Annotated in this window: 44 protein-coding genes (2 of these 44 only partly in view); 13 read left to right on the top strand and 31 right to left on the bottom strand. The window is 62.1% G+C overall.

Annotated features, from left to right (window positions below; all coding sequences use genetic code 11):
- The 10 genes from K1X71_01140 to K1X71_01095 all read right to left on the bottom strand — a co-directional run.
- Positions 1 to 299, bottom strand: partial view of a c-type cytochrome gene (locus K1X71_01140; protein ID MBX7071724.1) — the beginning only. 2,611 nt of this gene lie to the left of the window's left edge; only the first 299 of its 2,910 coding nucleotides appear in the window; it begins with the start codon at positions 297 to 299; its stop codon lies beyond the left edge, outside the window.
- Entirely contained in the window at positions 292 to 1,629 is a 1,338-nt protein-coding gene (locus tag K1X71_01135) for a hypothetical protein (protein MBX7071723.1), read from the bottom strand. Before K1X71_01135 ends, K1X71_01140 begins: the two co-directional genes overlap by 8 nt.
- 84 nt (positions 1,630 to 1,713) lie before the next feature.
- Complete coding sequence (locus tag K1X71_01130; protein MBX7071722.1) at positions 1,714 to 6,051, bottom strand: DEAD/DEAH box helicase; 4,338 nt, start codon at positions 6,049 to 6,051, stop codon at positions 1,714 to 1,716.
- Between the two features lie 44 nt (positions 6,052 to 6,095).
- The gene (locus K1X71_01125; protein ID MBX7071721.1) at positions 6,096 to 7,667 is read right to left on the bottom strand and encodes a PQQ-like beta-propeller repeat protein; all 1,572 of its coding nucleotides are present in this window, start codon (positions 7,665 to 7,667) and stop codon (positions 6,096 to 6,098) included.
- Between the two features lie 15 nt (positions 7,668 to 7,682).
- Complete coding sequence (locus K1X71_01120) at positions 7,683 to 7,964, bottom strand: peptidylprolyl isomerase (protein ID MBX7071720.1); 282 nt, start codon at positions 7,962 to 7,964, stop codon at positions 7,683 to 7,685.
- Between the two features lie 83 nt (positions 7,965 to 8,047).
- Positions 8,048 to 8,578 carry a PEP-CTERM sorting domain-containing protein gene (locus K1X71_01115; protein ID MBX7071719.1) on the bottom strand — a complete coding sequence of 177 codons (531 nt, stop codon included), beginning with the start codon at positions 8,576 to 8,578 and terminating at the stop codon, positions 8,048 to 8,050.
- Positions 8,579 to 8,731: 153 nt separating this feature from the next.
- The gene (locus K1X71_01110) at positions 8,732 to 9,742 is read right to left on the bottom strand and encodes a DUF1207 domain-containing protein (protein MBX7071718.1); all 1,011 of its coding nucleotides are present in this window, start codon (positions 9,740 to 9,742) and stop codon (positions 8,732 to 8,734) included.
- A 185-nt stretch (positions 9,743 to 9,927) separates the two neighbouring features.
- Positions 9,928 to 10,884, bottom strand: a complete 957-nt coding sequence (locus K1X71_01105) for an ABC transporter permease (GenBank protein ID MBX7071717.1) — start codon at positions 10,882 to 10,884, stop codon at positions 9,928 to 9,930.
- A gap of 31 nt (positions 10,885 to 10,915) precedes the next feature.
- The gene (locus K1X71_01100; protein MBX7071716.1) at positions 10,916 to 11,194 is read right to left on the bottom strand and encodes an acylphosphatase; all 279 of its coding nucleotides are present in this window, start codon (positions 11,192 to 11,194) and stop codon (positions 10,916 to 10,918) included.
- A gap of 27 nt (positions 11,195 to 11,221) precedes the next feature.
- A complete protein-coding gene (locus K1X71_01095; protein MBX7071715.1) occupies positions 11,222 to 11,524 on the bottom strand; it encodes a hypothetical protein in 303 nt (100 codons plus the stop codon).
- A gap of 201 nt (positions 11,525 to 11,725) precedes the next feature.
- Between K1X71_01095 and K1X71_01090 the strand changes: the two genes are divergently transcribed.
- Entirely contained in the window at positions 11,726 to 12,880 is a 1,155-nt protein-coding gene (locus tag K1X71_01090) for a hypothetical protein (protein ID MBX7071714.1), read from the top strand.
- Here K1X71_01090 and K1X71_01085 read toward each other — a convergent pair.
- Positions 12,877 to 13,323, bottom strand: coding sequence for an NUDIX domain-containing protein (locus K1X71_01085; GenBank protein ID MBX7071713.1), 447 nt, complete (start codon positions 13,321 to 13,323; stop codon positions 12,877 to 12,879). The two genes, K1X71_01090 and K1X71_01085, sit on opposite strands and share 4 nt — an antisense overlap.
- A gap of 223 nt (positions 13,324 to 13,546) precedes the next feature.
- Between K1X71_01085 and ftsH the strand changes: the two genes are divergently transcribed.
- The 4 genes from ftsH (at position 13,547) to K1X71_01065 (ending at position 20,891) form a co-directional block, all read left to right on the top strand.
- The gene (gene ftsH / locus K1X71_01080; protein ID MBX7071712.1) at positions 13,547 to 15,424 is read left to right on the top strand and encodes an ATP-dependent zinc metalloprotease FtsH; all 1,878 of its coding nucleotides are present in this window, start codon (positions 13,547 to 13,549) and stop codon (positions 15,422 to 15,424) included.
- A gap of 295 nt (positions 15,425 to 15,719) precedes the next feature.
- Positions 15,720 to 16,373 carry a TetR/AcrR family transcriptional regulator gene (locus tag K1X71_01075; GenBank protein ID MBX7071711.1) on the top strand — a complete coding sequence of 218 codons (654 nt, stop codon included), beginning with the start codon at positions 15,720 to 15,722 and terminating at the stop codon, positions 16,371 to 16,373.
- Positions 16,374 to 16,422: 49 nt separating this feature from the next.
- On the top strand, positions 16,423 to 17,724 hold the full coding sequence (locus tag K1X71_01070; GenBank protein ID MBX7071710.1) for an efflux RND transporter periplasmic adaptor subunit: 1,302 nt from the start codon (positions 16,423 to 16,425) through the stop codon (positions 17,722 to 17,724).
- A complete protein-coding gene (locus K1X71_01065; GenBank protein MBX7071709.1) occupies positions 17,721 to 20,891 on the top strand; it encodes an efflux RND transporter permease subunit in 3,171 nt (1,056 codons plus the stop codon). Before K1X71_01070 ends, K1X71_01065 begins: the two co-directional genes overlap by 4 nt.
- A gap of 24 nt (positions 20,892 to 20,915) precedes the next feature.
- Here the strand turns inward: K1X71_01065 and K1X71_01060 are convergent, their stop codons facing one another.
- On the bottom strand, positions 20,916 to 24,260 hold the full coding sequence (locus K1X71_01060) for a CHAT domain-containing protein (protein MBX7071708.1): 3,345 nt from the start codon (positions 24,258 to 24,260) through the stop codon (positions 20,916 to 20,918).
- A gap of 103 nt (positions 24,261 to 24,363) precedes the next feature.
- On the bottom strand, positions 24,364 to 25,017 hold the full coding sequence (locus K1X71_01055) for a phosphatase PAP2 family protein (GenBank protein ID MBX7071707.1): 654 nt from the start codon (positions 25,015 to 25,017) through the stop codon (positions 24,364 to 24,366).
- Positions 25,018 to 25,347: 330 nt separating this feature from the next.
- Between K1X71_01055 and K1X71_01050 the strand changes: the two genes are divergently transcribed.
- Positions 25,348 to 27,132, top strand: a complete 1,785-nt coding sequence (locus tag K1X71_01050) for a glycosyltransferase family 39 protein (protein MBX7071706.1) — start codon at positions 25,348 to 25,350, stop codon at positions 27,130 to 27,132.
- A gap of 56 nt (positions 27,133 to 27,188) precedes the next feature.
- A complete protein-coding gene (locus tag K1X71_01045; protein MBX7071705.1) occupies positions 27,189 to 28,202 on the top strand; it encodes a glycosyltransferase family 2 protein in 1,014 nt (337 codons plus the stop codon).
- Between the two features lie 236 nt (positions 28,203 to 28,438).
- On the opposite strand, the gene K1X71_01040 is transcribed toward K1X71_01045, so the two are convergent.
- The 3 genes from K1X71_01040 to priA form a co-directional block, all read right to left on the bottom strand.
- The gene (locus K1X71_01040; protein ID MBX7071704.1) at positions 28,439 to 29,017 is read right to left on the bottom strand and encodes a HEAT repeat domain-containing protein; all 579 of its coding nucleotides are present in this window, start codon (positions 29,015 to 29,017) and stop codon (positions 28,439 to 28,441) included.
- A 12-nt stretch (positions 29,018 to 29,029) separates the two neighbouring features.
- The gene (locus K1X71_01035; protein ID MBX7071703.1) at positions 29,030 to 30,715 is read right to left on the bottom strand and encodes a HAMP domain-containing histidine kinase; all 1,686 of its coding nucleotides are present in this window, start codon (positions 30,713 to 30,715) and stop codon (positions 29,030 to 29,032) included.
- Between the two features lie 100 nt (positions 30,716 to 30,815).
- The gene (priA, locus tag K1X71_01030; GenBank protein MBX7071702.1) at positions 30,816 to 33,098 is read right to left on the bottom strand and encodes a primosomal protein N'; all 2,283 of its coding nucleotides are present in this window, start codon (positions 33,096 to 33,098) and stop codon (positions 30,816 to 30,818) included.
- A gap of 137 nt (positions 33,099 to 33,235) precedes the next feature.
- Here priA and nadD point away from each other — a divergent pair, with 137 nt between their 5' ends.
- Positions 33,236 to 33,898, top strand: coding sequence for a nicotinate-nucleotide adenylyltransferase (gene nadD / locus K1X71_01025; GenBank protein ID MBX7071701.1), 663 nt, complete (start codon positions 33,236 to 33,238; stop codon positions 33,896 to 33,898).
- Here the strand turns inward: nadD and K1X71_01020 are convergent.
- Positions 33,849 to 34,136: a hypothetical protein gene (locus K1X71_01020; GenBank protein MBX7071700.1), complete on the bottom strand. Its 288-nt coding sequence runs from the start codon at positions 34,134 to 34,136 to the stop codon at positions 33,849 to 33,851. The two genes, nadD and K1X71_01020, sit on opposite strands and share 50 nt — an antisense overlap.
- Positions 34,137 to 34,321: 185 nt before the next feature.
- Between K1X71_01020 and K1X71_01015 the strand changes: the two genes are divergently transcribed.
- Together K1X71_01015 and K1X71_01010 are read left to right on the top strand one after the other, a co-directional pair.
- Positions 34,322 to 35,182 carry a sensor histidine kinase gene (locus K1X71_01015; protein MBX7071699.1) on the top strand — a complete coding sequence of 287 codons (861 nt, stop codon included), beginning with the start codon at positions 34,322 to 34,324 and terminating at the stop codon, positions 35,180 to 35,182.
- Between the two features lie 72 nt (positions 35,183 to 35,254).
- The gene (locus tag K1X71_01010) at positions 35,255 to 35,761 is read left to right on the top strand and encodes a DinB family protein (GenBank protein ID MBX7071698.1); all 507 of its coding nucleotides are present in this window, start codon (positions 35,255 to 35,257) and stop codon (positions 35,759 to 35,761) included.
- Between the two features lie 15 nt (positions 35,762 to 35,776).
- On the opposite strand, the gene K1X71_01005 is transcribed toward K1X71_01010, so the two are convergent.
- The 11 genes from K1X71_01005 to K1X71_00955 all read right to left on the bottom strand — a co-directional run bounded on the left by K1X71_01005 (position 35,777) and on the right by K1X71_00955 (position 51,092).
- Positions 35,777 to 38,446, bottom strand: coding sequence for a cation:proton antiporter (locus K1X71_01005; GenBank protein MBX7071697.1), 2,670 nt, complete (start codon positions 38,444 to 38,446; stop codon positions 35,777 to 35,779).
- Positions 38,447 to 38,602: 156 nt separating this feature from the next.
- A complete protein-coding gene (locus K1X71_01000; GenBank protein MBX7071696.1) occupies positions 38,603 to 39,526 on the bottom strand; it encodes a WD40 repeat domain-containing protein in 924 nt (307 codons plus the stop codon).
- A 17-nt stretch (positions 39,527 to 39,543) separates the two neighbouring features.
- On the bottom strand, positions 39,544 to 43,311 hold the full coding sequence (locus K1X71_00995) for a HEAT repeat domain-containing protein (GenBank protein ID MBX7071695.1): 3,768 nt from the start codon (positions 43,309 to 43,311) through the stop codon (positions 39,544 to 39,546).
- Positions 43,312 to 43,424: 113 nt separating this feature from the next.
- On the bottom strand, positions 43,425 to 44,492 hold the full coding sequence (locus K1X71_00990; protein ID MBX7071694.1) for a GDP-mannose 4,6-dehydratase: 1,068 nt from the start codon (positions 44,490 to 44,492) through the stop codon (positions 43,425 to 43,427).
- Positions 44,461 to 45,504, bottom strand: coding sequence for a TerC family protein (locus tag K1X71_00985; protein ID MBX7071693.1), 1,044 nt, complete (start codon positions 45,502 to 45,504; stop codon positions 44,461 to 44,463). The genes K1X71_00990 and K1X71_00985 overlap by 32 nt, the downstream gene beginning before the upstream one ends.
- Before the next feature lie 184 nt (positions 45,505 to 45,688).
- Positions 45,689 to 46,366, bottom strand: a complete 678-nt coding sequence (locus tag K1X71_00980; GenBank protein MBX7071692.1) for a hypothetical protein — start codon at positions 46,364 to 46,366, stop codon at positions 45,689 to 45,691.
- Between the two features lie 163 nt (positions 46,367 to 46,529).
- Complete coding sequence (locus K1X71_00975) at positions 46,530 to 46,853, bottom strand: hypothetical protein (GenBank protein MBX7071691.1); 324 nt, start codon at positions 46,851 to 46,853, stop codon at positions 46,530 to 46,532.
- A 236-nt stretch (positions 46,854 to 47,089) separates the two neighbouring features.
- On the bottom strand, positions 47,090 to 48,160 hold the full coding sequence (locus tag K1X71_00970; GenBank protein MBX7071690.1) for a hypothetical protein: 1,071 nt from the start codon (positions 48,158 to 48,160) through the stop codon (positions 47,090 to 47,092).
- Complete coding sequence (locus K1X71_00965; GenBank protein MBX7071689.1) at positions 48,157 to 49,143, bottom strand: hypothetical protein; 987 nt, start codon at positions 49,141 to 49,143, stop codon at positions 48,157 to 48,159. Before K1X71_00965 ends, K1X71_00970 begins: the two co-directional genes overlap by 4 nt.
- 12 nt (positions 49,144 to 49,155) lie before the next feature.
- Positions 49,156 to 50,004 carry an HAD family hydrolase gene (locus tag K1X71_00960; GenBank protein ID MBX7071688.1) on the bottom strand — a complete coding sequence of 283 codons (849 nt, stop codon included), beginning with the start codon at positions 50,002 to 50,004 and terminating at the stop codon, positions 49,156 to 49,158.
- Between the two features lie 56 nt (positions 50,005 to 50,060).
- Positions 50,061 to 51,092, bottom strand: a complete 1,032-nt coding sequence (locus K1X71_00955; protein ID MBX7071687.1) for a TIM barrel protein — start codon at positions 51,090 to 51,092, stop codon at positions 50,061 to 50,063.
- Positions 51,093 to 51,346: 254 nt separating this feature from the next.
- Between K1X71_00955 and K1X71_00950 the strand changes: the two genes are divergently transcribed.
- Complete coding sequence (locus tag K1X71_00950) at positions 51,347 to 52,495, top strand: DUF1570 domain-containing protein (GenBank protein MBX7071686.1); 1,149 nt, start codon at positions 51,347 to 51,349, stop codon at positions 52,493 to 52,495.
- A gap of 13 nt (positions 52,496 to 52,508) precedes the next feature.
- Here K1X71_00950 and K1X71_00945 read toward each other — a convergent pair whose 3' ends face one another.
- The 3 genes from K1X71_00945 to K1X71_00935 all read right to left on the bottom strand — a co-directional run bounded on the left by K1X71_00945 (position 52,509) and on the right by K1X71_00935 (position 55,203).
- Positions 52,509 to 53,657 carry a hypothetical protein gene (locus tag K1X71_00945; protein ID MBX7071685.1) on the bottom strand — a complete coding sequence of 383 codons (1,149 nt, stop codon included), beginning with the start codon at positions 53,655 to 53,657 and terminating at the stop codon, positions 52,509 to 52,511.
- Between the two features lie 319 nt (positions 53,658 to 53,976).
- On the bottom strand, positions 53,977 to 54,363 hold the full coding sequence (locus K1X71_00940; protein ID MBX7071684.1) for a (deoxy)nucleoside triphosphate pyrophosphohydrolase: 387 nt from the start codon (positions 54,361 to 54,363) through the stop codon (positions 53,977 to 53,979).
- A 15-nt stretch (positions 54,364 to 54,378) separates the two neighbouring features.
- Positions 54,379 to 55,203, bottom strand: coding sequence for an enoyl-ACP reductase (locus K1X71_00935; protein ID MBX7071683.1), 825 nt, complete (start codon positions 55,201 to 55,203; stop codon positions 54,379 to 54,381).
- Positions 55,204 to 56,160: 957 nt separating this feature from the next.
- Here K1X71_00935 and can point away from each other — a divergent pair.
- Positions 56,161 to 56,805, top strand: coding sequence for a carbonate dehydratase (gene can / locus K1X71_00930; GenBank protein ID MBX7071682.1), 645 nt, complete (start codon positions 56,161 to 56,163; stop codon positions 56,803 to 56,805).
- Between the two features lie 136 nt (positions 56,806 to 56,941).
- On the top strand, positions 56,942 to 57,671 hold the start of the coding sequence (locus tag K1X71_00925) for a UbiD family decarboxylase (GenBank protein MBX7071681.1). 1,094 nt of this gene lie beyond the right edge of the window; 730 of the gene's 1,824 nt are visible here — the first part of the coding sequence; it begins with the start codon at positions 56,942 to 56,944; its stop codon lies beyond the right edge, outside the window.

The raw sequence follows: 57,671 nt of genomic DNA, 5'->3' as shown, positions 1-57,671 counted from the left end.
GATTGGCTGTAGCGACCGTCGCCATCGGTATCTCTGAGCAACTTGATCTGCCCTGCCGGCGCCGGCCCTTCGGGATAGTCGCGCATTTCGACGACATAGAGGTTTCCCCGCTCGTCCCAAGCGCAGGCCACCGGGTCAATGACATCTGGCTCGGCCGCCACCAATTCAATCGTCAGTCGCTCGTCGGCCAACTGAAAGGTTTGGAATTCATCCCCCGGGGCAAGCGGGCTCTGCGACTCTTCGCCCCAGGCGGCGCCGCAGCAAGACCACAAGAGGCAACGCCAGATCCATTTATTCATGATGCATCTCATTCAGCATGGCCACTGCGGCATCGACCACGGCTTCGCCCGTGCCGCGCTCGGCCAGGCTGTGCAGCCCGGTCCAAGTTTGATAACCGCCAAGTTCAAACCCTTCTCGGTCGGGCAGATAGCCAATCCAATCGTTGGCCAACTCGGCCACATAGGTATAGCGATAAGGAGAGCGGCGTTTGATCTCCTGTCCAAGCCGCGTAAAGAATTCGGCGGGCACCCCCACGATCGCCACATCGCCAATCGTGATCACTTGTAGCCAAGTACTGCGCTCTTCTCCCTGATGCGGCGCCAAGACGGCGCGCTGCTGGCGAAACACTTTGGCCACGCTCTCCCAAACGCTAGGAATCCGGCGCTGGCAATAGGCGCCAACGGTCGCTTCTTCTTGCGCCTCGTCGAACTTGCGAACTCGATACTTGAATGGCCTCTTGGCCGCTCGAATTTGATCCACCGGCAGCGGCTCGGCCAGCGCGAGCGCACGATTCACCGCTGCTTTGATGCGCAAGATCATCTCGGCGCAATTGAGCGTCAAATTGTGCGTCGATCCTGACGCGCCTTCCAAGAACGACACCACGCCACCATGTTCCTGCTCCAGTTCTTGCGCGGCAAGACCATAAAACGACGGGGAGCGGCCAGCGGTTCGCGCGCCGATCGTGTGCGTCGAGTGATTGAAAATCAGCGCTCGCAATTTGCCGTCTTGGCCTTTGAAAGCAAGCACAGGCAGTTCTGGATCGAAGGGACCAGTCGGGCGGAGGGCGTCGTCGTACTTGCCTGTCCAGAAGACGGTGTTGTCACCCAACAGCAGCCGGCTGTTCTGCCCCACCGACGATTCCTCGCCCAAGCAGAAGAAAAATCGGGCGTCGGCGAGTTGCTCGACCGCCCCATCGACCGCGCTGACAATTGCCGCTTGAACTCGGCGACAAAACTCCTCGTCGCGCGCGTAGCCGTGGACTGTGACCGTACTGGGCGCATGATGCGTGTGCGTGGCGTTGATCAGAATCGCTTCGGCCGGGATGCCGTGTTTCTTGCTGATCTGATCCACCACCGGGTCGAGCAGGTCGCGATTAAGCATCAACACGTCGCACGCAACGATCGCCGCTCTCGGCGAGCCAGGCTTCTCCAGCACCACCGCCACGGCTCGCAGTTGTCCGTCTTGGCCCTGTACGGCGCCGCCGTGGATGCCGCCGCCAATCACCATGGAGTCGTCGGCCTGGATATTCACCGCGGCGGCCCCGACACTCAATTGCGCGCGATCCGCGGCGTCCTCCGCGCGGCACAGCGAGGCAGCTAACAGAACAATGGCGGCAATCGCGACACGCATGATGCGGCTCCTGGGAATGCGCGGGTCAACGTTCGAGGCACTATGGTAGCAAGGCGCGCTGCGCGTTTCGACTCGCACGAGCGCTCAAACGCTGCGCCGCAGGCGTCGGCTAATTTCCGCCACTTCATCGGGCGGAATTTCGTCGTGCCAGCGCAGCTCACCTGCTTGGCGCGAGGCGATCAGCCTCCCATCCCGCACCGCCAGTGTGTAAGTATGGATCGAAGGGACGCGCGGCTCGTCGGTCAGGATGCCCGCCAGATTCAAGGGATCGGCTGCCGACACAACGAACCACTCACGACTTAGCTCTTTGTCGCGGAAGCGGCGCAGCGACTCCACGATGCCCGGCAGCGCGTATTGCTCCCCTCCGACTGCCGCCACAAATCGGCCACCGCGAATTTCGCCCCGCGCTTCCATGCGCCGATAGACGCGCACCAGATCGCCCCAAGGGGGCGTCGAGTTTTCGCGTAGTAGCAGGTCGCGGAACACCACCCCCCAGCGAGAAAGCAGTTGCCGCGCCCAGCGGTTCAAGCGCTCTTCTTCGGTCGGCGGTTTGAAAACGCCCGGAAACCGGGACCAGCGCCCCGAGGTGGCGGGCGATGCCGCCAGCGCGCCGCGACGGCGCGCGTGACGCCGCTTGCGGTCTAGGCTGGCGCGGTCACGCGTGGCAATCCAGCGCACCGCGCCAAAGGTGTCGGCGGAGACCAGGCCCGCGGCGGCTAGCTCTTGCAGGGCGTCGTCCAAATGAGCCTCCAGCAAGTCGGCCGCCGAGCGTAATTCGTGATAGAAGAGCGCGCCGCGCGATTCCAAAAGTTCCAGCACGGTTTGCGCGTTGCCACGCAGAGGCATGTCGCTCGCGCGATCGGGCGGAATCAACCAGGCCAGATCTTCGCGCTGTGCCAGCGTGATGCCAGCCGCGCGGGTCATGCCCGCCGAACTGGGACCATCCTCCGGATCGCGGCGTGGCGTGCGCAGGCGTCCCCAGGCCAGAATGCCGGACATCGCCAATTGATCCAACAGCGCCGGTTCGTAGTCCGACACGCGCGCGGGCAAGGCGCGCGTTTCCCAGACACCGGCCGGCATCTCATAGCCTTGCAATTGCTCGATTGTCGAGCGCAGGCCGCCGACACCGAGCGGCCGCTGTTCGCCGAGAATTCCCTGGTGCGCCGCCAGGAACCGCAGGTAATCGATTGCCTCGACCGGTTGAATCTGTCGCCGCAGTCCGTCGAGCGTCAGCCGGTGAATACGCGCCAGCAGGCGTCGATCGCACCACTCGACTGCGCCGGTGTTGTCGTTGGTTGTAGCAGCGCTGGCGCGATAATGCCCGCGCATCACCGTGCCTTCACCTTCCTGCGCCTCGAGCGCCGCGCCGACCTCCGCTGTCGAAAGGCCCAATCGCGCTGCCAGAGCTTCCACGGTGATTGGCCCGGACGATTGTATATGACCGCGCACCAGCAGTGAGAGCGCCTCGGTCCGCTCCCAGGCGCGATCGAGATGCGCCGGTAGCGACACGCTGGGGCGGGCTTGCGCCCCGCGATAGATGGCGGACACCGCGGGCCAACGTTCGGCGGCGACCCACAGCGGACCTTCCCCCGCGCGCTCGACGAGCGTGGCACGCCCGGCCGCAACGAGTCGATCGAACCAACCGCTCCAATGCCGAAAGTCTTCAATCGAGAGCGCTGTCAAGGTCAACAGCGCGTCGTGCAACTCATCGGCGTCGCGGACCTGCGGCTGCGCCTCTGCGACCACCAGATCAATCGCCTCCGGGTCGAGCCGCCCCAGATCAGAGAGCGCTTCGAACGACAGCGACCTGCGTAACGTCAGCGCCCGCACGCGGCGCTCTTCGAGCGGCGCGTCGTCGAGGAACGTGTAGGGGTTGGCGTTTAGGATCTCATGCGCAAACGGAGAGGGCTCGCGCGTGTCGCGCGCGATGAACTCGATGCCGCCCTGTTCGCGGCTGCCGAGCACGCCGATCCAGGTATCGAGGTCCATTGCCTGATGCAGGCAATCGTTGAGCGTTTGCCGGACGAGGGGATGATCGGGTATCTCGATGTCTCCCGAGTGATTTTCCAGACAGCCCACGGTTTCTGGAAACACCGACGCCAGCAGATCGTCGGAACGGAAACGCTGCAGGAAAGGGGGAATCTTCTTGCCGCCGCGTTGCCGCAGCACGGCCAAAGCGCAAGTCACATTCCAGCGCCAGCGGGTTTGAAACATCGGTGCGGCCAATAGCGCTTGCACCAAGAGCTCTTCGGCATTGCGCGGCGACAACATGCCGAACAGGGCATCGATCGCGAAGCTATGTTGTGGCCCGATCGACAAGAGGATCGCGTTGTCGTCGGCCGCCGCTTGCAGTTCGAAATCGAAACTGCGGCAAAAGCGCTTGCGCATCGCCAGGCCCCACGCCCGATTGACGCGAGCGCCAAACGGCGCATGGATCACAAGCTGCATGCCGCCCGATTCGTCGAAGAAGCGTTCGAAAACGATCTGCTGTTGCGACGGCACCACTCCCAGCGCCGCTTGCTGCGCGGCCACATAGCGCGCGGCCTGCTGGGCCGCTTCGACCGGCGCGCAGCACTCCGTTTGCAGCCACTCCACCGCCTCGCTCAGGTCGGGCTCCATTCCGCCGGCGAGCGCCACACGCGCGGCGACTTCGCCGCGCAGCGCCACAACCTCCGCCGAAAGTTCATTGGTGCGTCCCGGGCCCTCTCCCAGCCAAAACGGCACGGTCGCCGGCGCGCCATGCGCGTCCTCGACCGTCACTTCGCCGCCGCGCACATAGAGGATGCGCCACGATTGATTGCCCAATAGGAAGATGTCGCCCGCCAGGCTCTCCAGCGCGAAGTCTTCGTTCAGCGTGCCGACAAAGGTTCGGTCGTTCGCTGTCACGACGCGAAAATCGCCGGTCTCCGGGATCGTTCCGCCGGAGCTAGTCGCAGCAATCCGCGCGCCGCGCCGCGCCTTGAGCGTGCCATTGATTTCGTCGCGGTGCAGATAGGCGCCGTGCCGTGCGCCGCTGATGCCGTTGGTGAGCAAGTTGAGCACATCCGCAAATGCGGCCGGCGTTAAATCGCGATAGGGCGCCGCACGGCGCACGGTTTCCAATAGTTCCGTTTCCGACCATTCGTCGCAGGCGGTCATCGCCACGATTTGTTGCGCCAGCACGTCGAGCGGCGCGCGGGGAATGATGATCCGGTCAAGCTGCCGGCGCCGCACCGCGCGGACCAGCGCCAAACATTCCAACAGTTCGTCGCGCGTCAGCGGCAGCAGGCGTCCCTTCGGCACGAGACCCAATGCGTGGCCAGAACGCCCAACCCGCTGAAGCAGCGTGGCAATGGAACGGGGAGTGCCAACCTGACACACCAGGTCGACAAAGCCAACATCGATTCCAAGCTCCAGCGAGGCGGTAGCCACGACCGCTTTGAGCTGGCCATTCTTTAGCCGTTCCTCTGCCGACAGACGAGTCTCGCGCGCCAGGCTGCCGTGATGACTGGCCACGGCGTCTGGGCCGAGTTCTTGAATCAGTCGATGCGCCACCCGTTCGGCCATCCGGCGGGTGTTCACAAAGACCAGCGTACTGCGATGACTGGCAATCAAGTCGGCAAGTTGCGCGTAGATCTCGTCCCACTGCTCATGCGAACAGACCGCCGCAAGTTCGCTGGGGGGGGCTTGCACCGTAAGATCAAGTTCGCGCACGTGGCCAACATCGATAATCGCGCAATCCGCGATCCCAGCTTGAACATCGCGCGTGCCGACCAGGAACCGCGCGATGTCTTCCATCGGGCGCTGCGTTGCCGACAGGCCAATGCGCTGAATTGGCCGTCCCACCCAATGTTCCAGTCGCTCCAGCGACAACGTCAGGTGCGAGCCGCGTTTGTCCCGCGCTAAGGCATGAATCTCGTCGACAATCACGGTGCGCACGTCGCGGAGCATCTCGCGCCCCTTGGCCGACGTGAGCAACAGGTACAACGACTCGGGCGTAGTGACCAGAATTTGCGGCGGACGGCGCAGCATCTTCTGCCGCTCGGACGACGGCGTGTCGCCAGTCCGCACGGCGGCGCGAATCTCCGCAAGCGGTTCATCCGCCTGTGCCGCCAATTCACGAATGCCCGACAGCGGGACGTCGAGGTTGCGATGGATGTCGTTGCTCAGCGCCTTGAGTGGCGAGACATAAACCACTTGGGTCGTCTCGGGCAGCACGCCGCGCCGCGATGCGCGGATGAGTTGATCGATCGAGGCGAGAAACGCGGCCAGCGTCTTTCCAGAACCGGTCGGCGCCGCGATCAGCGTGTGACGGCCAGCGATAATCTCGGCCCAGCCCAATCGCTGCGGCTCGGTCGGTTGGCCAAAACGGCGCGCAAACCAATCGCGCACCAAGGGATCGAAGGGGAGCAGGCCGGGCGTTTCGACGGCAGCTTGCAACATGGTCTCATTATTTCGACCGGAAAGGAGTTGGCAAACCGCCTGGATTAATGCGCCAATGGTAGTTCAAACGCCGCCGCCTCTTGTTCGTTGCGGACCAAGAGCAGATTGCCCGCCAGCGACGGGACATTCCACGTCTTGTCGTTGAGCGCAGGCAAGGTTGCCACTTCTTCGAGCTTTTTGGGATTGGGCCGCACAAGCAGCACCTCGCCCGATTCTGCCTGCACCAGAATCAAATCGCCGACCAAGAGCAATTGCCCATGTCCGTAGCGGCCGGCTCGCCATAGCCGCTTGCCGGTTTGCAAATCGAGGCAGGCCAGCACCCCTTCATCGAGGCCGTACAAGTGCTCGCCATGCACGACGGGGTTACTGATTTTGCACTTCATATTGCGATTGTGAGGCCAAACTTCCTCCACGCCGAGGGCATCGCCATGCTTGGTCAATTCCAACAGCACACAGCCAAATCCGTAGCCGCTACTCAAAAAAACACGGTTGTCGCCAATTGGGATCGCGTTGACGCAGTTGGCGTTGCCAGAACCCCATTCGCGCTCCCAGAGCACTTGGCCTGTTGTGGGGTCGTGGCTCGTGGCGCTGCGAGCGCTGACGATCAAGATTTGCGACACGCCGCAGAGAGTGGCGAGCACTGGCGAGCTATAGCCCGCATAATCCTTGCCCGCGTGCCAGGCGCGTTCACCGGTTTGGCATTGGTAGGCCGCCAGCGCCGCCTCGTTCGGTCCGCCGACGCTCACCACCACCAGTTCGCCGGTGACCAAAGGAGAACACGAAACGCCCCATTCGCGATTCTCCGCGCCGGCGTCAGCCAACGTGTCGCGCGACCAGATTTTTGAGCCGGTGTTGCCATCGAGGCAGGTCAAAATGCCGGTTGCTCCCATGGCATAGACGCGACCATCCACCACGGTCGGTGTGGTTCTCGGCCCCGTGCCGGCAATCACGGTGCGAAACTCGGCTGGGTAGCTATACCGCCACACGGGCTTTCCAGTGGCGGCCTCGTAGCAAACGATTTGCTCGTCTTGCCCGGCCTGTTCTTGGGTAATGGCGTAATCACCGACAATGGCGAACGAAGCCCACGATTCACCCACCGGGCGGCGCCAAAGCAGCTTGGGGGGCCGTGCTTGCCAATCGGCGTCGAGCCGGATGTCTGGCAAAGTCGAATTGCGATTGGGTCCCAGGAATTGTGGAAAGTCGCGTGGCGTACCGGCCAGTTGAATCTCCACATTTTTGCCCGATGTGGCGATCGTCTCCGGAGCGGCAAAACGCCATTTCAGAATCGGCCGCAAATCGCCCGTCACACCATCGATGCGCAGCGTGGCGGCGCCGAGCGCCACCACGGAAAGAAACGTCACCGCAATCGCCGCGCGCGCCTTGGCCGGCAGACGCGAAAACAGCGCCCCCCAGGCGGCCAGCAGAATGACCGTCGCCCCCGCGATCGAAAGCACCCACAGAACGCGATACTGCTGCACGTCGGCGTAGCGGTTCCACTGCACCGCGGCTAACGCGGCGGCAACCGCGACGATCAATACCGCCGGCCACCAGCGCACTCCAGTGCGCCGTGGCGCGGATGTTTCTGACGCGACACCCGATCCGTCGTGCGTGCTCATGGCGAGTCGTGTTTCTCAGCCGCTGCGGTTGGTGATCTCGATCAGATGATACCCGAATTGCGTCTTCACCGGACCGTGGACCTTGCCCACTTCATCCTTGAACACCACCCGGTCGAATTCGGGCACCATTTGCCCTGGCCGAAAGCTGCCGAGATCGCCCCCCTGTCGTCCGGAGGGACACTTGGAGTGCTTCTTCGCCACTTCGGCAAAGTCGGCGCCGGCCTCGATCTCGGTCTTCAGCTTGTCGCAGGCTTCTTGGCTGTCGACTAATATATGACGTGCGCTGGCGGTGGCCATATTGAATATTCCTTGCAAGAAGTAGTGTGCTGTTTAGAAGGCTTATTCAGTTTAGCGGTGGCGACGCGAGTCCGCAGGGGGGGCTATGAACGTGTTGCCCAGTGCCACCAACCAGCAGCGACCACGGCGCCGGTGAGCAGCAATAGGAGTGTCGCCGGTTCTGGCACGGGGAGCACCTCGCTAATGATGGTGTAGCTCCAGAAGCCAACCACACCGCCCGTATTAGCCATCCAACCCGGCACGTCGGATTCGACGTACGTTGGCCAACCGTCGTATATCTCGATGCCCAGGTCGCCGAATCCCAGAAACTCGGTCACGTGCCACGACCACATTTGTTCGGGCGGATATTGGTTGCGGTTGACGCCATCCGAACCGGGGGCGATCCGCGCGAAGACAATCTTGTGCTCGCCGCTCGCTATCATGTCGCGCGCGGCAGCGATGTCTGTGGGCGCTTCGAGCGGCAATAGGTAGGAATCGAAGTGGCTCTGCGAACCCAGCGGCTCGCCAACAACAAAATACGTTGGCGCAGCAATGGAGCGCAATGGAACTAGCGCATAGCAAACCAGCAAAAAAGCGGCGCTATATCTGCCGCGATGAGATGGTTGGAGCGACATGAGGGATGCACCTAGATAAGTCGGGAGGAAGAAATGAATCGCGCGGCGGGTGATTCAGTTCACGAGCGACTTGCACTGGTGCGGAGAATTAGCCTCATGTCGCATGCAGGTTAAGCGGCCTGCCGCGGTCGGTCAAGCAAACGAGCGCCGCGATCAAAAGTCGTACCACAGGCCGATCCCCGCCTGTTGTTCGAACGTATTGAAGATTTCCCATTGGCGGCTCTTGCCGTTGTAATACTCGAAGCCGGTGCGCAGCCGGGCGCCGGTCGCCGCGCTGCGCCACTGCAAGCCGATTTGTGCTACGAGGTTGCCACTGTAGTTGTGCTCTTGCCGCAGGTGGCCGTTGAGCGCCCAGAACGGCACGGGCCGAATGCCTGTCGGCGTCAACGGACTGAATTCGGCGCCGAACTGAAACTCCCACGGCTTGGCGCCGCCATCGGCGTTGAACGCCCAGGCAGTTTCGCCATACAGTCGCAGATCGGGGGTCCAGCGATACGCCATCCCCCAAACGATGGCGTCGCGCACATAGTTGACGCGGAACAGCGAATTGTTGTGGATCATCTGCTCGTCGCCGACGTGCGAACTCAGATGGTAATAGGCCAGTTTCAACTCCCATGGACCGTGGCTATAGACCAACGGCACGCCAAAGCGAAAGTCGGCATAGGTCAAATCGTGATTGCGATCGGGGTCGAGTCGCGGGAACGCCGCGCCCTCGATCTGCACTTCAAAACCGTGTGGCAGAATGGGGTCGAAGGTGCCGTAGCGCAACAGCGCGGCGCGTCCCCCCAAGGTGATGTCCCACAAGGCGCCATCATCTTGTTCCCAGTTCCAATAGCCGGCCATCCGCGATTCTTTTTCGCCGGCCAGGTACGCTCGATAGATCATGCCCGCCGGCAATACGTGCCAGCGCCACACCTCCTGGACGCGGCCGGCATCGGCATTGTGTGGCGACACCTCGTCGATCGCCGTGCCGCGGTGAATGATTTGGTCGCCCCATTGTTGCTGGGTGAACCAGGCTTCGTTCACAGCGGGTCGCATCTCGGTGGCCGGGTCGGGCAGCCGCTCGATCTGCGCCACGGCGATGCCGGAAAGGTGAACGCTAATGGCCAGCGCCGCGCAGCAGCGGCGTAAGGCAATGGTGCTCGTGCGCAAGAAATCGTGCATGGTGGGTCGAAACGCCAATGCGGGAAGACGATCACGCGGGGCGTGCGGCAGAACCGGCGCCACCCGTGTCTAAGGACTTATCGGCATGACCCGAATGGGGGAAAAACTCGATGCCAGCGCCAGAACGCGTGGAATCGGCAAATGCTCGACAAGCTAGGCAAGACCTTCCGGTCGTGCCGAAAAGACTAGGCCAGATCGCGATCCTCAAACAGGATGAGCGCGACCAACAGCGCCGCGCCGCTGTAGAGCGCCGCATACAAGGTGGCCCAGGCCAGATAAGCTGGCGAAACTTTGACGCCGGCTGCGATGCCCGCTTCGATATTGAAGTAGTCCAGCACCGGCAGGACCGTCGCCAACAGGCCCCCCATGAAGCGGACCAGTTGGAACTGCCCCATCGATGACTCGACGAGCGTGGGGATCAAGTTGCCGAGCACGTAGATGGTCGAGCAGATCATCAGATTGGCCATCATCGGCAGTCGCGTGGAAATGGCGACGCTGATCGCGGTCAGCACCGCCGTGCCCAAGAACGCCAAAAACAGCCCAGGCGTGATCTGCCAAATCTCGGCATGGCACTGCTCAATCGTCGGCTGTGGGCTTGCCGTTTCATAGGCGTCGTACGAGGCCTTGTACGAAACGGTGCATAGAAACACCGCTCCGAGAATCACGAACATCAAAAACACTGGCCCCAAGATGCCGAGGTACTTGCCGACGATGAACTGCCAGCGCCGGATGGGCTTGCTGAGCAAGGTGAGCGCGGTGCGCCCCTCGATTTCGTCGGCCACCGAGGTGCTGGCCGTCCAAAGCGCCAAGATCACCGACATGACAAGAATCAACGTCAGGCCGGAGCTTTTCAACATCTTAATGTCCTCGCCGAACGTGTAGTACGGCGTGAACGGAAAGAACAAGATCATCACAAACGCGGCGCCGAGGATTTCGACCCAGAACAACGGATGCGCGAGCGCCGCTTTGCCGGTGGTCAGCGCGATCGCCGCCACCTTCGGCAGCGCCAATCGCAAAGCGAAGTACGCGGCCACCAACGCGGCCAGGGCCGCTACCGCCCCCAGGGCGACATAGCCCGTGGCGCTGAACCAAGTAGGGAGCTGCGCGAGCAGCACTGGGGGACGCGACAACATACTGGTCATGCCAACTTATTCTCAAACTGGATGCGATAAACTAACGGTGAATTTCAAATCCGCGGAACTCGCCAGTGGCGTCGCTCGTGGCTGCCTGCTCCGACTGGATGCCGTCGCTCATTTGCTCGCGCACGGCGGACAAGAAACGCTCGATCTCCAGCGGTACTCCCTCGGCCACGAGCTCCACGTTGCCGGCGGGCAGATTACGCACGAATCCGGTTACGGCAAACCGCCCTGCCAGCCGCTGGGCTGTGTACCGAAAACCGACCCCCTGCACCCTTCCATAATACAGTACGCGGCGACGTTCGGTATGGCTCATTCAATTGGCTACCACGGCCAATGCGGCCTATTCCACAACCACATCTGCCAATCGCGACACGCCCACCACGTCTGCCAGCCTGACCCACACACGGTGTCGATTCGGACGTACCCCGTGCAATCGGCAATCCAAAATATAGCGCTCGCGGGTGGTCGAAGTGTCGCGCAAGTCGTGTACGTCGACCCCTTCCAACTCGACGAATCCTCCCCCCTCCCCCACTAATCGCCCCAAATAGACAAAGGGGCTGGCAAGGTCGATCACGATCTCCTGGCCGTGCAACAGCGTCCAGGGAGAAGGATTTCCTGGCGAGCCGGTCGCGCTTTGAATCACCTGATTTTGCCTCGCACGCTGGGTCCCCCATTTCGCCCCCTGTTTCGTAAGATAGCCAGCCTGGAGCGTTATGGGAAAGTATCTGACCATCGCATTGTTGGCCAACTGAAGCCACATCGCGTCTGACCTTGACGCTCATCCGGGGCCGTCCTAGTCTCCCGCCCCGATATGGCAGTTTTCCGTCGATACCGTCGCGCGCCTGTGATCTTCTGCCTGCTGCTGGCGGCCGGCGGAGTGGTGGCCGCCCCGCCCGCGCTCGAATTGACCGCCGACCAGGTGGTGCTCTTGAACAATGGGCGTACCCTCCATGGTCGGGTCACTCAGCGCGATGGCCGATTGCATGTGCGTCGGGACAGCGGGGAAATCCGTCTGCGCCGCGACGAGGTCGCATTTGTCTGTGGATCGCTGGACGAGGCCTATCGCCTGCTGGCCGGGCGTGGCGATGCCACCAGCGTCGAACATCATCTCAAAATTGCTGTTTGGTGCATCGACCAAGGACTGACGGAGCACGCTGCGCGCGAGGTGACCACGGCCGAACAAATCGACGCCACCGATCGCCGGATAGTTTACGTCAAACGGCGGCTTGAGCAGGCCAACGCGCCGCGCCGCGTCGTTCCTGCGGAAGCGGACAGCGAACGGACCATTGGCGCCGAGGAGTTGGAACGATTGATTCGCAGCCTGCCGCGTGGGACGGCGGAGGATTTTGCCCACGTTGTGCAACCGATGCTCCTCAATCGGTGTGGAACGTCGGGCTGTCATGGTCTCTCAGGTAACCAGACTTTGCGGCTGTTGCGTCCCCCGTCTAACAAGAATCAAGCCGCGCGTATCACGCAGCGCAATTTGTATTCGGCGCTCAAATTCATCGACCACAGCGACCCTGCGCGGAGCAAATTGATCCAGGCGGCGACTAATCCTCATGCCGATAGCCAATTGCCGCTCTTCGGCGAAGCCGACCAAAATCAACTGTTGCAACTCGCTGAATGGATCAGTCGCGTGACGCAGTATGACGCCATCGAGGCGAGTTCGCGCAAGCCAGCCAGCGTTGCCTTGCCGCCACCGTCGCCGGTCGCCAGCGCCGAGACGCCGGCGACGCTTGCAGCCCCCACGGGCATGATCTTCGGCGCGCAGCCGATCGTCGGTAATCGGCGCGGCAGCGCGCGCGACTTGCCGGCCGCTGCCCAGCCAACGATTGATTCTGCCGCGCAACCGGCGACGTACAGCACGCCGGCGCGAATGGAACTCGATCGGCGCGACGCCGCCACCCGCGCTGCCAAAAAGCCACGTGGCGCCCCGAGCAAACCTGCGCCTACCAATTCGGAAGCCGACGCCGAGCCGGCGCCGCTGCCCTCGGATTAGGGTTCGCTACCGAGTGAAAACTCGCCTCGCGCGAGCGCGGCGAGGAAATCGTGGTTGCTCTCGAGCAGTTCAGCCAGATTGCGCATTTCGTCGATCGTGTACCAGTGAATCGACTCCACTTCGGCAGGGGTCGCCACCGGCGCAGCGTCTGTCGGCAAATCGGCCAACCACCAGGCCAACGCCACACCCCATGGCGTGATGCTGCTCCACAGCCGCCTTACCGGACGGACGCTCACGTTCAATTCCTCACGAATTTCGCGGATGAGCGCGATTTCCTCGCTTTCGTCTGGCTCGATTCCGCCGCCCGGAAAACAGAGTCGGCCAGGCGCCGGCACATGCCGCGAACGGCGAATAACCAGCAATCGCTCGTCGCGCACGATGACGGCGACCGCACCGCGGCGTTTGACGGCAGAATTGGCGTCGAACGCGTTTGTCATAGCCATCAGAAGACGAAATCAAGCCTACTGGGCGCCTAACAGCGCGCCAGCATCGAAAAAACGAATCAGTCTCGGTAGAATTCCTTGACGCAATGCGCCCCGGGCCCAGCGCCGGCGCTGTTCATTCCATGTGGCCGCAACAGGAGTCCCAGTGCAAGCGGAGCCTACCAAAAATCGCCTCGCCTTAGCGCTGGCTCGTCCGCCTTGGAATTCTCCTGCCACGTGGCTGATGCTGCTCATGCTCGTCACGCTGGTGCTAATGTGGTTTGTGCAGGCGCCCGCCAGTCGATCGTCGATCAAGTACGATTTCTTTCGCCAGCAGGCGTTGGCTGGCAATGTGGCCGAGGTCGAAATTGTCGACCAGGAGGTTTATGGCCGCTTTGTCACGCCGCCACGCGACCCCAACCCCAACCGCAAAAACAACGACGGCACTCGCCCCAAGCTGAAACAGAATTTCGTAACCGAAATTCATCCCGTGGTCGAGCCGGACGTTCGCGAGATATTGCTCGAAAAGCAAATTCCCGTGCGCTTTCATCAGCGCGGCGACGGCACGGCGCTGGTGATGATGACCTATCTGGGCCTCACCCTGCTGGTGCTGGGCGTGATGTATCTAATGTTCCGCCGCACGCGCGATCAAATGCTCGGCGGCGGCATCTTGGGCGGTTTCAACAAGAGCCCAGCCCGCCGCTACGATAATTCGACGAAACGCGTCACCTTTGAAGATGTGGCCGGACTGGAGGGGGTGAAGAACGATCTGCAGGAGGTCGTCGAGTTTCTCAAGAGCCCCGATCGATTCCGCCGTCTTGGCGGGCGAATACCCAAGGGAACGCTGTTGATGGGTCCGCCCGGCACGGGTAAGACGCTGCTCGCCAAAGCGGTGGCGGGCGAGGCGGGCGTGCCGTTTTTCTCCATCAGCGGATCGGAGTTCATTCAAATGTTTGTCGGCGTCGGCGCCAGCCGGGTGCGCGACATGTTCAAAACGGCCAAGGACGCCGCGCCGTGCATCTTGTTCATTGACGAGATCGACGCCGTGGGACGTGTCCGTGGCGCTGGTTTGGGGGGCGGCCACGACGAGCGCGAGCAAACGCTCAATCAAATCCTGAGCGAGATGGATGGCTTCAGCCCTAGCGAAGCAGTCATCGTGCTCGCCGCCACCAATCGCCCCGACGTGCTCGATCCGGCGCTACTGCGCCCCGGCCGGTTTGATCGACATGTGACGGTCGATCGTCCCACGCTCAAGGGGCGGCTGGCGATTCTTAAGGTGCATATTCGCGACGTGCCACTCAGTCCCGATGTCGACCTGGAGCGGATCGCCGCCGGCTCCATTGGGCTTACCGGCGCCGATCTGCGCAACTTGGTCAACGAGGCGGCGCTGTGGGCAACCCGCCAAGGCAAAGACCTGGTGGAGATGGAAGATTTTGAATGGGCGCGTGACCGAGTGCTTATGGGCCCCAAACGTGAGGAAGTGCTGAACGGCAAGGAGAAGCGGATGACCGCCTATCACGAGGCGGGGCATGCGCTATTGGTGTGGTTGCTCCCCGGCGCAGAACGGCTTCATAAGGTGACGATCATCCCGCGCGGGCGCGGCCTGGGAGTCACACAACTCGTGCCGGAGGAAGATCGGCTTAACATCAGCGAGAGCGAACTGCACGCCCGCTTGGTTTTCATCATGGGAGGTCGCGCCGCCGAAAAGCTGGTGTTCGGCGAGTATAGCGCTGGCGCCGAGGACGACCTGAAGCGGGCCACTCAACTGGCGCGGCGGATGGTGACGCATTGGGGCATGAGCGAACGGGTTGGCCCGGTCGCGTTCCGCACCGGCGAAGAGCATCCGTTTCTGGGCAAAGAGATGGCGGAGCCGCGCGAGTTCAGCGAGCACACCGCAAAGCTTATCGACGAAGAAGTGTCGCGCATCTTGCAAGAGGCGGCCGACCGAGCCCACTCGATGCTTGCCCAGTCTCGCGACAAGCTCGATCGCGTTGCCCAAGCGCTGGTTACGCAGGAGGTGCTGGCGGAAAAGGACTTGGAAGAGCTGATCGGCCCCGCTGTTCGTCGTGCGGAGGCCAATGGCCAAGCCGTGGCGCTGGCGCGCCGACAGGAAGAGGCGTAGCGGACGCTTTACCGTGTCGCGAACCGCTTCAGTCCGTTTCGATCGGACAGCGTCACCCCAGAATTCCAGTCTCACCTCTTAACCCCTTTGACATTCCTGCTTTGTGGCATTGCGCCGCGGAGGCGTTACTGCATGTTGACCGGCTGGCCATCTTGAATCGATTCGAGATTGGGGCGAACAACAGCAGCACCAGAATGCCTACCCCAAAAGTGGCATTGTCCCTATTTTGACGGCGGGCTAATATGCCTTGGTTTGCTGACGGACTAGTCAGTTATTTATTGTCAGGCGCCTGCCGATGCCCCCCCTCTCGACGCGAAAACCGGGCCGACCACGCGATCAGGCGCTGCGCGCACAAAGGCGCGAGCAAATCCTCGACGCCGCCGGGCGAATTTTCGCCAAGCGCGGTTTCTCCAAGACCGACCTGGAGATCGTCGCCCAGCAAATCGGCGTTTCCAAAGGGACCATCTATCGCTATTTCCGCTCGAAATCGGCGCTCTTTTTGGCCGCGGTCGACGCTGGCATGCAGCGGTTGGACGCGCTGATCGATCAATCGATCGCCTCTGCCGACGATCCGCTGCTAGGCATGCAGCGTGCAGTGCGCGCGTACCTGGAGTTTTTCGATGCGAACCCTTACATCGTCGAACTCTTCATACAAGAGCGGGCCTTCTTTCGTGATCGAAAGAAGCCCACCTACTTCATCTATCGAGAGCGCAATCATGGCAAAGGACACGAACTGGCTCGCCAACTTGCTGAGCGGGGGCGCATCCGCAATATCCCTCCACAGCGACTGGTGACCGTGCTTGGCGAATTGCTGTACGGGGCCATGTTCACCAACTACTTCGCTGGCCGCGAACAATCGGTCGACGACCAATTTCGCGACATTATGGACATCGTGCTCTTCGGCATTCTGAGCGATACCGAACGCGGCGCGGCGCCCGCTGGCAATTGAAACGACTTCCCGCCTTCGACTCCCTCCTAAATAGAACGACGACCTGGTTATGAGATCGAATCTCACTCTGGCCTCCCTCCGACTGACTGCCCTGTGGGCGCTCATCGCCACCTGCGTGGGCTGCTCACATTCACATACCGACGCGCCAGCTCAATCGAAGGCCGCCGCCGAGCCGGCGCCTGTGGTCGTCACCACCGCCAACGTGGAAGAGCGCTCCGTGCAACGAACCGTCGGCGCGGTGGGAACCTTGCTGGGGTATGAAGAAGTGACCCTCACCCCAAAGGTTGAGGGGCGCGTGACGCGGTTGCATCACGACGTGGGCGATCGGGTTCGCCCCGGCGAGCTGCTCATTGAACTCGACGCCACCGACTTCGAGTTGGCGGTCGACGAAGCGCAGCGCGCCTTGGAGCTGGAGCTAGCCCGACTGGGGCTCAAGCAGCCGCCAGACGACACTTTCGACGTGGCGCAGTTGCCCAGCGTCGTGCGGGCGCAGTACCTGCTCGACAACGCCGCGAAGAAGAAGACGCGCGTCGAGAGCTTGCGCCAGCGCAACGTGGCCACCGAGCAGGAAATGGATCAGGTGCTCACCGATCTCAATGTGGCCGACGCTAATTTGCAGCAAACGCGGCTGGAGGCAGAGGCCACGCTCGCCGCCGCGCGCCTCCGGCGGGCAGCGCTGGCCATGGCGCGGCAACGGCTGGACGACACTCGGATCCTGGCGCCGACCTTTCCAGAGCTGGCGGGCGATGTGGCGGCCACCGGCGAGTATGTAATCGCCGAGCGACTCGTCTCCGAAGGCGAAATGGTTCGCTCCACCGCCGCCACCACCCTCATGCGATTGGTTATGGACCACCCGCTCAAGTTGACGGGCACAATCCCGGAGCGCTACAGCGCCGAGGTCACGACCGGACAAACGGTCAAACTGCAGGTCGAGGCGTATGGTGAGGAGGTTTTCGAGGGCAAGGTGTCGCGTGTCAATCCGACGATCGATTCGCGGACGCGCACATTTGAGATCGAGGCGCTGATCCAAAACTCCGAGCGCCGCTTGAAGGCGGGCGGCTTCGCCAAATTCGCGGTGCTCACGCGCGTCGACAATCAGGCGCGCACCATTCCGCTGGAAGCACTGGTCAGCTTTGCCGGCGTCACCAAGGTGTTTGAAGTGCGCGATGGCCGCGCGTACGAAGTCGAAGTCTCTCCCGGCGTGCGCGGGCGCGGTTGGGTCGAAGTGGGTGAGCGGCTCCAACCCAATAGTGTGGTCGTCACCAGTGGCCAGTCGCAACTAGCCGATGGGGCGGCGGTGCAACTGCGCGAACAGCCGCCAGCCAGCGTGGCGCGGAGGACCGGCCCATGACCATTTGGGATCTTTGCATCAAGCGGCCCATCTTCACCTGCATGCTGGTGACCGCGCCTGTAGTGCTCGGCATCGCCAGCTATGCGCGCTTGGGCGTGGACCTGTTTCCCAACGTCGATTTGCCGGTCGTCGTCATCACCACCACCTTGCGCGGCGCCAGCGTGGAAGAGATGGAGACGGGCGTCACCAAGCCGATCGAGGAGATCGTCAACACCATCTCCGGCATCGATGAGCTGCGATCCACCACCAAGGAGGGCATCTCGCAGGTCGTGGTTCAGTTTGTGCTTGAAAAGACAGGCGACACCGCCGCGCAGGAGGTGCGCGACAAGATCTCCACGATTCAGGCGCAACTGCCCGAGGGAACCGACCCGCCGATCATCGACAAGTTCGAACTCGACGCGGCGCCGGTGATGACGATCGCCGTGTCGGGGCGCCGCAATCTGCGCGAAGTGACCGAGATCGCCAAGAAACGCATCAAGGAACTGCTCGAAACGGTCCCCAACGTCGGCGCCGTGATCTTGGTCGGCGGACAGCCGCGCGCGATCAATATACACATCGACGCCGCCAGCCTGACTGGCTATCGCCTGAGCATCGACGACGTGCGGCAATCGCTACAGCGGCAAAACCTGGAATTGCCGGGCGGACGCGTGGACGAAGGTTCGCAAGAACTGGTGCTCCGCACCATGGGGCGCGTCGAGAACGCCAGCGATTTCGCCGATCTCATCGTCACCAACCGCGACGGCTACCCGATCCGCATCCGCGACATCGGCCGCGTGGAAGATTCTTACGAAGAGCCGCGCGGCCTCTCGCGCCTTGATGGCGAAAAGGCGGTCAGCCTCATCGTGCAAAAGCAGTCGGGCACCAACACCGTGCAAGTGGTCGACGCCGTCAAGGCGCGGCTTGATCAGATTCGCCCGTTGCTGCCCGCCGACATCACCACCAATGTCATCCGCGATCAATCGCGGTTCATCAAGACCTCGATCGAAGAGGTGAAGTTTCACCTAGTGCTGGCGGCCGCTCTGGTCAGCTTGACCATCTTGTTGTTTATTCGCGATTGGCGCACCACGGTCATCGCCGCGCTCAGCATTCCCACCTCGATTGTGGCCACTTTCGCCTTCATGGATTGGATGGGCTTCACGCTCAACAACATCACCATGCTCGGCCTGATCTTGGCCGTCGGCATCGTGATCGACGACGCCGTGGTGGTTCACGAAAACATCTTCCGCCACATGGAAGAACACGGATATAGCGCCCGTAAGGCGGCCAGCACCGCCACTCGCGAAATTGCACTGGCGGTGGTCGCCACCACGCTCTCGCTGCTGGTGATCTTTGTGCCGGTGGCGTTCATGTCGGGCCGTGTCGGCCGCTTCTTCAACAGCTTTGGCTTTGTGGTGGCGTTTGCCGTCTTTCTCAGCATGTGCATCTCGTTCACCATGACCCCCATGCTCTGCTCGCGCTTTCTCAAGCTCGACGAAAAGCATCACGGCAGCAAGTCGGGCCGTTTCTGGATGATGATCCAAAACGCCTATGCCTGGATACTTCGCTGGTCGCTGCGGCATCGCTGGGTCGTGGTGGGCGTTTCGGCGTTGCTGCTGTTTTCCACGCCCGCCATCTTTCGGCTGGTTGGCATGGAGTTCGTGCCGCAAGACGATCAGAGCGAGTTCCAGGTGGTCGCCACCATGCCGGAGGGTTACACGCTGGAGCGGGCCGACGGCGTCTTTCAAGAAATGGAAGCGCGGCTGCGCAAGCTGCGCGGCGTGACCAACCTGTTCACCGTGATCGGCGACACGACCGGCCGTGTTTCCAAGGGCCAGGGGGATGTCACCAGCGGACAAATCTATGTTCGCATGGTCGACCTGCGCGATCGCGACTACACCCAGTTCGACGTGATGCGCGACGCCCGCGAAATTCTCAAGGACTATCCCGACCTGCGCGCCGCCGTGCAGGAGGTGCAGGCGTTTCAGTCGTCCGGCTTCCGCCAAGTGGCGGTCGATCTCAATCTCAGCGGTCCCGACCTTGCCAAGCTGCAAGTCTTCGCCGACCAGATCACCGGTTGGATGCGCCAACAAGGGCACTTTGTCGATGTCGACACCAGTCTCTCGCTCCGCAAGCCGGAGTTGCGGGTCCGCATCGACCGTGAAAAGGCGAGCGACCTGGGCATCCCGATTCAAACCATCGCCAGCACGCTCAATGTGCTGATCGGCGGCGAGATCGTCGGCAAGTACAAGGAGTTCGACGAGCAGTACGACGTCTGGCTCCGCGCCGATCTTCCCTTCCGCGACAATCCCGATGCGATCAGCCTGCTCACGATTCCTTCGCGCGTCGGGTTGACGCAACTCTCCAACGTTGCCCAATTGAAAGAGGCGACCGGACCGGCCACGATTGACCGCTTCAATCGTCAACGGCAGGTGGTGGTGATGGCCAACCTGGAAGGCGTTGCGCTGGGGGACGCCGTCGACAAGCTATCGGCCTATCTCCACACGCTCAACTTGCCGAGTGATTACTCGTTCGAGTTCATTGGCCGCGCCAAGATGCTCAAGGAATCGAACTCCAACTTCTTGGTCGCGTTCGGGCTGAGCTTTCTCTTTATGTATATGGTGTTGGCCGCGCAATTCGAGAGCTTCACCCACCCCATTACCATCTTGCTCGCGCTGCCGCTCACGCTGCCGTTCGCGCTGTTGTCGCTGGTGCTGTTGCGGACCACGATGGACATCTACGCCATCTTCGGCCTGTTCATGCTGTTTGGCATCGTCAAGAAGAACGGCATCTTGCAGATCGACTACACCAACGTGCTGCGTGGGCAAGGACTGACTCGTGACGCCGCCATCATGGAGGCCAACGCCACGCGCCTGCGGCCCATCTTGATGACCACGCTCATGCTGGTGGCCGCGATGGTCCCCATCGCCATGGGCGAAGGTCCTGGCGCCGCCAGTCGCGCCAGCATGGCCAAGGTGATTCTGGGCGGACAAACCTTGTCGCTGTTGCTCACGCTGCTGATTACCCCGGTGGCCTATTCGCTGTGGGACGATATCAGTGGACTGACGGCTCGTGCAGCCACGCGCGTCGCCGCTTGGCTCAAGCGTAACGAGAAGGAGCCAAGCGTCACCCCTGCGCCGACCCGCGATGCGGAACTGTTGCCTGCGGGTTTGGTCGCTAGCGGGCAGTGAACCGTCGCCGATAGCCCCCCTTCACTACTCTGGTCCCACCAGCACGAATGTGGCCCAGTAGTATGGGTCTTGCCAGCGCGGTTGCTGGCGAACGTAGCGCTTGGCCGCCTGTAGTGCCCGCGCGTAGTTGGGTGTTTGATCCTTTTTCTCAGCCTGCGCGACGCCCGCGCAGAAGTAGCTCACGGCGCTGGCGGCGGCTTGATCGTCGACCAGCCAGTTGCTGGCCACCACGCGCTGCGCTCCGGCCACCACGAACCCCCGCGACAACGCCCATACTCCTTCCCCCTGCTGCTGCGGCCCGTAATTGGTCTGGCATGCGCTGAGGATTGCCAACTCGCAGGCGGAGAGATCGAGCTCATAGATCTCTGGTAGCCGCAAATAGCCGTCGTCCCGCGGATCAGTGGCGGCATTGGCGCCCGGCGTGAGCGCCAGCGCCCCAAAGAAGTTCCCCAGCGATTGATCGACCAGTCCATGACAGGCGAAATGGACAATCCGCTTGCCGGCGATCAGGGAGCGCACCTGGGCTTCGGTCGCGGAGTCGCCACGCAGCACCATGGTCCGGCTCGGCTTGCCGTCAAACGCCTCTTGCACCCAGTTCACTTCCAGATCGGAATACGGCAGTTGCGACAACGCACCGCCGGCTCGCGTGGCGACGTCCGTGGCCGCCTGTTCGCGAGCGGATGAAGTCGCTTCGCGCGGGCGATAATTCGGATTGCCGACCGACAACACAGGCTGGGCGACGACCGAGGTCGGTTCTTCGTGCGCCATGAGCAGGTTGAAGAGCACGGTGGCGCTGGGCGCGTATCGCACGGCGGCGCTGGTATCGAGCAGATACTTGGGGTTGGCGCCCGCTTCCAGCACCAACGCCTCGAACGGCAGGCTGGCCAGAGCCGCGTCGGGCACGACGATCAGCGATTCGATTTCGCCCGCCGCAATCGCCTGACGAGTCGCCTCCGGCGCCAACACCTGCCAGAGCGCGGCGAGTTTGTCGATGACCAGCGGCTCGCGGCCGGGCTTGGCCAATTGCCGTAGCACCCCGCCCGAATCGCTCAACAGCGCCTCCTCCATCCGGTCGATCGTGAGTGGCCCCGCGGACACGCCAAGCACTTGAGCCTGGGCATCATCGATCGACAACGGCTCGACCGTGGCCGAGTCGCGCCCAATCGACAGCACATGCCCGCTCTCCGTGCCAAGGCAATACAACAGCATGTGGCCCCGCTCAGGCACGACCCGCTGTTGAATCTGTCGCAAGCGCGGGGGGCCCGATCCGGCGCTCAAGTGCGAGCGGAACAATGGGCTGCTGGTGCGCTGCTCGTTGTAAAATTCGTAATAGTCGCCGCGGGCTTGCTCCAGATCGGCCAATAACGTGCGGCGCTCCGCGTCGTTGGCGGCGAGCGATAATTGGCGCTCGAGATCGGCGACACGGGTCTTCAACTCACGTTCTTGCTCGGCCAGCCGTTGCCGCTCGGCCGCCGGGCGCCCCAACTGCAAGTCGGCGCCCGCCAAGGTGAGCTCGTCGAGCAGCGACCTGGCGCGTCCGCGCTCGGCCGCCGTGAACGCCTCGCTTGGGTTGCCCGCCTCGGCCTGCCAGGCGACCATCAATTGAAACGGCTTCAGATACCTCTCGAAGCCCGCCGCGCGATCCTGCTCGTTGCCGGGCAACTGGGCGCGAGCCAGTTCGGCCAGGGCTTGTGCCTCGCGCAGATCTTCAATGGCCTCGCTCTTGCGGCCGGCGCGCCACGCCAGTTGCGCCCTCAGCACATAACAAACCGATCGATCGCCAGGGGAGTTGATTTCGCGGTTGTAGTTGGTCACGACGTCGTCGACGATCGCCTCGGCGTCGCCCCAACGTTCCATGCGGAAATACAGCAAGGCCAGATCGCGCAGCACCTCGCTCTTGCGGTCGAGCGTGTCGCCAGGCAGCGCGGTCGCGAAGGCAAGCGCCTGCTGGTAGCTTTTTTCCGCCTCCTCGAATCGCCCGGCCAATTCCAGGACTCTCCCCAGGATGGTGTGAATATTGATCGAATTGATCGCATAAAAGTCGCTCGCGGCGTCCTGTATTCGCAGCGCGCGCTGTAGCAACTGTTCCGCAGCCGAGTATTGCTGGTCGCCCAATTTCAGCTTCGCCAGTTGAATGAGCGCATCGGTCAAACGCGGGGAATCGACGCCGTGGTGACGCTCAAGTATCGTCAGAGCTCGCTCCGCAAGTCGCTGCGCCTCGGCGATCTGCTTTTGCATGATCAATAGATCGGCGACTTCCATGAGGCTGTCGGCGACAGCGGGATCGTCGGGTCCCAGGAATCGCTCGCGCATCGCCAGCGCTTGCCGATGCAACGGCTCGGATTCCGCGTACTTTCCTTCGTGCCAATACTGATGCGCTAAATCGCGAAGCAGGTACGAGGCCAATGGATCGCTGACCTCGACCGACTGGCCGACCGACTTCAGCGCTCTCGTAAGCACGATCGCCGCCTCGCGGTAGCGCCCCTGATCGTGCAGCAAGCGGCCCATCGAATAGAGCGTGTCGATGACGTCCAAATGATCAGGGCCTCTCAGTTTTTCGAATAGCGCTAGCGCTCGCGTCAAATGCGCTTCGGCGCTCTGCATTTTGCCAACCAGACTCTCGGCCATCGCCAGATCGCGCAGCGCTCGTGCCAGTGAAATGGCTTCGGAATCGTCGGCCGCTTCCAGAATGCGCACCGCGCGCTCGAGCGGTTCAATCGCTTCGCGACTACGGCGCTGTCGGTAGCGCGCATGCCCTAAGTCGTTCAGCACGCGCGCCACTTCCAGCGCGCTGGCGCCGTGCAGTCGCTCGGCCATCGCCAACGCCGCGGCGAACTGCTCTTCGGCCGCCGCGCCTTGCCCGCCGTTAGACGACTCAATGCCTTGGGATCGAAGCGCGTCGACCACCGTGTCGTGCTCGGCGCCAAAGGCGCTGGTCGCAATGCTCGCCGCGCGGCCATAAGCGGCCGCTGCTTCGCTGAATTGATTCTGAGTTGAATATGCCTCGGCCAGAAGCAGCGCCACGGAGTACGCGTTAGCTGTCTTGGGGTCCGGCGCCGACTCGTGCAACTGGGCCGCTCGCCGCAATACAGTGACTGCCTCGGAGTGCTTCCGCTCCTGCACCAGCACGTAGCCCAGGCCATGCAGGGCCTGCGTCAGCGCGTCTGGGTGATCGGCCAGGGAGCCTTCGGCCAGCGCCACCATCTGGCGCGCGCTCGCCTCGGCCTGGGCGTACTGCCGCGCGTCGGTTTGAGACCGAAGTTCGCGGCCAAGTCGGTTGAACTCCGCGACGTCGTTCGCCTCTGCCCGCGTCGAACCGAATAGCGCAATGCCGCACACAATCGCCGTCAGACGAGCACGCGTGAACATGGTCGTGTCCCCCGGTCACTGGTCACCAGGTCCTGTCACGACTGGCATATTACCATGTCGATTAGGGGGGGCTGTCACTTCGCAAAGCGGAGGATGGCATCCGTTAAGCCGCCCGACGCGCCTGATTGGCCGTCTGGGCCGGCAGTTGTCCGCCATCGGTCGCAACCGAGCGACCTGCTTCCAACCGATCAAAGAAACCCCAGCAAGCCCCAGGAATCAGAATGGCTTGGGCGCCTAGCCACCCCACCGCGACGCCCATCACCACGTCGCTGGCGAAATGCGCCCCCGATTCGATCCGCTGCAAACCAACCATCACGCCTAACGCCACAAACAGCCACCGCCCGCGCGGATAGGCCCAGGCCAGCGCCAAGGCCAACGCCACGCCTGTCGCGGTATGCGCCGAGGGAAAGCTCTGCCCGCTGGCCTGCGTGTCGCCAAACGGCAACCACGATGTGAAGCTATCCGCGATCTGTTGTCCGGAGATGACGAAGTCGCGCGGTCGCGTGCGGGCAATCAGCAACTTGACCAGGTCTGCGGTCAATGCGCCGCTGAGCACCGCGCAAACCAGGCGGGGCATGCGCGCTCGCCCCTTGGCGTCCAACAGACACACGGCGATCAAGATGATCGCCACGCCGATCCCGTTGCCGAACGCCTCGCTGGCCGCGAACAGTTCGCGCAGAAAATCAGGACAACGCTCTTGCAGCGACCAACGCGCAGTCGCCAGATCGAGCGGCAACGCGGCTCCGGCTGCTAGCATCAATAGCGCGGTTATGGCTAACCAGCGCCAAATAGCGTCGCCTCTGGCGCTGGGCGCTCTCTTTGCTAGCGGTTCAGCTCGATGGCAGTTCGGCATTCGCAATACTTCTGCATCCACTACTTGCGCGCACTGGTAGCCCCAAGGCAAGCGGCGATTCTTGGCGAGTTGCCAGATTGTGGCAACCTCAATCCGCGGTAAGGGAAGAGAAAGTAGGTAGCGCGGCCAATCCATGTTGTCCGCCTGTGAGGCTTGTTTTACAGTATCGCGCCGCGCGGCGCACGTCAGCTAAGGCCGCGCCATCACACCAGACGTCGGCCGCCACCTTTCATCATGCAGCGACTCGTGCGAGATCAATTGATCGTTCTGGGCGTCGCCGGCGTGCTAGCCTTTGTCAATCTGGGCAGCGCCGGACTCTTTGACGAGGACGAGCCCAAGAACGCCGCCTGCGGACAGGAAATGTTCGATCGCGGCGACTGGATCGTGCCCACGTTCAACCATGACCTGCGCACCGACAAGCCGATCTTGCTCTATTGGCTGATGCTGGCGTCGTACCATCTGTTGGGTGTGAACGAGTTCGCCGCACGGCTCCCCTCGGCCCTCTTGGCGGTCGGCACGTCGCTGGTCACCTATCACCTTGGACGGCGTCTTTACGGACCATTGGCCGGACTCCTGGCCGGGCCGATCATCGCCACCAGTCTCAACTTCGATGTTGTGGCTCGCGCGGCGACACCCGATTCGACGTTTGTCTTCTTCTGCACCTTGAGCATATTGATATTTGTGCTGAGCGCGTTTGATCAATCGCGCGGCGACGCCAGCTTACGCGATTGGCGGGCGTTTGTGCCGCGTAATCTCTGCTGGTTTGTCGCGATCTATGCCGCCATGGGGTTGGCCGCGCTGGCCAAAGGGCCGGCCGGCATCGTGCTGCCATCTTGCGTGATGGGCCTGTTTCTGCTGGTCGTCGGCTCGCGAGATGCGCAAGTCGCGGCAGGTGACTCATGGGCCGCTCGCGCGCGCGGTTGGCTGGCCTGGTGTCGCGATTGCTTTCATTGGCGGCGAATCGCCGAGATCGCCTGGGCAATGCGACCCTGGACGGCGCTGGCCGTGCTCTCACTGATCGTGTTGCCTTGGTACATCGCGGTTGGCATTGCGACTGATGGCGCCTGGCTGGCGGGCTTTCTCGGCAAACACAACGTCGGCCGCTTCGTGGGCGCCATGGAAGGTCACTCCGGGCCACCGTTCTATTATCTCGTCGCCATCTCGATTGGCTTCTTCCCGTGGTCGGTGTTCTTGTTGCCGTGCTTTGCACGCTGGAAGGCCCGCCTCGGTGAGTCCGCAGCCAATCGTCCGGCCGATCTGCTGATCGTCTGCTGGCTTGGCTTCTATCTGGTGTTCTTCACTCTCGCGCGCACCAAGCTGCCCAATTACGTGCTGCCCGCCTATCCCGCGCTGGCGCTGGCCACCGGCGCCATGCTGCGCGATTGGCTCATCGCGCCGGCGACTCGCCATTGGACACAGGCCGCGCTGGCATTTGGCACGGTGGCGGCAGTCGGAATCGGCATGCTGATCGCGCTCCCGGTCGTCAGCTATTTCTTGCTGCCGGGAGAGTGGCTGCTGGCCGTGGCCGGCGTGGCGCCCCTGGTAGGCGGATTGGTCTGTCTGCGCTGGCTCAAGCAGCAGCGCTGGGAACACGCTTTGGCCGCCTTTGTCATCATGGCCGCGCTGAATAGCGCGGTGCTGTTTGGCTTTGTTGCCGCGCGGGCGAGTCGTCACCAAACCAGCGAGACGCTCATCGCGCTTGCCCAGCGCCAATCGGCGGAAAGACCTCGCATTGCCGCGTTTGACTACTTTGAGCCCAGTCTGGCATTCTACGCCCGACAACAGGTCGGTCGCTTTCACACGAGTGAAGAAGTCGAAAAGTTCTTCGCCGCGCATCCGCGCGACGGGTATCTGATCACGCACGAAAAAGTCCTGCCGCAAGTCGAACCCGCCCTGCCGCCGAGCGTGACGATTCTTGCCCGCCGGCGCCGCTTCCTGCGCAAGGGAGATGTTGTGTTGATTGGTCGTCCGGCCGAGGTCGCCACGCAGCCACATGACCGCCTGCGGCGACCCCAATGACGCCTGCGGCGAGAGACAAGCTCCGAGAATTTGCCGCGGGCAGCCAGGAATCCGCCATGCCAGATTTGGCTTCGATTTCGATTGTGGTGCCGATCTACAACGAGCAAGAAAATGTTCGCGCGCTGCATGCGGCGATCACGGCCGCTGTGGCGCCGCTCGGCCGTCCATACGAGATTCTGCTCGTCGACGACGGCTCGACCGACGGCACCAGCGACCTGCTCCGCGAGTTGGCCACGCGCGATCCGGCGGTGCGCGTGGTGCGCTTCCGCCGCAATTTCGGACAGACGGCCGCCATGAACGCCGGGCTGCACCTGGCCACGGGCGACGCGATTGTGACGCTCGACGCCGATTTGCAGAACGATCCGCGCGACATCCCAATGATGCTGGCCAAGCTCGACGAAGGTTTTGACCTGGTGCATGGCTGGCGCAAGGATCGCCAGGACAAGCTGTTGAGTCGGCGGTTGCCGTCAGCGCTGGCCAATCGGTTAATCGCCCGAGTGACCGATTTTCCCGTCCACGATCTGGGCTGCACGCTCAAGGTGATGCGTCGCGAAATCGCGCAAGAGCTACAGCTTTACGGCGAGATGCACCGCTTCATTCCGATCTTGGCGCACTGGCGCGGCGCTCGCTGCGCGGAGGTGGTCACCCGGCATCATCCGCGCCGCTTTGGCCAATCGAAATACGGCATCTCGCGCACCTTCCGCGTGGTGCTCGACCTGATCACGGTCAAGTACATGATTCAGTATCTCACCAGTCCGATGAAGCTGTTCGGCGGCATTGGGCTGTCGTCGGTCGCGCTGGGCCTGTGCTCCGGGCTAATCACCATCGCGATGAAACTGGCTGGCGGCGTCGACATGACCGGCAATCCGCTCCTATTGCTGGCCGCCTTCTGCGGCTTGGCGGGGGTGCAGTTCATTGTGCTCGGAATGCTGGGAGAACTGGGCGCCCGCACCTACTTTGAGTCGCAGCAAAAGCAGCCGTACGCGATTCGCGAAGCGCTCGGCTTCGACCGTCCGCTGACGCCCCCCTCCCCTGCCCCGTGCGCCGAGCGGCCTGCGCGAGCGGCGTAAGGGGGGGCGACATTTCTGGCGAATTCACGAGTCGCCGCGCTCGTACGGCGGTTATATGGTTCCGCTGAACCGCCGCGCCAGCCAGCGAGCCAAGAGAATAATTGCATAGACGCGAGTCATCGCGGCGCTTGCGACCGCGATGGCATACGGGAATCGCAGGAATCGCCAACTAGCCATTACAACGCTGGCAAAAAACAATAGCCGCAGCAGGATTGTGATTGAGACTTGACCGCGCTTCATTGTTCAGTCGTTTCGGGAACACATTGTTTTTCCAAGCGTCTCAGTTTTTCTAGGGCTTCTCGGGCGCTGTACGACATGCATTCCCATGGCGATTGACTTGCTGCTTCCAAAGCAGGGATCGCCACTAACGCTGGCGCACCAATGTTGCCCAACGCCTCTGCCGAAAACCATGCGGCATCGCGTGAGTCGACGGCAAGCTTTCGAGTGAGCGCAGCCACCGGGCGCGGATCACCAATTGCGACTGTCTGTAACGCTCGTGCAGCTTCGCGCTCGACAAATCGATCGCCGCAATCCAGCGCAGAAATCAAATCGGGAACGGCGACATTCGCGCGCTGGCCCAAACGACGAAGCTCGGTGCAGGCGTACGTTCTGGCAAACGACCACCGACCATGAATGACATCGGTAATCTCATCCAGAGGAGCGGTGTTTGTTGGGTTGTTCTCGAACTCCGCACTAAGCTTCTGCAGACGCTGAGCAACTCGCTCCCTGTCTCCGCGAGTTTCGACACATTGCCGGAGAATCACCCCGCCGACTATTGCCGCCAGGATCAGCGTAAGCAGCGTTCGCCGCGACATGCCGCCTCTCCCTTACGTCTCCGCCAACTGCGTGCGCTCGTACTCGAACGCCCGGACCAGCTCTTCTTTCGGAGTCGCCAGTTGCAATCGCGGGCTGCGAGCCAGGACAAATGGCAGCCGCACCGTGAACGTGCTGCCGCGCCCCACCTCGCTCTGCAACGTCACATCGCCACCCAGCAGCCGGCATAGCTCGCGCACGATCGACAGTCCCAGCCCCGTGCCCGAGTACTCGCGCGTCAATGGGTCGCCGCTGGGGACCACCGTCTCTCCCTGGCGGAACTTTTCAAAGATCTGCGTCTGGTCCTCGGGGGCGATGCCCACCCCGGTGTCGGAGACGACCAGTTCCAATTCGCCGCTGGCGTTCTGCCGCGCGCTGATCACGATTCGCCCTCCCTCGGGCGTGAACTTGATCGCGTTGGAGAGCAGGTTGTTCAGGATCTGCTGCACCTTGCCCTGATCCTGATATAGCTCTGGCAACCGCGGCGCGATGACGGTTTCCAGGTCGATGTTCTTCTTTTCCGCGAGCGGCTTGGCCATGTCGCACTGGGCCCCGATCACGTGCTCGATGCGAAACGCCGCCAGCCGCACATCCATTTTGCCGCTCTCGATCTTCGCCAGATCGAGGATGTCGTTAATCATGTCGAGCAGCATCTTGCCGCTCTTTTGAATGTTCAGCACGTAGCGCTGCTGCTTTTCGTCGAGCGACTTGATCGAGCTGAGCACGTCGCTGAAGCCGATAATGCTGTTGAGCGGGGTGCGCAGTTCGTGGCTCATGGTGGTGAGAAATTGGCTCTTGAGCTGATTCATTTCCATCAGCCGCATGTTGAGCTGGGCCAATTCGTCGACCTTGGTGTCAAGCGAGGTGTTCGCTTCGAGCAGGTCGTCTTGCGCGGCGACCAAATGCCGCAACATGCGATTGAACGCCAGGCCCAATTCCTCGAACTCGTCGCCGGTGCGAATCTCCGCCCGCTGCTGAATGTCGCCGTGGCTAATGGCGTCGCTCACGTCGCGCAAGTGCTTGAGCGGCTTGACGATCACATAGCGCACAATGATGTAGGCCGCGATCATCGCCAGAAACACGGTGATGATCGCCGTTGAGAGCAGCACCGCCTTGTTGTAGTTCAGATCGGCCTGCGTCGGCGCGTCGGGGATGGTGACCTTGATCACCGCGATCAAATCGTTCTCGGCCAAGTCGGGATTGCGGTCGACCCCTTGGTGGCAACTGACGCACACCGCGCCGCGGGCCCGCACCGCCTGGTAGTATTCGTACACCGCGTGCTTAGGCAGGTGTCGCTCGGTCCACTCCACGCCGCTGCCATCGTCGTGCTCCTCGGCGCGGCCGCTCTTGAACCGTTGCAGCACGGCGCGCTCGATGGCGTCGCGTGGGGCGCGATTGGCCTCGGGGCGCAGCGAATTCCAAGTGTATTCCTGATTGCGCAGGCTCTCGCTTGCGCTCTGCACCATTTCTTTGAATTCTTCGCGCGTTTCCAGCTTCTCCATGTGACGGAGGCCCATGATCGCCTCCACCAGCACGCGCCCCGTGGTGCGGTTGCGCTTGTAGATCAGCTTTTCCGTTTGCTCGCCGTACCACCAAAAGCTGGCCGTGATGAGCAACAAGAGGCAAGCGCCGAACAAGAAGCGGCACTTGCGCTCGAGGCTCGTTTCGCCGAGAACGCGCTTGAAGGAGCGATACGACATGAACTGTCCACAAACCGCACAGCTTGCCCACGCCGTCCATTTTACGCGGGAATGAGCGGCCCGACCAAGATCAAATCAAGCGCAGATGAGCAGCCGTTGGCTACAGCATGCTTGTTGGGTCGACGTCGACCGCCCACAAGATGCCCTCGGGTGGCTGCGCGGCGGCTGTGACCTTCCGCACGGCCCGGCGCAGCGCGTCGCCATCGTGGCCTTGCAGTTGCAGATGGTAGCGATACTCGCCGCGTAGCTTGGCGATCGGCGCCAAGGCGGGGCCCAGCACGCGCCACGGCGGCGCCTCCCCCGAGAGCGCGCCGGTCAACTCGCTGACCAGGTGCTCGGCAAAGCTCTCGACTTGCGGTTGCTGCTCACCGCGCACAATCACCCGGATCAGTTCGCCAAACGGGGGGTACCCCAGCGCGCGGCGCCCTTCCAGTTCGACGGTCGCAAAGCCTTGAAAATCGTGTCGCGCCGCCGCTTCGATCGATGGATGATGCGGATTGAGCGTCTGCACCAGCACGCGCCCCCCTTTCTCACCGCGCCCGGTGCGCCCCGCCACCTGCGACAAAATCTGAAAGGTCCGCTCCGAGGCGCGAAAGTCGGGCAAGTGCAGCGCGATGTCGGCGTTCACCACGCCGACCAGTGTGACATTCGGGAAGTCGAGTCCTTTGGCGATCATCTGCGTGCCGAGCAGGATTTGCACCTCGCCATGCCGGAACTTGTCCAGCGCCCGCTCGTGCGCGCCGGGGCCGCGCATTGCATCGGTGTCCATCCGCAAGCACGAATAGTTGGCAAAGCGCGTGCGCACCTCGGCCTCCAACCGCTCGGTGCCGATGCCGCCATACGCGATCCCCGCAAACCGGCACTCGGGGCATTCGGTCGGCGGCGGAATCTGGTAGTCGCAGTAGTGGCACAGGGCGATCTCTTGCTGCCGATGATGGATCAGCGCGATGTCGCAGCGCGGGCAGCGCACCACCAGCGCGCAGGATGGGCATTGAATGTGCGTTGCAAAGCCGCGTCGATTGAGCAACAAGATCACCTGGCCGCCGGTGTCGAGCGCCTGCTCCATGGCCTTGGTGAGCGGGGCGCTCAAGGCGCTGCGGCGCGGACGACCTTGTTGAGCGCTGAGCATGTCGATCGTCACCACGTCGGGCATCGGCCGATCGAACACGCGGCGCGGCATCTCCACTAGCCGATACGCTCCCTCGCGCGCTCGATGCCAGCTTTCGAGCGACGGCGTCGCCGAGCCCAACACGAGCGGAATGTTCTCGTCCGCCGCGCGGCGCAGCGCCACGTCGCGGGCGTGATAGCGGGGCGTCGTTTCTTGCTTGAACGACGATTCATGCTCTTCGTCGAGCACGATCAATCCCAGGTGCGGTATCGGCGCAAAGATCGCGCTGCGCGGACCCACCACGACCTGCACGCGTTCGGCGGCGATTTCTTCCCAATGCCAATGACGTTCGGCGTCGGTCTGATGGCTGTGCAAGACCGCCACGCCCGGAAACCGCGTGCGAAACCGCGCCACGGTTTGCGGCGTCAGGCTGATTTCGGGCACCAGCACGATCGCCGTGCGGCCGAATGCCACCGCCTCCTCAATGGCGCGAATGTACACCTCGGTCTTGCCGCTGCCGGTCACGCCGTGCAGCAAGATCACCTCGTGTCGCCGCGCGTGGATGGACGCCACGATCAAATCGAGCGCCGCCTGCTGGTCGACGTTCAGATGCAGCTTTTCAGGTTTCTCGGTGGGGCGTTTTCGCAACTCCCCGGTCTTCACTCGCTTGTGTACCGTGCGTATGTAGTGCCGCGACCGCAACGCCGCGATCGGCGCCAAAGTACACCCGGCAAGCGACGCCAACTCGTTGGGCGCAAGCGCCCGGGCTTCGTCAGCCAGAACGGCAAGGGCCTGTTTCTGCTTCTTGGGCAGCTTTTCGGTTGCCAGCGCGGCGCGACCTTGATCGGAGATTTCCAGAAAGGTCGCCACGCGCGTGCCTGCCTTGCCACGCACGCCCGCCGGCAAGACCGCCTCTAGCGCCTGCCCCCATTCGCAAAGGTAGTGTTCGGCGATCCACCGAGTCAGCCGCAACATCGCTGGCGACAGCAGCGCCTGATCGTCGACGACGCCGCTGATGTCTTTCAGCCGCCGCCGGTCGATCGCCCGCGCCGCCACCTCAACGCAGTAGCCAGTCACCAACCGATTGCCTCGGCCAAACGGAGCCCGCACCCGCCGACCCGGTTCCGCCGATTTCAACAACCGCTCGGGCACGCGGTAGGTATACGTCCCAGTTGGCCCGGCAGCGAAGACGACATCGGCCACCACTATGGGGTCGTCGTCAAGCCGCCAGGGGTCAGGCTCGGCCTCGAACAGTGCGTGCTGCTGTTGTTTCATCCGTGACGGGGCGGCGACTCGCGGGTAGCCATTGGAGACAATGGGGTATGACGCATACGATAACGGCTTACTCGCCGGCAGCGGCGAGTGATCTGAACTAATTTACACTACCCGGAACACGGTCTCGCGACAATCGCATGCGGCTCGGTCTGTTTGGTGGCACCTTCGATCCGATTCACTACGGACATTTGCTCCTGGCCGAGACCGCGCGCGAAGAGTGCCGCCTCGACCAGGTCTGGTTCGTGCCGAACTCGCAGGCGCCGCATAAGCAAGGGCGCCCCATCACCGATGCGCAGCGGCGCGTCGAAATGCTAAAGCTGGCAATTGGCGGCAATTCGGCCTTTGCGATCAGCACGTTGGAGATCGACCGCGGCGGAGTCAGCTACACGGTAGACACCTTGGCCCAACTACGTGCCGACGAGCCAACGCGCGAGCTGTTTTTGATACTGGGCGCCGATTCGCTGATCGACCTGCCCACCTGGCGCGAGCCTGCCCGCATCTGCGAGTTGGCCATGCTGGTGATCGCCCGCCGCACGGGCGCGGAGCGGGCCCGGCTGGACACGTTGTCCGAGTTAGTCTCCCGCGAGCGGTTGGCCGAGTTCGAACCTTATCAAATCGAGATGCCGCGAGTTGACTTGTCGGCCAGCATGCTAAGGCGGCGCGTCAGCCAAGGGTTAAGCATTCGCTACCGCACGCCGCGAGCCGTCGAAAAGTTCATCGAGGTCGCCGGCCTCTATCGCGCGCCGGAGCTTACTTTTTCGCCGCCAGCTTCTCCTGAGTCGCGCACTTGCGGCGGTTGAGCACCAGCGCCAGTTCGGCCTGTAGTTCTAAGGCGGCAAGTGCCGTTTGAGTCTCCAGGCATGAAAGCGCCAGATCCAATTGCTCGCTTGGCGACTGCCCCAGGTCGAGAAACAACCAGCGCCGCCCACCAAACTCGCACTCCCCTCCCCCCTGCCCTGCCAGCCATTCAAGCCGAGGTTCCACCCCAAGCTGGCGCAGCGCCGCCAGCGCTTGCTCTAGCACTTGAACTGTGAGCATCCCTGCTTTCCTTAGACCGGTTAACTTGCGCCGCTTCAGTGCGGCGAGCGGCGATTATAGCGGCCGCTCCTTGAGTCGGGTACGGCAGCGGTCGATAAGTCTACTGGTTACGCAAGGTCCCATCGCATCAATAGTTAAGACATTCGCGTTCGGCAATTGGGCCAGACGGCGCACACACGGTAAGCATGTCAAACTGCACACGCGAGGCGAATTCTGTGGGCAGCCATCAGCCGCCGGCGAGTCATGACGCTCCGCCGCCGCCCGCCAGCGCGCAGTCGGCGCCGTCGCTGGCCGAACAGGTGGCGCTGCTCAAGGAACAGCTCGCTAACGCACAGCGCATGTCGGCGATTGGCGAGTTGACGAGCACCACGGCGCACGAATTCAACAATGTGTTGATGACTATCATCAACTACGCCAAGCTTGGCCTGCGCAATCGCGACGATGCCAGCCGCGACAAGGCGCTCGAAAAGATTCTTGCGGCCGGAACTCGTGCCGCCAAGATCACGGGCAGCATCCTTGGCATGGCGCGCAACCGGGCCGGCTCGCTGGAACCGACCGATCTGGCCGCACTCGTCGACGATACGCTGCTCCTGCTCGAACGCGAGTTGAACAAGTATCGAGTTGCCGTGGAGAAACAGTTTCAGGCCGTGCCAGCGGTCCTGGCAAGCGGCAACCAAATTCAACAGATCGTCGTCAACCTGCTCATCAATGCGCGGCAGGCAATGCCGCAAGGGGGGCGGCTCATCATCAAACTGCATCCCGACCCCGACGGTCAGATGGTTAATCTGGTGGTTCGCGACACGGGAACCGGCATCGCTCCCGAACACCTGCGCCGCATCTTCGATCCCTTGTTCACCACCAAGCGCGGACCAGACGATTCGGGCAAGGGAGGGACTGGACTGGGACTGGCGCATTGCCGCGAGATCATCGAAGCTCATCGCGGTCGCATTCGCGTAGAGAGCACCGTTGGCAAAGGGACCGCCTTTACCATCAAGCTCCCCATCGCTCCGCCAGCGGCGCCAAGCGCGCCCTCTGTCGCGTCGTAGCCACATGGCGTATGCTCATGGCGCGACATGCCGGGGGACATGTCATGCGTTCAGCCATTGAAGGAGACGACCATGAGTTATGCGCAGCAGATTCTGCCTGAGTTCGACCAGGAGATAGCCAACACACGTAAGGTGTTGGCGACGATTCCCGACGACAAGTTCGCCTGGCAGGCGCATCCGAAATTTCGAACCATCGGCTGGAACGCCAATCACCTGGCAGAGATTCCTGGCTGGGTCGAGGGCACGCTGACGCAAACTTCTTGGGATTTGGCGCCCGCCGGCGGCGAGCCGTATCAGTCGCCCGATCTCAAAACGCGCAATGAGGTGCTGGCGCTTTTCGATCAGAATGTCGCCGCCGCGCGCAAGGCGATTGCCGCCGTCAAAGACGAAGACCTGGGGGTGCAGTGGTCGTTGTTGCAAGCGGGCAAACCGATTTTCACCATTCCGCGCGCGGCGGTTATTCGTAGCTTTGTGCTGAACCACCTTATCCACCACCGCGCGCACTTGTGCGTGTACCTGCGGTTGAACAACATCCCAGTGCCGGGCATGTACGGTCCCTCGGGTGACGACGCGAGCTAGCTGTCTGCGCGCAGGTTACTCGGCATTGGTCTCCGCACCAATTTCCGAACTGGCGATCGGCTGCCGATCCTCCGCGATAATGTCGATGATCTCCTCAGCGCTGGCAGCGGCGGCGATGCCGTGCCGCGCCGATTCGTCGGCGGCCAGACGTGCCAGTTGCGCAAGCAACGTCAGTTGCACATCGGGATGCTCGAGTGGCGTGACCAGCAACAGCACGAGTCGCACCGGCTTTTGCGATTGCGACGAAAACTCGATGCCCTCCGCAGAACGCCCCAACACCACCAGTGGTTCGGCCAGGTTGGGACAGCGGGCGTGAGGTATCGCCACGCCAACTCCCAGGTCGGTCGACAGTTCCTGCTCGCGCGCCAGCGCTAGTTCGGCGACGCGCGCGCCGAGCGGCAAGCGTGATGCCGAAATGGCGGCCGCCAATTCGGCAATGATCTCCTCGCGCTGGGTTCCGCGCAACTTCAGCACAACGCCGCCGGCGCGCACGGCATCGGCCAGCGACATGGTGGCTTCATGCGGATACTCGTCTTCGATTCGGCCGACGACCTGCTCCAGGATGTCTTCCAGCGTGAGCATACCGATTGGCGCCCCGGCGTCCTCCACAATGCAAACCGTCGCCCCCTGGCTTTGCATTTGCAACAAGGTCGATTCAATGTCGTCGTCCGGGCGGGCCGATCGCAAGGGGCGGACCAAGCGGGTCCAGTCTCCATTGGCCGATACGTCGGCAATCAGATCCTTGGCCAACAGATATCCCACCACGCGCCCCGTTGCGCCATCGGTCACGGGCCAGCGCGAGAAGCGCTGCTCGGCAATTTCGCGCAGCACCTCTTGCTGGCTGGCCGAGGTTGGCAGCTTGCGGACGCGAGTCCACGGCACCATGATCCCGCGCACTCGTCGCGATTGAATGTTCGTCATATTCTCGCGAATGAGTTGCAAACGCAGGTCGCGGATCTTGCTTTCCATCGCGTGGCGGTGCGTGCCGGTGTCGGCAAGCACCAGGCGGGCCAACGCCACGGCCACTTCGGCCTCTTCGAACACCGCCGCGGTGGCCCCCACCTTTTCCAAGTCTTCTCGCTCCCGCAGATAGTGAGCGCGGACCAGGATGCGCGCGTCCGAGTTCAAGTTGCGCGCCGCGGTGACAACTGCCACGCGGGCAGAGGATTGCGGCAAAGTAAGCACCAAATGCGATGCGCGGCGCATGCCCGCTTGTTCCAGGATCGATTCGTTCGAGGCGTCTCCAAAGACGGCCAAGTCTCCCTGCGCGGTCAGTTCCGACACCGTGTCCATGTTCAGGTCGATCACCACGACCGTCAGGCCGGCTTCGCTCAGTAGTCGCCGGACCGAGCGGCCCACTGGTCCGTAACCAACGACAATGGCCAATCGCTGCGCCTGCTGAGGCGCTGCGGCCAATTGATGCTCGGTGTGTTGATTCACCTCGAGCGCGCGCTTTTCGGCGCGACCGTTGAGCAGAGACCAGAGCCTGGGCCGCTTGCGAAGCCACGCTTCCAGCGGCAGCAATGTGCGGAAGATCAGCGGGTTGAGCGTAATGGTGATGATCGCGGCCGCGACCAGCATGTTATGACCCGAGTCGGGCATCAAGCGATGGGCGCGAGCGGCGTCGGAAAGAATGAACGAAAACTCGCCAATTTGCGTTAGCGCCAGCGCTACCGTTAATGCCGTACGGGCCGATTGTCCAAGCAACACCACAATTGTGAGCGCCGCCAGTGGCTTGACGATCAAGATGATCGCCAAGGCGGCGAGGATCAACAGCGGCTCCTGTAAGACAAAGATTGGGTCGAATAGCATGCCCACGGAGACGAAGAACAGCACGGCGAACGCGTCACGCATAGGCAGCGCGTCGGCGGCGGCCTGATGACTGACTGGTGACTGACCGACCATCATGCCGGCCAGAAAGGCGCCCAGCGCCATCGAGGCGCCAAACAGCGCGTACGACGCGACTGCAATGGCGATGGAGAACACCAGCACAGTCAAGGTGAATAGCTCGCGAGATCGCAAACGCGCCACTTGAACGAGTACCCACGGGATGACGCGTGAGCCAACGATCATGATGATGGCCACGAGCACCGCTAGCTTGGCGAACGCCCAAACGATGGCCACTGCCAGATTTGGGCTCGCGCCGGATGTCGCGGCGGTGGCGTCTTCACCCCCAAGTACGGGAATCAACACCAGCACCAGGACTGTAAGAATGTCTTCGACCAGCAGCCAGCCCATCGCAAGATGACCTTGTGGTGAGCTGAGCATGTCGGCGTCCATCAGCACCCGCATCAGCACCACGGTGCTGGCCACGGCCATGGCCATGCCCACCACCGCGCCCGTGGTGTACGAAAATCCGAACGCGACGCACACAACCAGGCCCAATAGAGTTGCGACCAGGCTTTGGCCGATGGCGCCAGGAATGGCGACGGATTTGACGGCCAATAGGTCCTTCAAGTGGAAATGCAGGCCGACGCCGAACATCAAAAGAATGACGCCAATTTCGGCTAGCTGATGCGCAATGTTCACATCGCCGACGTAGCCTGGCGTGTACGGGCCGATGATGGCGCCCGCCACGAGGTAGCCGACGATAGGCGATAGTCCCAGTCGCTGCGTCAGCAAACCCAAAAGCCATGCCGCGGTGAACGCCATGGCGATGGTGGAAATCAGCGGAAAATCGTGCATGTCGCTCCTTGCCGAGCCATCAAAAAAAAAGAGCCCAATTCGCCCGCCGCCGCGCCAAGCATCAAGCGAAGGGACAGAGCCGAGAGAGCGGACCCGCATTAGTTAGTGGGTCAGCGCAGGTTTTTATAATGGAATTTGCCCGAGTTGGGCAGTCGATCAGCGCGCGTTGTCGGGTAGTGCTACGAGCATCACGCGCGGATCGGCGCCGGTGATGGCAAGCTGGGCGCCGTCCGGCGACCAGGCGACGTTGAACGCGCTGCGCAGTGGAAGATTCTCTTGTAGCAGTGGCTGAATGGTTTCGACGTCCCAGACGATCAGTTGGCCGGTATAGCCCAGCGTCGCGAGTCGCAAACCGCTCGGGCTGAAAGTGGCCCGATAGATATAGTCGCGATGGCCTGCAACTGTCTTGACTGGCTGTTCATCGCCGACATTCCACAATTGCCAGGTCTTGGCAAGCCCCGCCGCGACCAGGCGCGCGCCGTCGGGGGACCAGCAGAGCGTATAGAGACCATCCGTGACGCCGCTGGTCAGTTCCTGCAGCGGTTTGCCGTCAGACGATTGCCAACGGCGGATGGATTTGTCGGCGCTGGCCGAGGCCACCTCGCTAGCGCCGGGGCGAAAGGCGACGGTGTAAACTTCCGCTGTATGCCCGGCCGCATTGGCGTAGTTCGCGCCGTCGCTCACATTCCAAAACTTGATGGTCTTGTCGGCGCCGGTTGATGCCAACTGCACGCTGTCGGGAGAAAAATCAAGACTATAGACTCGCTCGGTGTGCCCTGCCAATTTGAGTCTTGGCGCCAGCGGCGGCGCGCCCTCCGCCGGCGCTGTCACCGCCGCCACCAAATCGTAGACAAGGATGGTCTTTTCCAATCCCGACGAGGCAAGTTGTTTGCCGTCGGCGGACACGGCCACTGCCAGTACCCGATCGGCATGGTCGGCGAGCGTGCGAATCGGCTTGCCGGTCGCGCGATCCCAAATCTTGATCGTTTTGTCGAAGCCCCCTGTCACCAAGTGCTTGCCGTCACGAGTGTACGCGACCGCGTATACCGGCTGTTGATGCCCTTCCAGGTAGCTGAACATCGGCCGTCTCCGTGCGTTTACTTTTCGCCTGGCGTGGACTTGAGGCTTTCGAGATACGCGATGATGTCGGTGAACTCGGCGGGCGTCAGCCCATCCTTGAGCCCGGTGGGCATCATCGACACGTTCTGCGTTTCTCGCTCATCGACCTCGGCCGCGGGCACTCGGCGCACGCGTCCTTCGGCGTCCAGCAGGTCAATCGCGTCGTCGGCGTCGCTCTTGATGATGCCTTGCAGAATCTCGCCGGCGCTGGTGACAACGACGGATAGTTGATAGCCCGACAAGATGCGATTCGAGGGTTCCAGCACGGAGCGAATCAGTTCCTCGCGCGGATACTTGGCGCCAACGCCGGCCAGATCGGGGCCGACTTGCCCCCCGCCGTCTCCTCCCACCGCGTGACATTTGACGCAGGCGACTCCTTGGCGATCGGCAAACAAGGCGCGGCCGCGACTCGCATCTCCCGACTCGGCCAGCGCGCGCTCGCGATAGCGGGCCGGGTCGGTGGCTTGAGGCGCCACGTTATCGAGAAACGCCAGTCGCGGATCGCGCTGCTTGATGGCGACGCTGAACTCCCACGGACCACTGTCGTTCCCGGCCAACACCCAGATCTGGTTGTCGCCTGCCACGAGTTCGATGGGCGCGCTGTCTTGGTTGGCCGACCAACCGCGCGAAGTGTCGTGCTGATAAACCTGTTTGCCATTCACGTACAGCGTCAATTGGTCATCGCTGCCGATCAGCGCTTCGCTAGTCGTGGCGGTGGGTGAAGCGACGATCGCATGAGCAATGGCCCACGCGTCGTTTTCTGGTCGAAGCCCATTAAGGCGGATCCGCCCACCACCCTTCGGGCTAGCTGCCTTGTGCCAGGTGAGTGTGCGATCGCCCAACGCGACGCGCTGATCGGTGTCTGGTGCGGCCGCCGGATCGAAACTCGGCCGCTGCGCCTTGGGCCACGCCCCCATCACGTTCCACTGAGTGATCGGCGTCGGCTCTCCTACGACGCTTTTTAACGCGGCGCGGGCTTGGCCGCTCAATTCGCCACGCTCGTGGAGCAACACCAAATCGTCGTCAATCGCGCGGCCAAGCGACACCAGCGCTGCGCGGCAGGCCTCGCGCAGGTCCGCGTTCTTGTCAACGAGGCCGTCGATCAATAACGGCGCAGCGCGTCGATCGGGCATCTGGGCCAGCGCGGCAATCACGTCGTAACGCAAGGACGTGTCGCTCGCGGCGTTGATAATTTGGGGAACATAGTCGCACGCATGCAACTTGCCAAGGGCGGTAATGCATGCTTGGCGAACTACGACTTCCGCATCGTCGAGCTGCTCGGCAATCGCCGGCGCGCCGGGAACGCCGACAATTTCTACGTAGGCGGTGATGGCTTGCGCGCGCGCCGCGGCCGAACCATTGGCAAAGCGGCCGAGAATCACCGGCCCCGCGGCTGCCGCTTTCATCTGCGCCAGCGCTTGCATCGACACCACGGCAAGCTCGTCGGAGGTTTCTGGCCTGGCAACAATGCCGATCAATTGCTCTACCGCATCGGCGGAGCCAATGGCCATGATCGATTGCACGGCCGCTTGACGCAGCGCGTCGGATGCGCTCGTGTCAGAGGCGGCGTCGATCAGGCCGGCAATTGATTCCTCGTCTTTCAGCTCGCCGACCGCCAAAATCGCCTCGCGGCGCACCGCTTCGTCGGAATCGGCCAAAAGCCGACGCAGCAGCTCGGCCGCATTCTCGTTTCCGGTTGCCCGCAACGCGACAGCCGCGGCCAGGCGGAGCGCGGGATCGGCATGCTCAACGCCGGCACCAAGCGCGGATTGGGCGATGATCGTGCCGACCCACTCGCGATCCTTGGGGCGCGAGAACTTGGCGCGCGCCGGCTGAGTGCCCCACCAACCTTCTTGATACGGCGCCGCCTGGTACAGCACTTCTCCCACCGCGCCGAGCGCTTTGGGGCGCAGTTGCGGATCTTGCCCTGCAAACGCCGCGCGAATCAGCACCGATAGCGCGTCCTCGCTGTAGACGCCGGTCATCGCCAGCACCGCCCCCTCGCGAACGCGCGAATCAGGCGAGTTGATAAACTCTTCGGCATATCCCCAGTGATTGATCGAGCGCAGCGCTTGGATCATTGCGAAACGCGCAAATGCGTCCGGCGCGCCCAACGCGGCGAACAGCGGCTTCACCGATCGGTGGTCGGCGATTTGTCCGAGCGCCACCGCCGACCACATGCGCACCGACGGGTCATCGTCCGCCAAGCGCGCTTCCAGCGCCATGATGGCCGCGTCTCGATTCGGCAACTTGAATGCATCGGGTCGCGCGGCGGGCGACTGACTCGCGGCAATCGTGTACAGGTTGCGCGTGGCAAAACGCTGGCCAATCGCGCGGGCGGCCTGTGCGCGCACATCGGCATCGGCGTCTTGGATTGCTTGCGTCCAGAGCGCCGCGGGATCAACGGCGGGCGTGCGATCCGCAATCGCGTACAGCGCCCAAATGGCGTGTGTCTTGGCCAGCTTGTCCGTGCTGGCGGCGAGCAGCGTGGTGAGCGAAGCAACCGCCGGCTCACTGATGCGAACAAGTGCCTGCTGTGCGCGCATCCGCTCGCTATGCGCCGGATGCGCTAGGGCCGCGATCTGTCGATCGAGCGGATCGGCATCGACAGCACGCTCCGGTTCCGGGGGCACATCGCCCCCTGTGTAGCTGACGCGATACAGCCGACCGACGACATCCGGACGAGTCCAGCCACCGTAGTTCCAATCGGCGATGTACATGTAGCGGCCATCGGGACTGAAGCACAAGTCTTGCGGGCAGAACTCGCCCGCGCCATCGGCCACGATGAAATCCTCCACTTCGGCCGCGAAGGTCGCGCCGGACTTTTTGGGCGTGAATCGCTGTAACTTGCGTTTGCCCCATTCGCAGTGAAACGCGCTGTCGCGATATTTGGCCGGCCAAGCCGCTTCACGATAACACGCCGCCCCTACGGGCGAGCCGCCGCCGTGCTCACTGATCCGAGGAAGATGCCGCTCGGGATGCGGATGGTAATCGTAAGGGTAGCCGTAGTAGCCAGTCGGAACGTGATGCGTGAAACGCGTCCACCAGCCCAGGCCGTCGTCGGTGTTGTCGTAGGTGAAGATATTGTCGAGCGAGTCCAGGGCCACATCGAGGTGGTTACGCGTGCCGCTGGAAAACACCTCCAGCCGTGTGCCGTCGGGGCGCATACGGACAACGCCACCCCCTTCGAGCGAAATGGCGCCGCCGTCAGCGCCGCGCGCCAGCGGCACGCCCTTGTCTCCCACCGACACATAGATCAATCCGTCGAGTCCGATGCGCGTGCCGGTGACAATATGATCGTTAAAGCCAAACACCCCCGCGGGCGGTCCAAATCCTTCTGCCAGGTCTTTGCGAACGTCGGCCACGCCGTCGCCATTGGTGTCTTGAAACATGGAGTAGTGCGGCGCGTGCATCACATACAGCGCGCCGTCGTGCCACACCAGTCCGAAGACCGCTGACAGCCCATCGCAAAACACCGTCTTGCGGATTGGTTGGCCGTGCTCGTCGAACTGTATATACAGGACGCGATCGAACTCCTTGGTGGTGGGGCCGCGCATGTCCATCGGATCTTCGCCGACAAACAAGTTGCCGTGGTCGTCGCACGTCACCACCGACGGGTGTTCGATGTCAGGCGCTTGATACAAGAGCTCAACGCGAAAGTTGTCTGGCGCCTTTTGCGCGTGCGCCGCCTGCGGTAATTGCAACAGACAAACTATGAACGCCAAGCAGGAGATTCTGATATTCACGGCGAAACCAAGCGAGGCAATGAGGCGGGAAGTCGAGCAGTTACGTCATCATCCCCCAAGGGGAGGGTCGGCGCCATGATAACCTCGCCGATCCGCGCAGGGGAGCGTCTGCGCTAGCTAGCCGATTCGCGCTTCCAGCGCACGACATCGGCGATAATCGCGTTCAGATCGTAGCGCGGAGCGTAACCGATCGTGTCGCGCAGTCGGGTCAGGTCGGGCACGCGCGAGCGAACGTCCTCAAAGTCGGCTGAATACGCCGCGGCATAACTCTGAAATTCGACGCCCGACGTAGATTGCGCGGCGGCGATGACGCGCTGAGCCAATTCCAAGATGCTCACCGGCTGGTCGCTGCCAATGTTGAACACGCGCCCCGCCGCGCCCTGCGAATCCATCAGCGCCAGCACAGCGGCGACGACGTCGCTCACATGAGCGAAACAGCGAAGCTGACGGCCATCGTCATGCACGATCAACGAGCGACCGGCGAGCGCGGCGTCGACGAAGCGCGGCAACACCATGCCGTATTGGCCGGTCTGCCTGGGGCCGACCACGTTGAAAAATCGCCCGACGACAACGGGCAAACTTTGCTGCCGCCAATAGGCGAGCGCCAAGAACTCGTCGATCGCCTTCGATGCGCCATAGGCCCAGCGCGGCCGCGTGGTGGGGCCCAGCACCAGATCGTCGTCTTCGGTCCAGCTTGGCTTGGGGTTCTTGCCGTATACCTCACTGGTGCTGGCCAGGAACAGGCGGACTTGCCCACCGCCTTGCAGCTTGTCGCGCGCGATGCGCAACAGCAGGTCGGTCGGGTTGATGTTGGTTTCAATCGTGCGAATTGGATCGTCGGCAATCAGCGCCACGCCCACCGCGGCGGCGAGGTGGTACACCTCGTCGGCGTTACTTACTAATTGGCGCATCAGGGGCTCATCGGAGATCGCGCCGCGCACAAAGCGCAATCGGTCGGAGCGGCGCGCCGCGGTCAAATTGGCGATCGTGCCGGTCGATTCGTCGTCGATGACGGTCACCAGCCGGCCGCGCGTTAATAGCGCCTCGGCAAGGTGGCTGCCAATGAAACCGGCTCCGCCAGTCACCAAGCATCGAATCTCGCGAGGGGCGTCGGCCAAGGGAGGATGCGCCTGTGATGACTGGCAATGACTAGGACCGCGTGTCGACCGGTTCGGGCTCATCGCTGCCTGCCAACGACTCGTCGCGGGCAGCAGGACGTATGGCGATCGATGCAATGACCGAGGCGCCTAACAGTCCCAGCACGACAAGCAGCGAACCCCAATCGGGCAGCGGCCAATGGAGCCAACTTTGTTCGGGCGCCGGCCACCAGTCGGCATGCTGCAGGTGCTGTAGCGTCTTCACAGTCATCTTGACGCCGATGAAGATCAAGATGGCGCTCAAGCCATAGTGCAGGAACCGGAACAGATTCATTACTCCGGCCAGCAAGAAGTAGAGCGCGCGCAGGCCGAGGATCGCGAAGATGTTGGAGGTGAACACGATGAACGGATCGCGCGTAATGCCAAAGATGGCGGGGACGCTATCGACGGCGAACAGGACATCGGTGCTCTCGACCACCAGCAGCACCAGAAATAGCGGCGTGATGGTGAATTTACCCTCCTCGCGGACGAAAAAATGATCGCCATGATCTCCGCGCGCGACCGGAAACATGCGCTTCGCCAGTCGCAGCAACCAATTGGTATTGGGGTCGATCTCGTCCCCCTCATCGTGAAAGGCGAGCTTCACGCCGGTATAGACCAGAAAGGCGCCGAACAGGAGCATGACCGGCTCGAACTGCTGAATCAGTTTGGTGCCGAGAAACACAAAAATAAACCGCATCACCACGGCGCCAAGGATGCCCCAGAACAGGACGCGGTATTGATACTTGCGGGGGACGCCAAAGAAGCCGAACACCACCGCGAAGACAAAGACGTTGTCCATTGACAACGACCATTCGACCAGATAGCCGGTCAAAAAATTGATGGCGGCTTGCGAAGGCTTGGGGTGGTTCAGCACATTGGCGTAGAGCCACCAAACAAAGCCATTGAACAATAGCGCAATGGAACACCAAATGGCGGTCCAAATCGCCGACTCGCGCAGCGATGGCTCGTGCGCCTTGCGGTGAAACACCACCAAGTCGAGCGTCAGCAACACCGTCACCAGCGCGGCGAACCCCAACCAATAGCCAACTGGCACCGTGACAATCGCTTCTGCTGGCAAGTCAGGTCTCGCGAATAGGATTGCGCTGAGTAAAACGGCTCGATTCGCCTCGGCAAGCGCGCAGCACCTTACTTCGCCAAGGCTTACGAATCATAAGGGTTTGCGAAAAATCCGACAACCGGGCCAACGCCAGCATGGTGACGGCGACTCAATCGCCGAGTTACTCGGCGCGGCGAAGCATCGTGGCCACGGGCAAAGTTGCCAGGAGAACTCCGCAAATAGCGAGCAAACTGGTTGCGGGTTCGGGCACGGGGGTAAATGAAGTGATGACCGCGGAGAATCCCGCGCCCTTGGTCAGGCTCAGCCAGCCGATATCGAGCGTCATTTGATCAAACTCGCTGGCCGCAATCGTGGTCGGCAATTCTTCGCTGGATAGCGCGGCGCCGGTCGAATCGATCAGCCGCAGTATGAAGTACACGGAGTCGCCGGCGGCATTGGGCACATTGGGTGGGAGCGGACGAGAATAGGAAATGCCAATAACGTCGCCGCCGCTCACGTCGTCACCCACGACCACGACCAACCCGCGCGAAGGGCTGCTTGAAAAGTCTTGGCCGCCAATGGCAAGCTGAACACCGCTATGGGGAATGTTCGGCGATTGCTGGTAGGCCGTGGCGCCGGCGAATAAAAGCGAAAGCGGCGAGTTACCGATTTCCGTGGGCGGCGCTTCGCTGTCGTAAGTGACTATTCCAGTGATCGGGTCGCCAACTCGAATGTCTAGCGCCGGCTCCGAACCGGAAGTGATCTGTCCGGAAAATGCAAATGAAACCGTCGCCGCCTCGCTGACGCGGACATTTAGCGCCAGCGCCAAAAGTAACAGCATTGCTACGCGGATCGCCACGGCGGAATCCAGATACACGGAGAGTGAGCGTCAAACGACTTGAAGCTTGGCGCTTACTATGGTTCATTGCGCCCGACAAAACAAGCAGTCTTGCTCGACCGATCAGGTTAGCGACTCCAACGCTAACGGCCCGTTTTTTAATTTTTGTGGGGCTAGATTGGCCTCACCAGCCCATGACCATGTTCGATTCGATGATCTTGCGGGCGCGCTCGAGATCAGAGCCGGTCTCGTGCATGTAGAGGCGAATGGCGTGTACCTTGTCGCCAGCCGCCTTGGCCAGGCAGTCGCGGGCCGTATTACAGGGATCGGTGGCGCCGGAGATGCCTAGGGCCGATTTCGAGATCACCCAGGTGTCGCGAGGGCGCCGCGTCATGCGGACGATTTTTTCCTCGGGATAGGCGTCGTTGACCACGTTGGAGGCGCCGGCTTCCTCGCCAGCCCAGGTGATGATGATGTGCGACTCGGTCTCGATTTCAAACAACGGCATGGCACTGGCCTCCCACCAGAGGGAATCGTTCGAGGTGCGAAAAGAGAAGCGCATGGCGGGCTCGATCGTCCTGCATGGACACACAGCACTCACAAAGGTTGCTGACCAATCCCGATCGGCGTCGACTCGGCGCTAGCGGCATACCGAAGATGGTAGAATTCTCGGCAAGGGTCGTCAACGACTCAGATGCCCCCCTTTGGCCGGGGATTGCGCTTAGAACTGGCCGCCCGCGCGAATTATGTGGCGCCAACCGCATTCGCCAATTGCTGGCGCCTCTGGCGCAGTTGTTCTGGGTTGGCCGTGCCGGTTGTGCCGAGTTGAGTCACCGTGATCGAAGCCACCAAGTTGCCGACATCGGCGGCTTCACCGGGGGTAGCGCCGCAGAGTAGCGCCGCTACGATCCCGCTGGTGGCGCTGTCGCCGGCGCCGACCGTGTCGATGGGGCCGGAGACCGGCGGCGCCGCCGACAATTCGGCGCCGGCCGCATCGACGACCAGGATGCCCAGCGATCCGGCCGTGCAATAGATGCGCTGGCCGGCGCGGCGTGATAATTCAGTAGCCGCCGCCTGCGCGACCTGCAAGCGACTTGAGGCGCCGCGCTGGTGAAACTCGCGCTCGTCAATGGGCCGACCCAGCGCGCGGCAGCACTCCGCGATGTTGGGTTTGAGCGTGCCCGCGCGAAACTCGCCAATGAACGCCCGGCTGTCGATAAACATCAACTTGTTCGGCTGGCCGCGCTGCAACTCGGCAAGATGTTCGCGCACGCGAGGGGTGACGACACCCCAGCCTGACTCGTTCACCTGGTCCAGCACGATGAGCCCATCGGTCGATTCCCAGACGGCGGTCGCCCTTTCGATAACCTGCCGTTCGCTCGCTGCCGACAGCGGTTCGCGATTGCGCAAATCGAGACGATTGAGTTCGCGCCAGGCGCCTGCGGCGTCTTTTTGCAGCGGTTTGGTGTAGGTCGGCGTCTTGCGATGCGGGTCGCGCACCACATGCGCCGCGTCCACCGGCATCTGCTCCAGCGCCTGGAGCAGATCGTAGGCCTGGCCGTCGTCGCCCAACACGGTAACTGGCACAAGACGGCCGACACCGAGGGCCACGAGATTGTTCATCACGGTGCCTAGCGCGCCGGGCTGATTGCGGATGCGGGTGACCTGATAGGCTTCGAGGCCGGTTTCGATCGAAAGTTCACGCAGCTCGGCGTCGATCTCCAGATAACGATCAAGAAACAGATCGCCGATCAATCCAATCCGCAGATCACCAAAGCCCGCCAGCAATCGCTCCAAGCGGTCGAGCGCGATCACGACTGGGCCTCCGCCGCCAGGGCCGCCGCGCGCAAACGCGGCACGGTCGATCGGTGATCGCCGCTAATATAGAAGCTTTCACCGCCATCAGCGACGGTGCGCACGAGCACCGTTTTCCAAGGGCGGTAATAGTATTGCGGGTTGGACTTTGGCGCCTCGGACTGCCAATGCCCCCTGATTTCAATCAGGTCGAACGCCGCCGTGGTGAAGTGCGCGATCTGCCGCCCTTCCTGGTGCGCCACGTTGCGCGCCATGGCCAGCGCCTTGAGATACACTTCGGGCCCCATCACGGCGGTGCCAAAACATAGAAAGACGCCGTTCTGCAGCTTGTCGACCGTGCTGGTCAGCGCGAGAAAATCGCGATAGCTGGCTGCGCCAAACGCGGCCGCGTCGAAGTTGGGATGCTCATGCAAGATGTCGTAACCGATGCCAATGTGGACCGTGATCGGGATGCCGAGCCGATACCCGGCGGCCAACACACTGGTGTCTTTATTTGGAAAGTCGCCCTGCAGGATTTCGCGGCCGAGCGCCTCGCCCAGTCCCAATCCCTCGTTGGCGCCGCGGCGGACCACGTCGTTCATCTGCCCGGTTTCGTGCCACAGGCCAAACTCGCCGGAACGAATATAGCGAGCGACGCTTTCGCAGGTGGCACCGATCTTGGCTAGTTCATAGTCGTGAATCGGCCCGGCGCCGTTCATGCCAATGTGCGTAATCAGGCCCCGTTCCATCATGTCGATCAACTGGCGGCCAACCCCCGCGCGAATCACATGCGCCCCCATGAGCATCAAGCGAGCGCCCCCCGCCGCGCGCGCCTTCACCAGCCGCTCGCCCAGTATGCCCAAGTCCTGCATGGCCTGGGGCGACAGTTCGCCGGGCAAGTCGTCGATGGCCAGCATATGCGAATAGGGAACGTCATGCTGTCGCTCGTGCAGCGGCTTTATCAGCAGACGGTTGCGATCGAATTGCGGCAGTATGGAGGGCATGGCATTTTGGTTCTAGTTCAGGCCGAGCGTTTCAAACAGTCGATCCTGGCAGCGGTAATCGCCAATGATGATGTCGGCGCCGGCTCGCAACAACCGGTTGCGCTTCCACTCGTTGACGCCTTGACGCGATTCTTCGTTGCTGGCCACTCCGATCGCCACCCCGCCGGCGCCATGTACTTCCTCAATCTCCACAAATCCGTCGCCCAAGCCGATGAGCTGATGTCCGGCGACACCAGTCTGCTGAATGATGCGATCGATGATCATCTTCTTGGAAAAGTTCTGGTAGTCATCCAGCGCGCCGTAGATGTGCTCTCCAAAGAACTCCGCCACGCCGAGCGCCTCCGCCTCCTGTCGGACATAGACCAGATCAGTGCCCGAGGCGAGATAAAGGGTCAGCCCCATGTCGCGCAGTCGCGTCAACAATCGATGCGACTCGGGCACGGTCAGCTCGTCTTGAGTCATCGCGCCGGAGCGCAGTCCTTCGATGCGCCCTCGGATCTGCGCGGTGAGCAACTCGTGGTATTGATGTTTGTAGTGCAAGGGATCGCGCGGTTCGCCCCCGCGAGCGCGCACCTCGTCGGCGAGTTGCATCATCTGAAAAATCGTTTGCCGACCATTGAGCCGCATGACGAATTCCTCGACTTCCGCATGCAACTCGTCGCGCGACTCGCGTGTGCCGGTGGCCGCCAGCACATCGACCATCATCGGGATCATGATTTCTGGCCAATTGCGACGGATGAGCGATAAGGTGCCGTCGAAGTCGAAAAGCACCGCGCGAAAATCGCCGCGTCGAAATTCGGGGCGGCGGATTTCGATCTCCAGTCCCGACGCGGTTGCTGCGGCGGGTTTCATGTCGCTCATGCAATACTCCGGGCCGTGCGCCGCATCGGGCGGTGGCAATCTACTGTGGCGCTTTGTCAGTTGGCGAGCAGGTGCTCGAGAATATACAGTTCCAGCCCTTCGTAGTCGCGCGCCGCGCGGAAGGCTTCTACCTTGGCGCTATCGACCGCGCGGACCAGCGCCAGTAGGTGGTTGAACATCGCCAGGCTATTGGCGAGATGCCGGGTTTGATCGGCCTGCTTGGTGGTGCGCATCGCCTTGACATCCAGGCCGACAACGCCAATGTCGTAATATTTGGCGCGATCGAGCACCCACACCTGGTTGAACGCGCGGCGCAGGTCGACCGAGCCAAAGGTCTTGTCCTGGTCGTATTTCAGCCCGTTCTGGTCATTGAGATGCACTCCCCAGAGCTTGCCGTGCCAGAGGGCGTAGGCCATGTCGTCCGAGGGGTCGAGGCCAGCCAAAATGCTGTGCGCGCTCTCGATGAGCACGCCCACTCGCGACGGATCGACCGTGCGATAAGCCAACCCCATGAAGTGGCCGACCGTGGGGCAGTAAGCCTGATCCATCGGTTCGTTGGGCTTCATTTCCCCCACCACGCGCAAGTGGGGGTCGTATTTCAGAATCTCGTTGATCGCGTCGACCAGTCGGCCGGTGGCGACCAGCGGATCTTTGGCCTCGCGGATGTAAGTTCCTTCGCGCGCGGGCCAGAGCACCATTAGATCAATGCCCATCATGCGCGCGATGTCGACCGAACGGCGCGTGCGGTCGCGGGCGTAGCTGCGATCGGCGGCCTTGTTGGCCGTGTAACCGCCGTCGATTGTTCGCGCGTCTTCCCAAAGTCGCGGGGCAATGAACTCGCCGGTCAGCCCTTCGCTGTCCAGCAGCTTTTTCACCTTGGCGACACCCTTGGCGGTTTGGGCCGCGTCCCAATCGGCGGGCACAACATCGTCGTCGTGCAGTTGCACGTAGCTGAAGCCGAGCTTTTTGTACTCGCGAATCTTCTTGGCGAACTCCACCTCCTTGCGCACCGCCGGTCCGAATGGATCGGCGCCCATGGAAATGTTCCAGGGTCCAAAGCTAAAGCGGTAGTCGGCTGGTTTGGCCATGCAGGCAGGACTCCTGTCAGCGAGTTGAAAGGCCGGCGTCAGCCAGAGATTGGCCAGAGGCGCCAAATTCGGGGAGGAAAAATCGGTAGGAGCGGTCAGTGTAGTCAATGCCAACTAAGCCGCAAGGGGCGGCAGCATCGGCGGTTGCGCCGCCAAAAACATGAAAAATGCCATCCATTTTGGGTTGCCCTGGCGAACGCGCTGCCGCTTAATGGTAAGTACCGTTGTCAATCATCTTGTCCCCGCCGCGCTCCATGACTCGTTCTGTCGCCCAAGCTCTGGTTTGCGCCCTTGTTGGCGCCGCGGTATGTCCGTCGATCGCCCGTGCGGTCGATCGCATGACCGTGCAGCGCGAGGGAGAAAAGTCCCACATTACGGGCAAGACCCTTATCGAGGCGCGGGATGGCGGCGTGCTGCTGATGGCGCCCAATGGCGTGTTGTGGAATGTGCCGCCAGACGAACTGGTAGAGCGTACGCGCGACGAGACGACCTTCGCGCCGCTATCGGCCGATGAACTGGCTGCGGACGTGTTGCGGCAACTGCCCCAGGGTTTTGAGTATTACAAGACCGCGCACTACGTCATTTGTTACAGCACCACCCGCGAGTACGCGCAGTGGTGCGGCAGCCTGTTCGAGCGACTCTATCGCGGCTTCACCAATTTCTGGCGGAACAAAGGTTTTGAACTGCACGATCCTGAGTTCCCGCTCGTGGCGATCGTGTTCGACGACCGGCGCGCCTATCAAGCGCACGCGCGACCAGTTCTCAAGGGCGCCACGGAGGCGGTGACCGGATACTACAGTCTGGAAACCAACCGCATGACGATGTACGACCTGACCGGCACGCAGGCGATGCGCGACCGTAGTGAGCGCCTTTCGACAGCGGAGCAGGTCAATGTGATTCTGTCCCAACCGCGCGCCGAGCGCAACGTGGCGACCGTCGTCCACGAGGCGACCCACCAAATCGCCTTCAATTGCGGTCTGCAAACACGGTACGCCGACATTCCATTATGGGTTAGCGAGGGCATTGCGGTCTATTTTGAAACGCCCGACCTGACGAGCAACAAAGGTTGGCGCGGCATCGGCAACGTCAACGCGCTGCGGCTTGCGCAGTTCCGCCAGTATTTAGGTTCTCGTCCCGCTGACTCCATTGCCACGCTGGTGGCCGACGACAAGCGTTTTCGCGATATCAAGCAGGCCACAGCGGCGTATGCCGAGGCGTGGGCGCTCAACTACTACCTGCTGAAAGCGCGCAGCAAGCAGTACGTGGCCTATCTGCAGCGACTCGCCGCCAAGCCGCCGTTGGTTTGGGACGGCCCGGAAAAGCGATTGCAAGAGTTTCAAGAAGTCTTTGGCGACTTGGAACAACTGAACATCGACCTGCTGCGACAGATCGACAAGTTGTAATTAACCAACTAACTCAACGTAGCAGACGCTGATTGGTCGTAAGGCCCGCGTCGAGCATTGCTGCCTGACGAGGCGCTTGTGCCGAATTGCCAGTGTTGGCAGCGGCTTGGCTACTCCATTCGAGCAGCGTGCGGCGCGGCGCCGGTTTTGGAGTCAGCGTGTTGGGTGGCTGAACTAGCGGCGCCGCGACGGCGGCTGGTTTGCCGTCGCGCGGGTAGGCCGCCGAGGTCGCTGATTGCTCGCTGGCGGTACGCGCGTGCCAGCCCGCCGGTTGAACCGGTGGCGACGCGTTCGCTACCTGCCGCGGATTGTCGGCCGGCTCAGGCAGATCGCTGCTTTGGGCTCGAAACGTCGGTTCGGCGTCGGCGGGCGCATCGGCCATGGCCAACAGTTCGCCATTCTCGTCGGCGGGCGTTTGGAGAGTATCCAGCTTGGGGCTGCCCTGCTGCACCCAGGCGACCCAAGAGTTTTGCAGATCAGAGAGGTTGTCATACCCGTAGTAGCGCTTGGTCGTCGCCGACCATTGTTCGCCGCGCATGCCGTCGGCGACGAAATTGACAAACTTCTTGCGTCCCCCCTGCTGAATCAAGAATTTGCACAGCGAATACCCCTGCGAGTAGAGGGGCATCACGTCGGGCGGATAATCGCGCATCATGAACATGCGGCTGAAGGCAATGCCGCGATTGGTGCGCAAGAATTGGATCAGCATTTGTTGCTGCTTCCGACGCTCGCTTTCGTGCTCGACGGTGGTGCAGGCGCCCTCGTCGGCCCAACGCGGCAGCGGCCGCCGAAAGTGGCTGGCGAAGATAGTGTGCGTCACTTCGTGCGGCAGGACCGAGTCGAGAATGCGCTCGGGCGTGCCTTGAATCGTCATGTGCCAGCCAAAGACCTCGCCCTGGTCGAACATAAACGTCGTGGCGCCGCCGGCGCCGAGATTGGGACCCACTTCAAGAATGATCGGGCAAGGCTGCGACCAGCGCGGCAGTTCCTTGCCAATCCAGAGCACGGCCAGTTCGCGGCGGAACTTTTCGGCCGATTCGCCCACCTGCTTGGCAAAATCGCCAGAGGGCGCGGTGACTACAAAGTTGGGAGTGCGATAACTCGCTCCCAGCGCGAAGAAGGCCGCCACGGTGAGGGCAGCCCGAATGATGCGAGCGTCCATGCTCTTGTGGGTCTCCTGGAGTCAGAGACGATGCTCAGAGCCACATCCGTGTGGCCCACGATCGATTGAAGATCGCCGGCGAGCGAGAGCAAGCGGCGGGCCAATCGTTCGCTGCAGAGCCTCGAATGCCAAGGATTCAGTACGCCAAACTCATGTCAGACACGACCTTGCACGCTAGGAAACTTGCGGGAAAACTGCGCGAAAGTGCCGTGCCTGACCGGAAAACTTTGCAAAGAGTAGCGACAATCGCCATCGCCACCTAGAGGAGTTCGATAATTTACGCGAGGTGCAGCGCTGTGGCAAAAGGCGACTTTTTGACTCAGGAATGTTCGTCGGCCGCCAGCATGTTCAGAATAGCGCGGTTGGCCTCCGGAAACCGCAGCGTCGCTAGCTGTCGGCGCTCGATCCATTGAAAGGGCGCGCATGGCGGATCATCAGACGCCAACTGGCACTTGAAGAAGCGCAGTCGCACGGCGCCGTGTGGATAGTCATGCTCCACGACCAGCAATTCCCTTTGCGCGCGCACACGAATGCCGGTTTCCTCCCAACATTCGCGCTCCGCGGCCAGCGCAGGCGATTCGTCGCTCCGCACTTTGCCGCCAGGGAACTCGCGATGGCCGGCCAGCGGCGCGCCGGCGGCGCGTTCGCCCACAAGGAAATGTCCCTTGTGCTCGACAACGGCGATGGCGATCTCGGCCGGCGTCATGAACCGAATGAAAAATTATGCGTCGGGACGGAACTTTTCGACCATGCGCCCGGGCGAGCCCATGACATTGTAGCCGGCGTCGATGTGCAAGATTTCGCCGGTGATTCCATCGCTCATATCTGACAGCAAAAACGCCCCGGTGCGGCCAACTTCCTCGTGCGAGATGTTGCGGCCCATCGGCGCCATGTGCTCATAGAGGCTCAGCATATCGTCGACGCCAGCGCCGCGGCCGGCCAAGGTTCGCAACGGCCCAGCGCTGATCGCGTTCACGCGAATGCCCCGCGGGCCCAGGTCGTACGCCAGATACTTCACGATCGAATCGAGCGCGGCCTTGCACACGCCCATGATGTTGTAGCCCGGCACCACCTTCTCGCCGCCGAAGTACGTGAGCGTGACGACGCTGGCGCGATCCTTGAGCACCGCGCGAGCCGCGTTTGTCACGGCAATCAGGCTATATGCGCTGGTTTCCATCGCGATGCGGAATCCCTCGCGACTGGTTTCCACGGTGTCGCGCTTGAGGTCTTCCAGCGGGGCAAAGGCAATCGCGTGAATGAGAAAATCGATTTCTCCCAGTTCGCTTTTGGTCGTTTCCATGACCTGACGAATCTGGTCATCGTTGTTGACGTCGAGCGGAATCAGGAACTTGGCGTTGGGCTGCGGATCGGTCAGTTGGGAGACACGGCGCCGATTGCGTTGCCGCTCGTCGTCTGGCCGGTCGGGAAGATGCGTAAAGCCGCAGACGGCGCCCGCACTCATGACCTCTTGCGCAATGGCCCAGGCAATGGAGTGGTCATTGGCCACACCCAAGATAAGCCCCTTCTTTCCCGCGAACCAATCCATTGCCATCTCCCAGCCAGAAAGTACGGAAGTTGTGCCGCAGAATAGCGGTTCCCGCATTTCGGCTCAACGTCCGTCGAGGCAGGGACAGGCGAGGTCGCTGGTATGTGGTCCCGACTGGATATTCTCAGGGAAATCGGCGGGACGTTGCTTTGAGGGTGGCAATCACGGCAAAATGGAAAAGGGGCCGTGCCAGCCAGCGCTAGCATCGAGGGGCGATTCTTTACGCTGACTAGGCACGGCCGGCCTCACAGTTTTTTCATGTCGAAGGCGGGGGCCCGTGTGGCGTCGTTCGCTGGGACAACCTCGATCACAGGCTCGACGCGCACGCCCGCCTGGAAATCATATCGACAATTGGGACATCGCGTTCCAAGCTTGCGAAGTTGTAAGCCGAGTGGCCCAATCAAGGGACTGTGGGCGGCTAAGACGGCTCGCGCGGCGCCGATTGGCGCGTCGGCCCTTGGGAATGGTCGCACGTCAGTACCAGATGGCGAGACCAGAATACCGAACGCACATGGGACAGATTTCGTCCGACCCTCGGTTGTGTGTCACACCAATTCGACAAACGCTAATTCAATCGGTCCGAACGTGCATGACTCCAATTCGTGGCGCGGGAATCTCTGCCTTAGCGGCTTGCCGACATTTGCGTCCTCCATACGATCCGGCACAGGTTGAGCGGCGGACTGCTTCGACGCCATGCCGGATGGCGAGCCGACTCACAGCCGGTAGCCGCGGCGATTGGAGCCGCATCGGCGCAGTTTTCTAATGGGGATCTGCATCGCCCTCACAGGGGAGCGAATTGAAGATCTCAATCGTCTGTCCAGCCGCTAAGATGGTGATCTCAATTTCCAGGATGGTCGTAGCTTGTCGATCCCGCGCGTATCGAATCTCAAGCGCCGTGCGACACTTGTACGCGACGAGAACACCGTAACGATACCCAACGCTGATTCGAGGTGAACGATGCGCATGCTCCCAGAGCTGATCCAGAACAATCGCCAGTGGGCCGACGACATGACCAAAGGCGATCCAAAGTTCTTTGAGCGGCTCAGCGAAAAACAGAACCCGCAATTCCTCTGGATCGGGTGTTCCGACAGCCGCGTGCCGGCCAATCAGATTATCGGTCTCGACCCGGGTGAGGTGTTCGTCCATCGAAACATCGCCAACGTCGTTGTTCACACCGACTTCAACTGCTTGAGCGTCATTGAATACGCGGTGGCGGTACTCAAGGTTAAGCATATCATCGTTTGCGGACATTATGGCTGCGGCGGGGTGAAGGCAGCCAGCGAGAACCATCATTTGGGGCTGATTGACAACTGGCTCCGCCATATCCGCGACGTGCGCAAAAAGCATGAAGAGTTGCTCTCCATGACGGCGCCAGAGTCGATCCGCTTGGATCGACTCTGCGAATTGAATGTTATTGAACAAGTCAGCAACGTCTGTCACACCTCAGCGGTGCAAGAAGCCTGGGAGCGTGGCCAACCCATTGCCGTGCATGGATGGATTTACCACATTAAAAACGGCATCATCAACGACATGGATGTCACGGTCACAAGTCCGGACGAGATCGATTCGGCATACCGCGTGGCTACCAGACTGCCGAAGTGATTTACAGGTTCGTAGCCGCATTTGGCTCTGAGTACTGGCGCTCGCACGAATTGCGGATGATCGATCGGCCGAGGATGTTACGGATGGACACTATGACGCGCGGCGATCTCAAGAACTGCGACGAGTAGAGTCAACTATGGGCTACCGCACGCTTGCGGAATGTATTGACGACCTGGAGCGCAGCGGGCAATTGGTGCGGATCGAAACCGAGGTCGATCCGTGCCTGGAAGCGGCTGAAATTCAGCGCCGTGTCTATAGCGCCGGCGGCCCGACGATTTACTACGCGCGAGTCAGAGGTTGCTCGTTTCCGATGGTCAGCAACCTGTTTGGCACAATCGAGCGCGCGCGGTTCATCTTTCGCGACACGCTCCAGGCGGTGGAACGCCTGTTGGCGCTGAAGGTCGATCCGGCCGCCGTGTTCAAGCAGCCCTGGCAGTCGATACTCGCGGCGCGCACCGCCAGCCACATGCTGCCCAAGTTCGTCCGCAGCGCACCGGTGTTCGAGTCCGAAACCACCATCGGCAGACTTCCCCAAATCAAGTCCTGGCCCGATGACGGCGGCGCGTTCGTGACGCTTCCGCTCGTTTACACCGAAGACGCCGACCGGCCCGGCTGGCCCAAGTCGAACCTCGGTATGTACCGCGTGCAATTATCGGGTGGCGAATATCAGGTCGACCGCGAAGTTGGCCTGCACTACCAGATTCATCGGGGTATTGGCGTGCACCATGCCGTCGCGACGCGGCGCGGCGAAGCCTTGCGAGCGCATATTTACGTCGGCGGTCCCCCCGCGCTAACCGTGGCCGCGGTCATGCCGCTGCCCGAGGGAATCCCGGAAGTGACCTTTGCCGGCGCGCTGGCCGGGCATC

The sequence above is a fragment of the Pirellulales bacterium genome (assembly GCA_019694455.1).
Classification (GTDB): Bacteria; Planctomycetota; Planctomycetia; order Pirellulales; family JAEUIK01; genus JAIBBY01.
This window is presented reverse-complemented; position numbering and strand designations above follow the sequence as displayed.

Bases quoted from the DNA above. Each gene is read 5' to 3' on its own strand.
- K1X71_00975 (MBX7071691.1), bottom strand. From the start codon at position 46,853: ATGCCGTTGTTTGAAATCGAGACCGAGTCGCACATCATCATCACCTGG.
- K1X71_01020 (MBX7071700.1), bottom strand. From the start codon at position 34,136: ATGCTCACAGTTCAAGTGCTAGAGCAAGCGCTGGCGGCGCTGCGCCAG.
- K1X71_00965 (MBX7071689.1), bottom strand. From the start codon at position 49,143: ATGCCCTCCATACTGCCGCAATTCGATCGCAACCGTCTGCTGATAAAG.
- K1X71_00990 (MBX7071694.1), bottom strand. From the start codon at position 44,492: ATGAGCCCGAACCGGTCGACACGCGGTCCTAGTCATTGCCAGTCATCA.
- can (MBX7071682.1), top strand. From the start codon at position 56,161: ATGCGCATGCTCCCAGAGCTGATCCAGAACAATCGCCAGTGGGCCGAC.
- K1X71_01040 (MBX7071704.1), bottom strand. From the start codon at position 29,017: ATGTCGCGGCGAACGCTGCTTACGCTGATCCTGGCGGCAATAGTCGGC.
- K1X71_01010 (MBX7071698.1), top strand. From the start codon at position 35,255: ATGAGTTATGCGCAGCAGATTCTGCCTGAGTTCGACCAGGAGATAGCC.
- K1X71_01130 (MBX7071722.1), bottom strand. From the start codon at position 6,051: ATGTTGCAAGCTGCCGTCGAAACGCCCGGCCTGCTCCCCTTCGATCCC.
- K1X71_01000 (MBX7071696.1), bottom strand. From the start codon at position 39,526: ATGTTCAGCTACCTGGAAGGGCATCAACAGCCGGTATACGCGGTCGCG.
- K1X71_01075 (MBX7071711.1), top strand. From the start codon at position 15,720: ATGCCCCCCCTCTCGACGCGAAAACCGGGCCGACCACGCGATCAGGCG.
- K1X71_01135 (MBX7071723.1), bottom strand. From the start codon at position 1,629: ATGCGTGTCGCGATTGCCGCCATTGTTCTGTTAGCTGCCTCGCTGTGC.
- K1X71_01045 (MBX7071705.1), top strand. From the start codon at position 27,189: ATGCCAGATTTGGCTTCGATTTCGATTGTGGTGCCGATCTACAACGAG.
- K1X71_01055 (MBX7071707.1), bottom strand. From the start codon at position 25,017: ATGCTAGCAGCCGGAGCCGCGTTGCCGCTCGATCTGGCGACTGCGCGT.
- K1X71_01085 (MBX7071713.1), bottom strand. From the start codon at position 13,323: ATGGCTATGACAAACGCGTTCGACGCCAATTCTGCCGTCAAACGCCGC.
- K1X71_01070 (MBX7071710.1), top strand. From the start codon at position 16,423: ATGAGATCGAATCTCACTCTGGCCTCCCTCCGACTGACTGCCCTGTGG.
- nadD (MBX7071701.1), top strand. From the start codon at position 33,236: ATGCGGCTCGGTCTGTTTGGTGGCACCTTCGATCCGATTCACTACGGA.
- K1X71_00945 (MBX7071685.1), bottom strand. From the start codon at position 53,657: ATGGACGCTCGCATCATTCGGGCTGCCCTCACCGTGGCGGCCTTCTTC.
- K1X71_01100 (MBX7071716.1), bottom strand. From the start codon at position 11,194: ATGAGCCATACCGAACGTCGCCGCGTACTGTATTATGGAAGGGTGCAG.
- K1X71_01065 (MBX7071709.1), top strand. From the start codon at position 17,721: ATGACCATTTGGGATCTTTGCATCAAGCGGCCCATCTTCACCTGCATG.
- K1X71_00935 (MBX7071683.1), bottom strand. From the start codon at position 55,203: ATGGATTGGTTCGCGGGAAAGAAGGGGCTTATCTTGGGTGTGGCCAAT.
- K1X71_01060 (MBX7071708.1), bottom strand. From the start codon at position 24,260: ATGTTCACGCGTGCTCGTCTGACGGCGATTGTGTGCGGCATTGCGCTA.
- K1X71_01120 (MBX7071720.1), bottom strand. From the start codon at position 7,964: ATGGCCACCGCCAGCGCACGTCATATATTAGTCGACAGCCAAGAAGCC.
- K1X71_01105 (MBX7071717.1), bottom strand. From the start codon at position 10,884: ATGACCAGTATGTTGTCGCGTCCCCCAGTGCTGCTCGCGCAGCTCCCT.
- K1X71_01015 (MBX7071699.1), top strand. From the start codon at position 34,322: ATGTCAAACTGCACACGCGAGGCGAATTCTGTGGGCAGCCATCAGCCG.
- K1X71_01050 (MBX7071706.1), top strand. From the start codon at position 25,348: ATGCAGCGACTCGTGCGAGATCAATTGATCGTTCTGGGCGTCGCCGGC.
- K1X71_00950 (MBX7071686.1), top strand. From the start codon at position 51,347: ATGACTCGTTCTGTCGCCCAAGCTCTGGTTTGCGCCCTTGTTGGCGCC.
- K1X71_01110 (MBX7071718.1), bottom strand. From the start codon at position 9,742: ATGCACGATTTCTTGCGCACGAGCACCATTGCCTTACGCCGCTGCTGC.
- K1X71_01035 (MBX7071703.1), bottom strand. From the start codon at position 30,715: ATGTCGTATCGCTCCTTCAAGCGCGTTCTCGGCGAAACGAGCCTCGAG.
- K1X71_00960 (MBX7071688.1), bottom strand. From the start codon at position 50,004: ATGAGCGACATGAAACCCGCCGCAGCAACCGCGTCGGGACTGGAGATC.
- K1X71_01125 (MBX7071721.1), bottom strand. From the start codon at position 7,667: ATGAGCACGCACGACGGATCGGGTGTCGCGTCAGAAACATCCGCGCCA.
- priA (MBX7071702.1), bottom strand. From the start codon at position 33,098: ATGAAACAACAGCAGCACGCACTGTTCGAGGCCGAGCCTGACCCCTGG.
- ftsH (MBX7071712.1), top strand. From the start codon at position 13,547: ATGCTGCTCATGCTCGTCACGCTGGTGCTAATGTGGTTTGTGCAGGCG.
- K1X71_00955 (MBX7071687.1), bottom strand. From the start codon at position 51,092: ATGGCCAAACCAGCCGACTACCGCTTTAGCTTTGGACCCTGGAACATT.
- K1X71_01005 (MBX7071697.1), bottom strand. From the start codon at position 38,446: ATGCACGATTTTCCGCTGATTTCCACCATCGCCATGGCGTTCACCGCG.
- K1X71_01115 (MBX7071719.1), bottom strand. From the start codon at position 8,578: ATGTCGCTCCAACCATCTCATCGCGGCAGATATAGCGCCGCTTTTTTG.
- K1X71_00940 (MBX7071684.1), bottom strand. From the start codon at position 54,363: ATGACGCCGGCCGAGATCGCCATCGCCGTTGTCGAGCACAAGGGACAT.